We start from the raw sequence: 57671 nt of genomic DNA on the forward strand, positions 1-57671 counted from the left end.
TCATGAGAACACTTCCCGATAAAAAGGGGTATAAAATGCTATTTTTTCTTATCCGTCAAATCCGAATTTTTTTAACAAAAATTTCACGCTCCCGCCTTGCAGGAGCAGTAGCTGGAGGTGTGGTTGGTAAACAGGTTGGAGGATGGGCTGGCATGCAGGCTGGAGTTGCTACGGGTGCTGCGGTTGGAAGTGTTGTTCCAGGAATTGGTACTGTAGGTGGTGCGCTTGTTGGAGGTATTGCGGGTAGAGTAGGGGGAGGAATAGTTGGGCAAGCTGCAGGTGCTGAGGCTGGTCGTAGGGTTGCAGGTTCATCATTTGTACAGGATTTGTTTACAAAACCTCCAGTGCCAGCAAGTGGAAGTCACTACTGCGGGGATACAGGTTGTAATTATTGTTAATATTAACCTAGTATCTTTTTATATGTGGTTAAATTTCACTTAATGAGATTTAATTCTCTTTTATATCAATAGAATGTGTTATTTCATACCTATGAAATAAACGCATAACTATACATATTTAGATACTTCCTTAGATAATAATATTATTTTATGTATCATTTTGAACTTGGGGTGTGCCCAGTACTCTTACTTATTATTTATATAGTGTGTTTTGATTATGATGCACAACTCATGTTCAAATTATTATAATTAATTTCTGTTAGTATCTACATTTATTGTAAAATTAGTAAATATGATGACAATTAATTTCAATATTGAGAAAAAATATTTTTTAGATAATTTTTTTGAAAAAAAAACCGTATGTATTTAAGGGTATATATGATGTAAATTTTATAAACAGGAATGAAATAGAAGACATATACAATCGTTCTGATTTAAAGTCATTTGAAGGGCTTAAGTTAATGTATAATGGTATTCTAGATAAAAGAGAATACATGGAATCTTATCAAGATTTAGGGAATACAAGATATAGATACATTTACTCTAAGTTATATGATTATTTAAATTCTGGTGCAACATTAGTTGTAAATGGTATTATCAATGAGCCTAAAATTGATTATTTAGCTAAATGCTGTTCTTCTTTTACAGATAGTCATACTTTTTCAAGTATATATTTATCTTATGGAGAGAAAAGTTCATTTAAACCCCATTGGGATAGCAGAGATATTTTTGTAATACAACTAACTGGTAAAAAAAGATGGGTTATTTATGAACCATCATTTCAACGCCCTTTGTATGTGCATCAATCAAAGGATATGGAGGATATATATCCATGTCCTTCTGAACCATATGATGATTTCGTATTAGAGGCTGGAGATGTTCTTTATCTACCTAGAGGTTGGTGGCATAATCCATTACCTGTTGGTGAAGAGACTATACATTTATCTGTTGGAATTTTTCCACCTTATATCTTTAATTATTTATATTGGTTATCAAATAAAATAAATGATTTTGAGATAGGGAGAAAATCTCTTCCTAGATCATGGCCACAAGCTAAAGGTGAAATTGAGGCTTTATCAAAGTTTATTTTTGAATATTTAGGTTCAGAAGAAGCATATAATGAATTTTTACAATCAATTGGTTCAGAACAAAGAATACCAAATAAATTGAATTTAGATCTATTTTGTAATAGAAACAACAATAAATTATCTGATAAAGCATGTTTAAGAATAAATTCAAATAATAATTTTTCTATAGATGATGGATATGTAATTTGTAATGGGATTAAATTAAACTTAGATCATGGATCTACTGAATTACTTAAGAAAATTGATGATAATCCATATATTTCTCTTGAAAAATTACTCTCTTTCTTTGATGCTGAAATGCATGAAAAAATGAAAGAATTGATTTATAATCTTGGCTATAAAAATATATTAGAAATTATAAATGATTTATAAAGGTGACTTTTTTCGTCAAGAGGCTTTGAAAAAAAAATCAATACCTATGGCTGGTCAAATGGTTTTGACCAGTCCATTTGTTTTTACTGTATTGACATACCTTTCTAGTCTGCTTGTAGTATTTATTATTATATTTATCATTTTCACTGAATATTCTAGAAAAACATCAATAAAAGGTCAGGTTTATCCTAAAGATGGAATGTCTAAGATTTACTCTAAAGAAATTGGTGTTATTAGTGATGTTAAGGTTAAGGATGGACAATTTGTTAAAAAAGGGGATATTTTAGGTGTTATTTATAAGGCTCAGTATATAAATGAAGGAACATTGCAAGATAGTTTAAAAGAACAAGCGATTCTAAAGAAAAATACTTTAATCAAAGAGATCAATAAAATGGAGTCTCTTCAAGTTAACCGAATTGAGTTGCTTAAAAATAATCTTAATGGTTTAATTAACCAAAAAGAGCAAATAAAAATTCAGATAAAAATACAAAAAAAGAGATTAAATGATTTAAGGAAAAACACATATAGATATAGGGATTTAGAAAAAAAAGGTTTTATATCAAAAGAATATATGTCTTCGATTGAGAGTAATGAGTTAGAACAATTAGAAAGACTAAATTTAACTAAAAAGGATCTTATAGAAATAGATAGTTTAATTACTGAAAAAGAATTGGAAATTAAGGATGCTCCATTAAAAAAAATTATAGAAAGACAAGAAATAGAAAGAGTTTTGTCTTCTGTTAACCAAGAAATCTTAAATATTGAAAGTCAGACTGAATCTGTAATAAGAGCCAATTCGTCTGGTTTTGTTAATATTAACAACTTTGAGTTAGGATCATTTGTAGATCAATCAACATTACTATTGAGTATAGTTCCTAGTAATCAAGATATTGTCCTTCATTTATATGTGCCTAATCAGTCTATAGGATTTATAAAAACTGGAGATATTGTAAATATAAAATATTCAGCATATCCATATCAAAAATTTGGAATATTCAAGGCAAAAGTTACATCTATTAGTCGATCTGCTATGGCAGCTCAAGAAGTAAAAAGTATAGGAAGTGTATTTCCAGCATTAAATGCTACAAATGAACCAGTTTACTTAATAAAGGCCGAGCTTGAAAAACAATATATTGAAATTAATAAAATCAAGAAGCCTTTGGAGATTGGAATGACTCTTGATGCAGACATTTTGCATGAAAAAAGAAAATTATATGAGTGGATATTTGAACCTTTATTTTCAATAAATGATAGTTTTTAAAAATGATAAAATTGAATCAGATTAGATTTTGGTCTTCTAATAGTTTGCCAGTTATATTACAATCAGAAATAGCTGAATGTGGTTTAGCCTGCCTCGCGTCTATTGCTTCTTTTCACGGGTATCAGGTTGATTTACTTTCACTTAGGAGAAAATTTTCTATACCTCTTACTGGTATAAACCTTAATGATATTACTAACTATGCTAAGGAGCTAAATCTATCTTATAGAGCAATTCGATTAGATATTAATGAAATTGAACAGCTAACACTACCGTGTCTTCTTCACTGGGGGCTTAATCATTTTGTGGTGCTAAAAAAGATATCATCAAAAAAAATAATCATTATGGATCCAAGTGTTGGTATCAGACACTTAAGCTTTGATGATTTTTCCGATTATTTTACAGGGGTCGCTGTTGAGTTTTGGCCGAATAATGACTTCAAAAAGGATGTTTTAAAAGAGCGAGTAAATGTTTCAAAGTTTATTAGAAATATATCAGGAGTGAAAAAAGCAATAATAAAAATACTATTATTAGCTTTTGCACTAGAGTTTTTTGCGCTTATTAGTCCATATTATATGCAATTGATCATTGACCATGGTGTTGTTTCTGAGGATAAAAATTTAATTTTATTGTTATCGTTCGGTTTTGGCATTTTACTAATATTTGAACAAATTATAACTATTGTACAGAGTTTATTGACTACATATATTAGTACAAACTTGAATATACAATGGAAATCAAATGTTTTTACACATTTAATCAGTTTGTCAATAGATTTTTTTAGAAAAAGGCACTTAGGTGATATATTGTCAAGATTTTCTTCTATTGATAGTATACAAAATACCTTAACATCTTCTTTTTTTATCTCTATATGTAATAGCCTTGTATCTGTAATTACATTTTTTATTATGTTAATGTATAACTTGAAATTAACTTTAATATCAATAACTACACTTCTTATTTATATTGTTATACGAATTATATGGTATTTTCCTTTAAGAGAAATTTCTAAAGAAAATATTACTCATGCAGCAAAACAAAGTTCTAATTTTATGGAAACTATAAGAGGGATGAAAACGATAAAAATTTTCGGAAAAGAAAGTTATAGGTATAATTCTTGGTTATCATTATCTATTGATACACTTAATTCAAGTCTTAAAACTCAAAGGTTATCTTTGCTTTTTTCTTTTCTTAATAAAATGTTATTTGGTATTCAAAATATATTGATAGTGTATTTAGGTACAATTCTTATATTTGACAATGTATTTACTATTGGAATCTTAATATCATTTTTGGCATATAAATCTCAATTTGAGTCTAGAGTTTTATCCCTTATTGATCAATTTGTTTCTTTGAAGATGCTGGGGATCCATCTTGATAGATTATCGGATATTGTTTTAACTGAAACAGAATTTAATTCTGATGTATCTCTGAAAGAAAAAGAAATATTATCAAGTAATGTAAAAGTTAAAAATCTCTGTTTTAAACATAATGATGACTCTCCTTATTTGATAAAAGATTTATCTTTCAATATTCCGGCTGGAGGTTCTGCTGCTATAATAGGGGCTTCTGGATGTGGTAAGTCAACATTGCTTAATTTAATGATGGGTAGTATTCTACCTACAGAAGGGAAAGTCATAATTGGGAATGTTGTAGTTAATAAGTCTCATATTAAAAGCATCAGGAATAGTATAGGTTATGTCGCACAAGATGATACATTATTTTCTGGTTCCATTATGGATAATATAACTTTTTTTGATGAAAAACCTAATATAGAGAAATCGGTAAATTGCGCCAAAATAGCTGCAATACATGACGATATAATGAAAATGCCTATGAAATATGAAACATTAATTGGAGATATGGGAACTATTTTATCTGGAGGCCAAAAGCAGAGGTTATGTTTGGCGAGAGCATTATACAAAGATCCTAAAATTTTATTTTTAGATGAAGCAACTAGTCATCTTGATATTGAAAATGAAATGATAATTTCATCTAATCTAAAATGCTTGAACATTACAAAAATAATGGTGGCACATAGAAAAGAAACAATTGAATCTGCAAACATAATTATTAATTTAAATAATTTTAAGTCTTAAATTAACCTCCTGTTCCAATATGATAATTTGTTATTCAAGGGCTATTTACCTAAAAGGAACAGGTTCACATCAATTTGGGAAAATTAAAACGTTTTCTGGCAACTATTGACCCGAATTAATGAAATGGACAGTGCGCTGGGCAAAGCTGTACTGATCTTGCGGGTGAAAGTCCCGCCGTAGAAAGGGTGTAGTGATGTGATGGACGTCCCCTTTTTCAGCGGAAAACAGTGTCATCTTTCTTTCCGATGCACTGAATTTCGGGAGAACATCTCATAAATACGATCAAAGTCGTTGGCATTGACCTCGCCAAAAACGTTTTTCAAGTCTGTGTCTGGATGGACGACGGTTCAGTCACCTCGAACCGAAAAATCTCACGGCAAAAATTGCTTGATACTGTACGCACTTTTCCGCCAGGAACCCTCATTGCTATGGAAGCCTGTGCCACTTCTCACTATTGGGGCAGAACCCTTCAGGCGATGGGATTTGTCATCAGGCTTGTGCCGACCCAGCATGTCAAGGCTTTCAGTCATCATCAAAAAAATGATGCCAAGGATGCACTGGCTATCTGCGAAACGGCCTGCCGACCGGGTATCCATTTTGCCATTTTGTTCCGGTCAAAACGGTGGAGCAGCAAGATATTAAAGCACTGCGCAATGCCCGGCAACTCATCGTAGAACAACGTACCGCACTCGCCAACCAGATTCGGGCTTTCCTCGCTGAGCAGGGGGTGATTGTTCCCATCGGTATTCAGAAACTGCAACAACACCTGCCTGAGATTCTGGAAGAGGAGAGCTATGACCTGTCCTCTGTACTGCGACGTTTGCTTCATACTTTGGGGGAAGAGCTGCGAAGCCTGAACATTCGCATTCATGAAGTGGATGACGAAATAGCGGCACTTTCTCGTCAGCAAAGCGGTTATCACAATCTGCTCACGATCCCCGGCGTCGGTCCTCTTATAGCAGCCGCCTTCGTGAGTGACGTGAGTGCATCCCAATTTACCAATGGCCGACCACTTTCTGCCTGGTGTGGCTTGGTTCCCCGACAACACAGTTCAGGCGGAAAAAAACGGCTGTCTTCCCTGAGCAAAAATGGAAACCGTCATCTCCGAACGTTAATCATCCACGGTGCCCATGCCGTGATGCGCTGTGTCCAAAATCGTGGTGATTATCTGGGAGAATGGTTGAGACAACTGATTGCCCGATGTGGGTTCATGAAAGCCACGGTAGCCTTGGCCAACAAACTGACCCGGATTATCTGGCGTGTTCTGCGGGATGATGTGGATTTTAATATGAAAAAGGCTTTTATTATCCATTAATTGAGTAACAAAAATATAGGCACATTATCGAGTTTGCAAACACTGATGAGAAAACGGATACCGTCCCTGTCATAGCCTGAGGTTGACCAAGGTAGTGATATACCGGTGTAGTGATAAGGAAACAGGGTGCGGATGACATCATGGCGCGGACAAGTGAGTTCATTATGACGCCGGATATATGGTCGCAAACCGTATCAATTCATGCTTGCACAACCAGGGACGTCCATATATGGTCAAGAAGTTTCGGACACATTTCTAGCCTCTTCCCACAGTCTTTCGTATTCAGCCGGAGAAATTCCCCCATTAAAACTATGAGGACGGATGTGATTGTAATACCCCCCCAAATAGTCGGTGATATCCCTTATTGCCTCATGAATATCCCGATAGCCTTCTGGCGGGAGCCATTCACTTTTCAAACTCCGGAATACCCGTTCCATGGGGGAATTATCATAACAGTTGCCTCTGCGACTCATGCTTTGGATAATTTTATTTTGCCAGAGTAAGCGGCGAAACTTTTTACTCCTATATTGACTTCCCTGATCTGAGTGAAAAACCCGCCGTCCTTCAATCGAACGTGTTTCCAGGGCATTGTTCAATGCCCGGCAGACCAGTTCTGCATCAGGCGAAGAAGAAATAGCCATCCCCACCACCCGGCGGGAAAATAAATCTATTACCACGGCCAGATAGCACCCTCCCTCTGTTGTCCGAATATACGTGATGTCTCCGCACCCGTGGGTATTTGGGCATACCGGGGCAAACTGTTGCCGCAAGAGATTGGGGGAAGCGATAGCCTCTTCTCCTACGGGGTGATAACGGTGAGCCCCCGGTTGACGGCTTTGCAGACCGCATTCCTGCATTAACCGTCTGGCTTTCCAGCGCCCAACCGGCCTGACCTCATGGGTCAATAAATGACTCAATGTGCGACTGCCTATCGCCCCACGGCTTTGGTTATACAGTTCACGCACCCGGATGCGTAATTGCAGACGTTCCGTATCGATGGGGCGTTGTCGCCAGTCATAATAGGCACTGCGTGACACCTCAAGCGCCTGGCATAATGCCGTGATCGGCCATCGGGAACTCAGCCGTGTGATCAACGCATAGCGCCACTGCGCATCTCGCTCATCAGCACGGCCGCCTGCTTTAGGATTTCTTTTTCCATTTCCAAGCGTTTCACCTGTTTCTCTAATACCTGTATCTGGCGTTGTTCCGGTGTCAATGCCTTGCCTACAGGCGTAATTCCCTGCATTTCCGTCTTGTATTGGCGAACCCATTTTCCCAGGGTGCTGGCATCAATCCCCAGTGAACGGGCGACCTTAACAACCCGCTGCTGATGGAGAACCACCTGTTGAACCGCTTCCAGCTTAAATTCAGTAGAATACTGGCGTCTTGGTAATGTCTGTTTCATGTGGATACCTCATTGTCATATTAATCAGAATAGCAGGCTTATGAGATGTCCGAGATCCTTATACCACTACAGCAATGGCACGGCAGGAAAAACCGGCGTTCAGGGGTGAAAAGCGCGTCAGGGGTTTTGGGTTCGGCGGTGAACGCACATTGGAAAAAACGGGTGGTAACTGACTGAGTGGACAGGGAAAATCGCTGTTCTCTGGCTCACTTCGCAATGGAATGGGTTGTTATTGAGAATAACTATCTTCATGAAGAAGAAAGCCGCCGTTTTGATAAAGAGTTGGCCGAGTGTAAGGCCAAAGGAGGAGACTGCGGTGCTGTCATTCAGAAGTATTTGGACATCAGCAATAAGAATAGTGCCGAATTAGAGGAAAAATGCAAAGGCGGCGGTATTACCTGCGTGACTTATGAAGAAATTATTCAAGCAAATACGAATATTGCGCTTGATGAGGGATCGTTACAAATTCGATTGTCAGAGAAACTAAAAGATCCCGACGCCATCAAAATAGTGCAGTATTTGAATGGTAAGGATTTGCAGTTTTTGAAGGATAATATTACCACTTCTAACAGCGTTGCCGCTGTCGCCTTAGATCCAACTTCATGGCCTGTAATGGTCTTTGGTGCAAAGGCGATGATTCAGGGGGCAAAAGGTAAAGAACAGCTACTTGCAGCAGGGAAAGGTTATAACCCAACCGTTACTTGGAATGCAGTAGGCGGCTATTACACAGCAGAAATCAAAGGAGATGATCCTTTCTTGAATGCAATAATAAGTAAAGGCGGAGCCAGTGCAGGCTATGCCGTAGGTAATGTTATTAAAGTACCTATGGAGAAAGTACTTAATCCAATATCGAAACAACTTGAATGGGAACCAATCGGGATTTGGACGATTACAAGACCTGTGAAACAGAGTTCAGTTCCATCTATAGCTGGTAACGTCGGCGATTCAGTAACATCAGGTATATTTAACGACAGTATGGGGCAGGCTATAAAAGACAAGGAGCAGCAAAATGAAAAAAAATAAATCGATAGTAATTTTGCTGTATTTATCTTGTTCTTTTTTTCTATTCATATTTCTTATGTGTATGATAGCAGCAGCACTTGGTTATTGGGTTGGAGGCGGAAAAGAAATTTTTCACTTTATTGGCGATAATATTGGAACATATCTAAAAGTTAGTACGTCAGGGTTCTTTGCAGGCTTTGTTCTTTGGTTATTTGATATTCGTTAGTTACCCGATAAGAACGATCCCAGCTGTTAAGCTGGGATTTTGCTACTGAGAATAACTTCCTGAGTGTGAATGAACTGGACAATTTTGCGCATAAAGCCCGCACCTGTGAAGGGGACAGTTGTAAACAGGTGATCAAGGATATGGTGGAGACCAATGTCCGTAATCAGCAGGAAATGATGGACTTCTGCAACAGCAACCCGAACCAGTGTGCGCAGAAGTATGGTTATCTGGTTGATCAGTGGCCGGTGTTTGAGCGTACCCTCAAAAATATGGACCGGGACGGCACATTGCCGGTTGAGTCCAGAAATTACCTGTCGGCGGTGAATACGTTAGGTCAGGCGGCAACCGGCAAGGTAGGCGAACTCGGCTGGACAAAACGCTTTGAGGCAATGGGCATGAGTCAGGAGACTGCCGCTGCGATGGCGATGACGCTGCCTGTTATTGTTGAGGGCAGCAAAGGGCCGAAATCATCGCCAACAACAAAAGGAAGCACAGGCGCGGTTGTTAATACAGAGAAAGCGGCGCTGGAAAAGATTGGGAAAAACAGTCAAGGCACAACGAATCTGGGTGATAAATCGGCTAATACTATTTATCATCAACAGCTTATCAAAAATGCTGAAAAAATATCTACCGCGAAACCGGGGCAACAAGTTGCAGCGCCAAGGGATCTGAATGAGCAGATTTTATGGAACCAAGTTAAAGCTAACCCATCTTCAGGTGATCCACTTAGAGGAATGAATAAAGATCCTCGTTTCCCTACTGATGCAGGATTCCAGAAAATGCAAGTTACACATGAGTTACCAGACGGTTCAAATATCACCATCCATTATCAATATAACTCAACTACTGGTAAGGCTTATGATATGAAGATTACAACTCCTAAACGGCCTGAAATCCAACCTAAGCCTTCAATCACGGATAAAAAATGATGAAAATAAAAAAGTTCAAATCAGAAAAAATTATTGAAGTTTTTGCCATATATTGGTTCGGAGAAAAAACATACTTTTACGGTTTTGCTAAAGGTTATGACGGGCTGCTTAGTTATAACGCAGAGGAAGTAGAAATTATAGAGTCATTGTTATCTGGTGATTTTGTTTTCTTTGAAAATGGCATATTTTACAAGCCACTCATTGAAAAAAATATATTAGATGACCTGTTAGAAGCAGATCCAGTTGCTTATCAATGTTTTTTAGAAACATTGAAATCGGAAGGCAGAATAGAACAAGATTTTTGCTAACCCCAGATCCCAGCCCAAGCGCTGGGATCTCCCCTTTAGCGGTTAGCCGTTCTCAACGAGCCGGATAATCAACTGCCTCCGTTAACGGTTACCTGCAATGCCTGTCCGGTTGCAAAGCCCGCTTCTTCCAGCCAGTTGCCTTTAAGGTGCAAGCTGGGATGCTGACTGTAATAGCTGTGAGATCTTTGACTTCGACTGACAGATCATTTTTAAGCTTTCATTTTCTCAACAAGGGTCTCATAAGGCGTTTTACCTTTCAATCCTCCTGTTGCCCTTGCCCTTTTTCTTTGGTCGCTTGAATTTTCTCTTTGTCGGTCAGTTCCTGTTTCTTTTTCAGTTTCTGCCAGATGCGGCTTTCCTGTCCTCGCCAGAGGCGTTGAATATTATCGTGATGACGCACAAGCACCAGACATGACAGCATGGCAACCGGAAAGGTGAATTCAGGTTTGAACCACCAGACGTAGAAAGGTGCAATTAATGCACTGATGATGGCACCCAATGAAGAATAGCCACTTAACAGCACCGTGAGTAACCATGTCCCCGCGATTAACCCCATCAGATCCCAACCGATGGCAGCAATGGCACCGAAAGCGGTTGCAACGCCTTTCCCTCCCTTGAAATGGAAGAAAATGGGATAAATATGTCCCAGACAGGCGGCAATGGCGGTAATACCTAAGTAAAATGGGGAAATGTTGAGTTTGTATGCCAGCCAAACCGGTATTAGCCCTTTTAGGACATCACAAACCAGTACGGACAATGCTGCCCATTTACCCCCGATGCGCAGTACATTGGTTGCACCAGGATTGCCGGAACCATGTTGACGGGGATCGGGAAGCCTTGCCAAACGGCAAATCAATATCGCGCTGGATATAGAGCCACATAAATACGCGAAGATGATCATGCCAAGCGCGATTACACTCATAAGATATCTCCAATGAATAAGGATCGTTTTCTTAAGTCTAACAATGGATAATACGCACATTTCGTCGGAAGTGGTATCTGGCGAATGGAAAAACGGGGAAAAGGTCGTGATGGATATCGTATTTATTGAAGAATTAACCGTGATTACTACTGTTGGTGTTTATGACTGGGAACAGACAATTAAACAGAAATTAGTGTTCGATATCGAAATGGGATGGGACAACAAACTGCCTTCTTCCAGTGATCATGTTGGGCATTGTCTGGATTATGCCAAGGTGAGTGAAGCCATCATTAATCATGTTGAGGGGCAATGTTTCGCCTTGGTTGAGCGGGTTGCTGAAGAAGTGGCGGGTATCTTGTTAAACCAATTTCATGCACCCTGGGTTAGGGTTAAAGTCAGTAAACCCGGTGCGGTCGCACACGCAAAAAGTGTCGGCGTAGTCATTGAGCGAAGGGCGAGCTAGTTTCCCCCTTAGTTGGTGTTAAAAAATAGCTGACTGCGTTAAAAAAGCGTCCCGATTTGAGTCATAATTTGGGACGCTAAATCGATGGATTAAGTTAATCAATCGATGGTTGTTTCCAGTCTGTGATGGCAATGTGCCGTTGGCGTTCCAATTCTGTGCGAATTTCAGCCCCCTGAAATCCACGGGCAATCACTTTCTGGACGCTGACCTGGCTGGCGATCGCAAACACTTCACGTAAATAATCAGCTTGTGGATAGGCGGAAATTTCTGCCTCGGTGTATCCACGGTGGTCTGCTTCACTACAGATGATCAATTGTTCAATGCGTTGTGGTTTGCGCCAGGCATCCACGGCATTAAACAAGGTCAACAGAGCTTCGGGAGGTAATTGTTCTACTGTATGCACCCAATTGTGATATTGCGTCACAATCGTGGCTAAATCACGCGCTGAGTTGGGGATGCGCAGTCGTTTACACATCTGTTTCAGCGGTGTCATTTCGACATGGCTACATAGCGAGGCGAAACGAATGTCTACCTCTTCACTCAATTGGGTGGATATTTGTAAAACGCGCAATGAAGGAGACCCGACGTCATGGACGCCAAACAGGTTATCAATCTCAGGAAAGAGGACGGCGAGTGCTTTGCAATCACGCAGAGCCTGAAAGTAGACTTGCGGTGATGGCGAGGCAAGTGCCTTTTCCGTTTCCCGCCAAACGCGCTCAGGGGTTAATGAGGACAATTCACCCCCCGCAACCATTTCTGTAATGAGCGCTTGCGTTTCTGGCGCAATTGAAAAGCCCAAATGGGCAAAGCGGGCGGCAAAACGCGCCAACCGCAGCACACGCAATGGATCTTCTGCAAACGCCGGGGAAACATGGCGCAAGAGGCGATTGTTGAGATCACGGGCGCCATGATAGGGATCGATGAATTCCCCTTCAGGAGATTGTGCAATGGCGTTGATCGTTAAATCACGGCGCAGCAGATCTTCTTCCAGCGTCACATCGGGAGCGGCATAACAGGTAAAACCGGTATACCCCTGGCCGGATTTTCTTTCGGTGCGTGCCAGCGCATACTCTTCATGGGTCTTGGGGTGCAGGAAAACTGGGAAATCCTTCCCCACCTGTTGATATCCTTGAGACAGCAGTTCTTCTGGATGGCTTCCGACAACCACCCAGTCCCGTTCGGTGACGGGTAGCCCCAATAATTGATCGCGAACGGCGCCGCCAACCAAATAAATTTTCACGCTTATTTCCTTCCCTTCATCCTGAAATCAGCTCATCCAACGATCTTTATTTTTCCGGCGAGGAATAATGTGTGGCAATATTAGTCCCAAAATCAAGCCAATCCCTGCAACCCCACCACCATAAGTGAACCACTGCAAGATGATCGCTCTTTGTTTGTCATCCAACTGCAAATTGGCAACTTCTACCTTTTTCTCAGCCACGGTTAATTTACTTTGGAGTTGGGCATTTTCTCTTTTCATAGCATTGATGATCTTATCGCTGGTTGCCACTTTGTTTTGCAACTCAGCGGTACGTTTATTCCATTGATCATCAATAGTGGCCAGCTTCTCAGTCAGTGTCTGGATCTTTTTTTCCATTGCGGGAAGGCGTTCATGCAGGCTGGGGATGGCGCTGAGTTCACTGGCGAGTATCCAGCTTGTACGCCCTTTGCTGTCTTGAACTTGCAAGAAGCCATTATTTGATTGAGGGCTGACTAAAGTGACCTCTTCACCGGCATTCAGTGAGCCAATGATACGGTTTTTAATGCTGGGGCCGCTACGGATATACGCGGATAACTCATCGGACACATAGTGTTTTTCTTCAGCGTGTACGGATAATGGAAGAGTGAAACTCAATAACAAAATAAATAATTGATGTAGTTTTTGCATTCTGTGCTCAACTGTTCTCTGTGTATGGATCAATCGTGATTTAAACTACCTAAGGGATAGTAAAGAGTTAAGTTTGTAGGTGCAATCAGTAAACCAGAATGAATGTTATACCAACTGACCGAATACAACCCTTTTGCGGTTTTTTTTGGCGAAGTCAAAGTGATGTTTGTTGAGATAACACCCTATTGTGGTTTATTTTTCTCTTCTGTAAAAATTTTTTCTTCTGTGAAGAAAGTGTGAACAGGATTAAGAAAAAAATTCTGTGATATCAATTGAGGAATAAAAAAGATGAGTTCTGTAGAAATAGAATTGAAACTGTCCGTGAAGCCTGATGCAATACCGACAGTTCGCCAGCAATTATTTCAGTTTCCTCATGATTACACTTCACCACAGCATCTGACTAATCGGTATTTTGAGACGCCAGATAACCAATTGCGGCGTTGGGATATGGGGCTGCGTATCCGTGGTTTTGACGGGCATTATGAGATGACCATTAAAACCGCAGGCCAGGTGATGGGGGGCTTACACCAACGCCCTGAATTCAATGTTCCTTTGCCCTATCCTCAATTAGATCTGGCACAGTTTCCTGACCATATCTGGCCTGAAAAGACCGATCTCACACATCTACAGACACAATTGACCGAATTATTCCGCACCGATTTTCATCGTGAAAAATGGCTTGTCACCTATGGGGAAAGCGAAATTGAGGTGGTGTTGGATCAGGGAACCCTTTCTTCTGGCAATAAAGGCGCAGGGGAGCAGACTTCACCCATTTGTGAGTTTGAGCTGGAACTCAAAGAGGGAAATGTGGTTGATCTTCTCGCGTTAGCGAACACACTGGCATCACAAAATGGCTTGCGGTTAGCAAATAAAAGCAAGGCGGCGCGGGGATATGCGCTGGTTTATGGTTTGTCACATCCAACATTACCCAGAGTACCGGATGAGTTGGAATGGCAGCAACCATTGTCTGCGCTTGTGTCTGAAATTTTGGTGCAATGGCAGGAGCAAGAAGAGGGATGGTTGGCCGGTTTACCCGAAGGTAAAACGGGATTAGCACAGGTTTTGCAGTGGCTGATAAAACTGACAGAAAAGCAGGCTGAACGTTTGTCATTCCCGGATTTGTTGGCCGATTTATTGCCGGAATTAAAGGCCGCTTTATCGATGAACCGTTCAAAAGCTGAAACCGTGTGTTATCGCGCAGCCTGGTTGCAATGTAAGCTGGCATTAATGCAGTGGCTGCTGGCTCAGCCCCGATAATCCCTTTTATTATTCAAAAACGGTCATAAGGAAAAACCCGTCATGCTGCCACTTTCATCGCCCTTAATCCGACAATTACAGCATATTGTTGCGGATCTTCTCCCATTAGGGGAGGCAATAACCCCTTTTTCACCTGATGAACAAGCCGTGCTGTCATTGAGTGAGTTTGTGGCAGAAAACGTATTCTCACATCCCGCATGGCTGGAGAATATTCGCCAGGTTCCCCCCCAACCGGAAGAGTGGCGACATTATGCCCATTGGCTAGAACAAGGGCTGATGGCGGTAAATGATGAAAACAGCCTGATGCGGTGCTTGCGTCTTTTCCGTCATCGGATACTGGTCAGGATTGCCTGGTCGCAGGCATTGCAAAGCAGTACGACGGAACAGACACTGCGGCAATTAACAGGGTTAGCTGAGACCTTGATTATCGCTGCCCGTGACTGGCTTTATCGGCGTTGCTGTCAGGATTGGGGGACACCGACAAACAGTGATGGCGTGGCACAGCCACTGCTTATTTTGGGAATGGGGAAATTGGGGGGCGGAGAGCTTAATTTTTCCTCTGATATTGACCTCATTTTTGCTTATCCAGAAAATGGCGTAACCCAGGGTGGACGCCGAGAAATGGATAATTCTCAGTTCTTCACTCGGTTGGGACAGAAATTAATTAAGACGTTGGATCAGCAAACCATAGACGGATTTGTCTATCGTGTTGATATGAGATTGCGTCCATTTGGTGACAGTGGCCCTTTGGTGTTCAGCTTTTCGGCATTGGAAGATTATTATCAGGAGCAAGGGCGTGATTGGGAGCGTTATGCTTTGGTAAAAGCCCGCATTTTGGGCAACGATGATCAGGTTTATTGCCAGGAACTGCGCCAGATGTTGCGCCCGTTTGTCTTCCGCCGTTATATCGATTTCAGTGCGATCCAATCCTTGCGCAATATGAAAGGTATGATTGAACGGGAAGTCCGTCGTCGGGGATTAAAAGATAATATTAAATTAGGTGCGGGCGGGATACGTGAAATTGAGTTTATCACTCAGGTCTTTCAGCTTATTCGTGGCGGAAGGGAGCCGAGTCTGCAATCCCGCTCGTTATTGCCGACATTAAAGGCTATCGACGATTTAACGTTATTACCAACAGAACAGTTGCAACAACTGGAAGAAAGTTACCTGTTTTTACGTCGGCTTGAAAACCTGCTGCAATCCATTCGTGACCAACAAACGCAAACCTTACCCGATAATGAATTGGATCGTGCCCGTCTCGCCTGGGGGATGAATTTTGTCCATTGGCAAGCATTGATGGCAGAAACCGAACGCAAGATGGCGGCTGTGCGAAGTATTTTCCAACAGTTGATTGGCGATGAAGTCGAAGAGCATAGCGAGGAAGCCGGCCATATCCCGTTTAAGAGTTTATGGCAGGAAGCCTTGAACACCGATGAACTCATTGCGTTGATCCCGCATCTTGATAAAGCAAAAGCCCGGAAGATGCTTGATGTCATGGTGCTTTTTCGTCAGGACGTCAGTAAGCGCACTATTGGCCCACGGGGAAGGGATGTCCTTGACCAGTTGATGCCCCGATTATTGGCAAAAATTGCCGCCAGAAAAGATGCGGATATCGTTTGGGAACGGATCACGGCCTTGTTGCTCAGTATCGTCAGTCGTACGACCTATCTGGAACTGATACTGGAATCAGAACAGGTCATGATCCATGTTATCCGGCTCTGTGCCGCCTCCCCGATGATCGCCAGCCAGCTTGCTCGCCATCCCTTGCTGCTGGATGAGCTACTCGATCCCAAATCGCTGTACCAGCCATTGCCGATATCCGCTTATCGCGATGAGCTTTATCAATATCTGCTGCGCATTCCTGAGGAGGATGAAGAGCAATTATTAGAGGCTTTGCGGCAATTTAAACAGGCACAACTATTGCGGATCGCAGCCGAAGACATTGCGGGCGTCTTGCCGGTGATGAAGGTGAGTGATCACCTGACTTATCTGGCGGAGGCGATTATTGAGGCTGTTGTGCGGCTGGCGTGGAGCCAAATGGTGAAACGTTATGGCGCACCCGCTCACTTATCCCAGCAACAAGGCTTGGGATTTGCCATTATTGGCTATGGCAAATTAGGGGGCTGGGAGCTGGGTTATGGTTCTGATTTGGATTTGGTGTTCTTGCTGGATTGCCCAATGGGGGTGATGACCGATGGCGCTCGTTCCATTGAGGCGCGCCAATTTTATTTGCGGCTTGCCCAACGCATCATTCATTTGTTCAGTACCCGAACAACGTCGGGAATATTGTATGACGTTGATGCCCGTTTGCGGCCCTCCGGCGAGTCAGGCATGTTGGTCAGTACCCTTGAAGCCTTTGATGATTATCAAAAAAATGAGGCCTGGACTTGGGAACACCAAGCACTGATCCGTGCACGTATGATTTTTGGTGACGAGAAAATGCGCCGTGATTTTGAACGTATTCGCTGTGAGACATTGTGCCTTCCCCGCCATCCCGATATTTTGCGCCAACAGGTGCGTGAGATGCGAGAGAAAATGTATCGGCATTTAGGCAGTCATCAACCCGATCAATTTGATATCAAAGCTGATCCAGGGGGGATCACGGATATTGAATTTATTGCCCAATATTTGGTGCTGTGTTATGCACCCGAAAATGCCCGGCTGACCCGTTGGTCTGATAACGTGCGCATTTTCGAATTAATGGCGCAGCATAATATTATGGATGAGCAGGAGGCGATGGCATTGACGCAGGCTTATATTACCCTGCGTGATGAATTGCATCATTTAGCGCTGCAATCGTTATCCAGCCAAGTTTCAGTTGATCATTTCAGCCAGCAGCAGGCCTTGGTGCGTGGTAGCTGGCAAAAATGGTTAGAAAGCGACCCTAGCTCTGAGTCTGGTTATGGTAATATCCGCAACAATTTATTCTGATATTTGGAGCATGGGATGAAAGTAGCACTCCCTGATTTTCACCGGGCAGGTGTTTTGGTTGTTGGCGATGTGATGTTAGATCGCTATTGGTACGGTCCAACTAGCCGCATTTCACCGGAGGCGCCGGTCCCAGTGGTTAAGGTAGAAACCATAGAAGAGCGTCCTGGCGGAGCGGCTAACGTTGCCATGAATATTGCTTCATTGGGAGCGAATTCACGTTTGGTAGGTTTGACCGGCATTGATGACGCTGCACGGGCATTGAGTGAAAAACTCAGTAGTGTAAAAGTCCGATGCGATTTTGTTTCCGTCCCAACGCATCCCACTATCACGAAATTGCGTGTCTTATCGCGTAATCAGCAATTGCTGCGCCTGGATTTCGAAGAAGGCTTCCAGAATGTGGATGCCCAGCCGATAATGGAAAAAATTCAGCAATCCTTACCTCATATTGGTGCTTTGGTGCTGTCGGATTACGCTAAAGGCGCACTGAATCAGGTTCAGGCCATGATTAAACTGGCCAATGAGGCTAATGTTCCGGTACTTATCGATCCCAAAGGCAGCGATTTTAACCGCTATCGTGGGGCAACATTGCTGACGCCCAATATGTCCGAGTTTGAAGCCGTTGTCGGGCACTGCAAGGATGATGATGATTTAGTGCAGAAAGGCACGAAGCTGGTGCAGGATTTGGGGCTAAAAGCGCTGTTAATCACGCGGTCTGAACGCGGCATGAGTTTATTGCAGGTTGGGCAACCGCCCCTGCACTTACCGACTCAGGCACAGGAAGTTTTTGATGTCACCGGCGCAGGCGATACGGTTATTGGTGTCCTGGCCACCGCATTGGCCGCGGGCAAGCCGCTAAACGAAGCCTGTTACCTTGCCAATGCCGCCGCAGGTGTGGTGGTGGGTAAACTGGGTACGTCCACCGTCTCGTCCGTTGAGCTGGAAAATGCCGTGCGTGGACGCGCAGAAACCGGCTTTGGCGTAATGAGCGAAGCCAAACTGAAAGAAGTCGTTGCGCAGGCGCGTCAGCGCGGTGAACGCATTGTCATGACGAATGGCTGTTTTGACATCCTCCATGCGGGGCACGTTTCTTACCTGTCTAACGCGCGCAAATTGGGTGATCGTTTAATTGTTGCTGTCAATAGTGATGCCTCCACCAAGCGCCTGAAAGGGGAAACTCGCCCAGTGAACCCACTGGCGCAGCGCATGATCGTATTATCTGCGCTGGGATCTGTGGACTGGGTTGTCGCATTTGAGGAAGATACACCACAGCGTCTAATCGCGGAGATCTTGCCGGATGTCCTGGTTAAAGGGGGGGATTACAAGCCCGAAGAGATAGCCGGTAGCGAAGAGGTTTGGGCTGCGGGTGGCGAAGTGAAGATATTGAACTTCGAAGACGGTATTTCAACGACTAATATCATCAAGACCATTCAGAGCCAGTAAATTTGACCTCATGTGCCGTTATGCCTTTTAAGGAGCATAGCGGCATATCCTTTCATGCTGCTTTCTTCACTGCATTCTCTCTATTGGGCTTGCTTGTCTGATTTTTCTAGGCGAGCTTCCAATTCATTCAGGCGTTGTTCCATTGCTGCCAGTTTCTCACGGGTGCGCAGCAAAACTTGAGTCTGAACATCAAATTCTTCGCGGTTAACCAAATCCAACTTGCTCAATTGGGATTGCAAAACGGCACGCAATTTTTTTTCCACATCATCGCCAAATTCTTTGACACCTTTTGGCATGGCGTTGTGAAGCTGGCGGGCAATTTGTTCAATTTTCTTTGGATCAAGCATGATGATCATCCTTTTATGGCGTAATTTTGTTTTATAGCGTAACGGTATTGGCACTATTCTAATACCCTATGGCGAAAGCATAAATGATCGCGAGCCAGGTTTCCTATTTGATTTTGTTGATTGCCCCTGCCGATTATTAACGCTATAGTGAAACGGTTTATCTCAGGGCAGGGTGAAAGTCCCTACCGGCGGTAACATAAGAGATCGAATGATTATTTTATGAAGCCCGCGAGCGCTCTGTTTGGCATTATCCCTTTGCTGTTTTTCCTGGCTCGTCTGGAAGGAATTGAAACAATCGGGGATAAAACAGAGGTCAGCAGATCCAGTGTGATTCTGGAGCCGACGGTGATAGTCCGGATGGGAGAGAATAACAGCATCAATCGAGTGCTTGCGCTTGTCTGTTGTTTTTGTTGCCGTATTTTTTGTGCAGCACGAACTCCTCAAAATTGCCCTGATTCTGGTAACCCATACATTTTAAGAGGCATATTTACCATGAATCAGACGCTACTTTCCCCCTATGGGACGCCATTTGAACGTGTTGAGCGTGCGCTTGCTGCTTTGCGTGCAGGTCAGGGCGTAATGGTGTTAGATGATGAAAATCGTGAGAACGAAGGTGACATGATTTTCGCCGCCGAAACGATGACGGTTGAACAAATGGCATTAACTATCCGCCACGGCAGTGGAATTGTTTGCCTGTGCTTGACGGAAGAGCGACGTCAGCAATTAACATTGCCGATGATGGTGGAAAACAATTCAAGCCAATATCAAACCGCTTTTACTATCTCCATTGAAGCGGCACAAGGCGTAACAACCGGCGTGTCTGCGGCAGATCGCATCACGACAATCCAGGCCGCTATCGCAGATGATGCCCAACCCAGTGACCTGAACCAACCCGGACACGTTTTTCCTCTGCGTGCGCAGCCTGGCGGAGTTTTAACCCGCCGTGGCCATACCGAAGCGACCATTGATCTGGTCAAAATGGCGGGTTTCAAACCAGCGGGAGTGTTGTGTGAATTGATGAATGACGACGGTTCAATGGCTCGCGCCCCTGAAGTGATCGAATTCGCAAAACAGCATAATATGCCGGTCGTCACGATTGAAGACTTGGTGGATTACCGCTTAAAAATGGCAAAAGCGGCTAGTTAATGGGTAACAGAACCCTAAATGAGACTGTTTTTTCAAATTCGGATAGAAAACAGATCGGGATAAGATATCGGTTATACTCAACAGATTTCAGCCTCGTAGCTTGAAAGATGGGGAGACATACGCATGCACCTTGAGAGGCTACAGTCCACACCCTGTGGCCTTTCAGTATTTCTAAGACACTCCATTATTTTTGATTGACAATATTCAAGGAAGAAATGCCTTAATCCTGTCATAATTTTTTTATCATAACCCGCAATTCATCATTCGAATGTTTAATCTGCTGTATAAGGGGCGAAAATGAGTCTCCTGAGAATGCCTGCACTATTCATTGGTCATGGCAGCCCAATGAATGCCATTGAAGATAACTGTTATTCACGCGCTTGGTTTGAATTGGGGAAAAAATTACCCCGGCCAAGGGCGATCCTGATCATTTCTGCACACTGGTACACGAAAGGTACAGCCGTGACGGCGATGGCACAGCCCAGAACTATCCACGATTTTGGGAACTTTCCCAGACAATTGCATGAAAAACAGTATCCGGCGAAAGGTTTTCCTGAACTGGCAGTATTGGTACAGGATATTCTAGAGCCCATTGAGGTCGAAACTGATTTTGAAAAATGGGGATTGGATCATGGCGCTTGGGGGATATTGGCAAAAATGTACCCTAAGGCAGATATTCCGGTTGTCCAACTCAGCATGGATCGCAATCAGCCGGCTTCCTTTCATTATGAAGTCGGTAAAAAATTAGCTTTACTGCGGGATGAAGGGGTCTTAGTCATAGGAAGTGGGAATATTGTACATAACCTGCCGGCCGAAAAATTGGGGGCAGAGCCTTTTCCCTGGGCGCGCTCTTTTGAGCAGTTTGTGCGTGAAAATTTAACCAGCCTGCAAGAGCCTCATCCCCTGTTTCACGCCCTGGACAGGGAAGATGGTCAATTGTCTAACCCAACGCCAGAGCACTTCCTACCCTTATTGTATGTGATGGGGACATGGGATAAAAAAGAGCCGATTTCAACGCCAATTGAGGGGGTTGAAGACGGCTCTTTAAGCATGTTATCAATTCAGATTGGTTGATTGAATCAATCTAAAATGATATGCGGGTAGAAACGTGACAGATCTTGGGTAATCAACTCACGATCTTCACGGATACAGATACCCGCAGATTGATCATCCACTAACCAGCTACCGATCAGCGCATAGTTACCCTCGAATTTCGGCAATGCATGGAATTGCTGAACGATCATGCCCTCTTCCCCATAGGGGCCATCAGCGCTGGCAATTTCACGGTTATTTTCAATAATACGAATATTGGCACCTTCACGGGAGAACAGGGGCTTAATCACATAGCTGTCCATCTGTGAAGGGCGCTCATCCGCAAAATAGGCCGGCAGCAGGTTAGGGTGATTTGGGAACATTTTCCACAGCATCGGCAATAGCGCTTTATTGGAAATAATACTTTTCCATGCGGGTTCCAGCCAGCGGACACCGGCATCAGCCAGCTTGGTGGAGAACATCTCACGTAGCATAAATTCCCACGGATACAGTTTAAACAGGTTACTGATGACTTGATCTTGCAAGTCAGTAAACTGCCCTTTCTCACCCAGCCCGATATCCTCAATAAACAGGAACTCTGTCGGAATATCGGCTTCCGCGGCACAATCCTGCAAATACTGGATCGTGCCACGATCTTCCTCAGTATCCTGACAGCAAGCCATGTGCAGCAAGCTGAATCCATGTTTTTCCCGTAACTGTACAAAACGCTCAATCAGCTTTTCTTGCAGGCTGTTGAACTGATCGGCATTTGCCGGCAGATTGCCTGCATTGATCTGGTCTTCCAGCCAGATCCACTGAAAGAAAGCCGACTCATACAGCGATGTTGGGGTATCGGCGTTGTTTTCCAGCAACTTAGGCGGATTTTTGCCATCATAGGCCAAATCCAGCCGGGAATAGAGTGAAGGTTGGCTGGTTATCCATGAAGAGCGAATAAACTCCCAGCAGTGTTTTGGGATCTGGAATTTTGTCAGCAGCTCTTCGCTATCGACCACTTTTTCCACGACCTGCAAACACATTTGGTGCAGTTCCGTTGTGGCATTTTCAATCTCTTCAATTTGGTTCAGGGTGAACTGGTAATAAGCCTCTTCACTCCAGTAAGGCTGGTCATACAGGGTGTGAAAATTGAAACCATATTCTTCTGCTTTTTCGCGCCAATCCGGGCGCTCGGTAATACCAATGCGTTTCATCGTTGATTAACCACCCATTGAGCGGTGAGAACTGGAACTGGCGGATGAACGCTGCATGGCGGATTGTTTCGCCACAGATTCACCAAACCCACCACGGGTAATGGTCGTTGTGGTTGCCGGTTTTGGCGCCATGGCCGTTTTTGGCACGGTCATACTACGACCACCTGCAGTGGCTGAGCCATAGTTTTTACCTGTTGCATCAACAAACTTGCCATTCGCCGGGCTGGAAGCCGATTGTGATGTAAACAGCGGTTGCGATGGGGCAGAGCTGCCGCCCATTAAGCGTCCCATCATATAACCTGCCATTAGAGGCATCCAGAAACTGCCGCTGCTGCTTTGTGCCTGAGCTTGGCCGACTCCCGCCTGAGCAGGGGCTTGAGTACATTGTTGTTCACCAAATTCAGCAACACACTCTTCGCGAGAGGCATATTTGGGTGCCGTTTTTTCCGCTTCTTTCAGGGCGTTATTATAAGCCGTTTTGCATTGTTCACTTTGAGAAGGGTTCGCCTGGGCACACTCATCGGCATTGGTATAAAGTGATACCGTTTCATCGCTCTGTTCACAGGCTGAGAGCATAAAAACAGTACTGACAGCAAGCGCGACAGGTGTCAGGCGATAGCTTCGCCACGTCTTGCGGAAAGCATCGTGGTTGATCTCTTTTGTCCGTTTCATTGTCATAGGGGCATCCATCTTAACGGTATTTGATTAAGAGCGTATCCCACGTAGGATACCCAATGGGAGTGGCTCTTAGGGATATGCGTAAGAAAGCAGCCCACACAATCGCGGGCTGCTTTCTTTATTAGTATAGCGTTTTTAATATAACGTTTTTCAGTTGAGAACGATAGTGCATTAATTCAGCGAACTGATGGTGTTTTCATCTCTTTAATGATACTGCTGGCAGAGGTTGAAATTTGTGAGCCTAACATCTTGTTCAACTCTATCAAGTCATTTTCATTTAAGGTGCCACGCGCCTGTTTGTTCTGTAACAGGGAAAGCAGATAATCGTAACGGGCTTTAGACAGGTTCTGTTTGGCTTGGTAAAGTTTGGTTGTCGCCTGCAACACGTCAACAATAGTCCGGGTGCCTACCTGATAACCGGCTTCCATTGAATCCAATGAACTTTGTGTCGAACGGACAGTCTGTTTGTTGGCTTCAACACTGCTGATTGATGCAGAAATATTATTGGTAGAGGAGTGGACTTCTTGTGTCACTTTACGATAGGTGTTTTCCAAATCCTGGCTGGCGCTGACGAAATTATATTTCGCCTGTTCGACTTGGGAATAAGTCTCACCACCATTAAATAGCGGCAGGCTTAAGGATAACCCAACAGAATGATTTCCGGTGTATTTATCATCCCGGACGATTCCGCGGTCATGGCCATTCCCGATCTCCGTGCCGGCCGTTAACTGTACCGTTGGCATATAGCCTGTCTGTGATTCTTTGATCCGTTCACGAACTAAGTCTTGTTTTAAACGTGCGGACAGCAGGCTCAGGTTGCGGGTTTCTGCTTCTTTCAGCACGAGATCTGCCGGTTCCGGTTGCTGGGTCTTGAAGTGATTAATATTCAATTCCGCTAATTGTGGGTAGTAATTGCCCGTAATCATGCGCAGTTTTTCCAACGCATTATCTAAATTATTACGGTTAGAAACCTCTTGAGCCAGAATTGAGTCATATTCGGCGCGGGCATTTTGTACGTCGGTAATGGCAACCAGCCCAACATTAAAACGCTGAGTGGTTTGATCCAACTGACGGTATAGTGACGCTTTTTGTGCTTCCGTATACGTCAGGACATCAATTTTATTCAGAACGTCAAAATAAGCCTGCGCGGTATCCAGAATTAATTTTTGTTGGGCTGTTTGGTAATCGATATCGGCGATACCGGCATTTTTCTCAGATTGGTTCAGTTGGTTCCATTTACGCATATCAAAAAGGGTTTGGGTCAGCTTTAGCCCCGCGTTAGTACCGTGAGATTCTGAGTCTCTATTGTCGCGAAAACCCTTGGCATAAGTAACGCCTGCATTCAGACCCAATTGGGGCAATAAAGTACTGCGAGCTTCATTAATTTTTTCAACCACAGTATTACGGTCAGCTTGTGCTTTAAGCAACTCTGGATTTGTTTCTTTCGCCTGCTGATAAATCTGGAGCAGATCGGCTGCATGGCTTGAAAGACTAAAACCTGCCAGATTCATAGCGATAAAAAGAGAGAGCAATTTCTTCATTTGCGTTCCTTGTTGTGCAGCTATTTTACTTAAGTTGCCTCTGCATAAAAATCAATACCATAGATTCTAGCAGAGAATGCCAGCAGGATAGGGTGGCTGTTTGTGCCATATTGCCTCATTTTTCAGCTTGTTTGTATCATCAAAATGAATTTATTTAGCCCAATGTGAAAAAATACCTTTTAATAATAGGAAATTTCAAAAAATCAGAAGGATATTTTATGAACAAGAATCGGGCATTGCCATGTACCTTTACTCAACAAGATGTCGAAATTATTTCCCAAAAAATACTGTATCGCGGTTTTTTTACAATGACAGAATATCAATTCAAGCATCGTCTATTTCGCGGGGGTTGGAGTGAAATCATCAAACGTGAAGTTTTTGAACGGGGCCATGCTGGTGTTTTATTGCCTTATGATCCGGTGCGCGATGAAGTTGTTTTAATTGAACAAATCCGTATTCCGGCAATTGAAACCAGTGATACGCCGTGGCTACTGGAAGTGATTGCCGGCATGATCGAAGAGGGTGAAGATGCTGAACAGGTCGTCCGTCGTGAAGCCGTGGAAGAGGCGGGAATTGAGGTTAAACGTTGCCAGCCGGCGTTAAGTTACCTTTCCAGCCCTGGTGGTACGACAGAGCGCATGCATATCTTTGTCGGTGAAGTTGATGCCGCCACTGCGTCAGGGGTTCATGGCTTGGCGAGTGAACATGAAGATATTCGCGTTTTGGTTGTGAGTCGCAAACAGGCCTATCAATGGGTAGAAGAGGGCGTTATCGATAACGCGGCTTCCGTTATTGCAATACAGTGGTTGGCGTTGCACCATGAAAAACTTAGGAAAGAATGGTTGGGGAATCCCGCCTAATTGACGTTGGAAAATGGGAAGTGTGCCCCAACCAGCAGATCTTTTGCCTAAAGACACGTTAAAATAATCCTTATGATCGACAGGAAAAGGAAACCTTTTGGAAAGCCTGCTTGAAGTACCTGTGGCAGAAGGTGCCGCAGCCAGAATACTGCAAATCACCGATACGCACCTTTTTGCTAATAAGGGAGATTCATTGCTGGGAGTCAATACCTATTGCAGTTATCATGCTGTATTGGACATGATTTTAGCGCAAAATCTCGATATTGATTTGATCGTTGCGACAGGTGATTTGGTACAAGATCAGACTATTAATGCCTATCAGCATTTTGCTCAGGGCATTGCCCGTTTGTCCGCGCCGTGTGTTTGGTTGCCCGGTAATCACGATTATCAACCCGCGATGGTTGACACATTGGCCGCAGCAGGTATTTCGCCCTCCAAGCAGATATTCATCGGACAGCGTTGGCAGTTGATTATGCTGGACAGTCAGGTACAGGGCGTTCCCCACGGTGAGTTGACGGATTATCAGCTTGAGTGGATGAAAAAGTGTCTGGATGAGCATTGCGATCGCCATGCGATTATCATGCTTCACCATCATCCGGTGCCGTCTGGATGTACATGGCTGGATCAGCACAGTTTACGTAATGCCCCTGACTTGTCAGAATGTTTGAAAGGCAGGACACAGGTAAAAGCCATATTGTGTGGACACATCCATCAAGAAGTGGATGAAATGTGGAACGGCATTCGTGTGATGGCAACACCATCAACCTGTGTGCAATTTAAACCACATTGTACTAATTTTATGCTTGATACAGTGGCTCCGGGTTGGCGTTATCTCGAACTGTCTGTGGCTGGCAATCATAAAGAAGCGAAATTGCAGACACAGGTTCACAGACTTAAGAGTAACGAATTTTGCCCGGATTTAGATTCGGACGGGTATTAATGTCGACGTTACTCTATTTACATGGTTTTAATAGTTCCCCTCAGTCAGCGAAAGCAAATGCGCTGAAAATGTGGTTGCACCAGTATCATCCTGAAATTGATATGCTGGTGCCGCAATTACCCCCTTATCCTGAAGATGCGGCCATTTTACTGGAAGAACGGGTGATGGAACTTGCCGGTGAAAACATCGGGCTGGTGGGGTCTTCCCTGGGGGGATATCTGGCGATTTGGCTTTCCCAGTGCTTTAGTTTGCCTGCCGTGGTCGTCAATCCTGCGGTACGTCCTTTCGACTTGCTTTTGAATTATCTTGGGGAAAACGTGAATCCCTACACCGAAGAGCGCTATACTCTCGAACCAAGCCACATACATGATCTCAAAGTGATGCACATTGACCCGCTGGAATCGCCCGATCTTATTTGGTTATTGCAGCAAACAGGGGACGAAGTGCTTGATTACCGTCAAGCGGTTGCTTATCTGATGCAATGCCGGCAGACGGTTGAATCGGGTGGAGATCATGCCTTTGTTGGTTTCGAATACTATTTTCCTCAAATCATCGACTTCTTGGGGCTAACCAGTGGCAATAGTAAAAAAATTGCCAAAAATAGGTAAACGACTGGTATTATCAACAGTATATCAATACTGATTGGCCCTCTAAATAACGAAGCAACCGACAGAATTACAACATGACTCAATCTAGTTACAACGCAGAGGCCATTGAAGTCCTCAGTGGCCTGGAGCCAGTTCGTCGTCGTCCCGGAATGTATACCGATACAGTCCGCCCGAACCATCTGGCACAGGAAGTGATCGATAACAGTGTGGACGAAGCTCTGGCTGGTCACGCGAAGCATATTGAAGTAATCCTCCACAGCGATCAGTCTCTGGAAGTGATAGATGATGGCCGTGGTATGCCGGTTGATATCCATCCCGAAGAAAAAGTTTCTGCTGTTGAATTGATTTTGACCCGCCTGCATGCGGGAGGAAAGTTTTCCAATAAAAATTACCAATTTTCGGGTGGCTTGCATGGGGTTGGGATCTCGGTGGTTAACGCCTTGTCCAAACGTGTGGAAGTCACGGTTCGTCGTAATAGCCAGGTGCACCAAATTGCCTTTGAAAAGGGTGAAAAAGTGCAAGAATTGGAAGTTATCGGCAGTTGTGGTAAACGCAATACCGGAACGAGTGTCCATTTTTGGCCAGATGAGAGCTATTTCGACACCCCCCGTTTTTCGACTACCCGCTTGACGCATCTGTTGAAAGCCAAAGCGGTATTGTGTCCGGGGGTGGAAATTGTCTTTAAGGACAAACTGAACGATACCGAGCAGAAATGGTGTTATGCCGATGGACTGACCGATTATCTGCTGGAAGCGGTCAACGGGCTGGTCACATTGCCCCAAGCGCCTTTTGTGGGCACCTTCAGCGGGGATACCGAAGCGGTCGACTGGACTGTGCTCTGGCTGCCGGAAGGCGGGGAATTATTGACGGAAAGTTATGTGAACCTGATCCCAACGGTACAAGGGGGAACGCATGTTAACGGCCTGCGTCAAGGTTTGCTGGATGCGATGCGTGAATTCTGCGAATTCCGCAATATACTGCCACGTGGGGTTAAACTCTCTGCCGATGATATCTGGGATCGCTGTGCTTATGTGCTATCCCTCAAAATGCAAGATCCCCAATTTGCCGGCCAAACCAAAGAGCGCCTCTCTTCTCGCCAGTCTGCGGCCTTCGTTGCCGGTGTGGTAAAAGATGCGTTCAGTTTGTGGTTGAACCAGCACATCCAAGATGCGGAGCAACTCGCTGAAATGGCGATTGCCAGTGCACAGCGCAGGATGCGTGCCGCGAAGAAAGTCGTACGTAAAAAACTGACCAATGGCCCTGCTTTGCCGGGTAAATTGGCAGATTGCACGGCGCAAGATCTCAATATTACTGAACTGTTTTTGGTGGAAGGAGATTCCGCGGGCGGCTCTGCGAAACAAGCCCGTGATCGTGAGTTTCAGGCGATCATGCCACTGCGCGGTAAGATCCTAAACACCTGGGAAGTCTCTTCGGATGAAGTCCTGGCTTCGCAGGAAGTCCATGATATCTCTGTTGCCATTGGTATCGATCCCGATAGCGAAGATCTCAGCCAACTGCGCTACGGTAAAGTCTGCATACTGGCGGATGCGGACTCCGATGGATTGCACATTGCAACATTGCTGTGCGCCCTGTTTGTCCGCCACTTCCCGACATTGGTGAAACGTGGGCATGTCTACATGGCCATGCCGCCGCTGTACCGCATCGACCTTGGCAAAGAAGTGTATTATGCGCTGGATGAAGGGGAAAAAAGCGCCATTTTAGATCGTTTAAGCCGCAAGCGGGGCAAACCGAACGTTCAGCGCTTTAAGGGATTGGGTGAAATGAACCCAATGCAGTTGCGTGAAACCACACTCGATCCCAATACTCGCCGTCTGGTGCAATTGACTATCGACGATGAAAACTATCAAGAAACCCTCTCTGTCATGGATATGCTTCTGGCGAAGAAACGTTCAGAAGATCGCCGTAACTGGCTGCAAGAGAAAGGCGATTCCATCAATATCGAAGTTTAGCGCATGAATTCAGTGCATAACATTAAGTGGATACAGAGCACGAGTGCGCATATACCAGTCGTTTTTCAAGACGCGTCTTATATCTCCCCGCGCAGCGGGGAAATATAAACACTCTCATTGGGTTGCAAACTGCAACTTGAAGTTGAATTGGTATAGATAGGTAGTCAATAGATCCTGAGGAAATGAATACATGAGTGAGATAACTCACGACGGCGTGGAGCGCCAGCCGCTTCACACGTTCACTGAAAACGCCTATTTGAATTATTCCATGTACGTCATCATGGACAGGGCGTTGCCTTTTATCGGGGATGGCTTAAAGCCTGTTCAGCGTCGTATTGTCTATGCGATGTCAGAACTGGGGCTGAGCAACAGCGCCAAATTTAAAAAATCGGCTCGTACTGTCGGTGATGTGCTGGGTAAATACCACCCGCATGGCGATTCGGCGTGTTATGAAGCCATGGTTTTGATGGCTCAACCCTTCTCGTACCGCTATCCGTTAGTCGACGGGCAAGGAAACTGGGGCGCGCCGGATGATCCAAAATCCTTTGCGGCGATGCGTTATACCGAATCCCGGTTGTCCAAATATGCCGAATTGTTGCTGAGTGAATTAGGGCAAGGAACCGTCGATTGGGCGCCAAACTTCGACGGTACATTGCAGGAGCCGAAATGTTTACCCGCCCGCCTTCCCAATATCCTGCTCAATGGCACCACGGGGATTGCCGTTGGCATGGCGACCGACATCCCGCCACACAACACCCGTGAAGTCGCGAGTGCACTGATTGCCATGTTGGATAAACCGGATCTCTCGCTGGATGAGGCGATGGAATATGTCAAGGGACCGGATTATCCAACCGAAGCTGAAATCATCACGCCAAAAGAAGATATCCGTAAGATCTACAAAAATGGTCGTGGTTCGGTACGGATGCGGGCGATTTGGACGAAAGAAGACGCTAACGTCGTCATCACCGCCTTGCCGCATCAGGTCTCTGGCGCGAAGGTATTGGAGCAAATCGCCAGCCAAATGCGGGCAAAGAAATTGCCGATGGTGGAAGATCTGCGTGATGAATCCGATCATGAGAACCCAATCCGCTTGGTGATTGTGCCGCGCACTAACCGTGTGGATGTTGAACAAGTGATGAATCACCTGTTTGCCACCACCGATTTGGAAAAGAGCTATCGCATTAATCTCAATATGATCGGTCTGGATAACCGTCCTGTGGTGAAAGGCTTGGTTGAGATCCTCAGCGAATGGCTGATTTTCCGGCGCGAAACGGTACGTAATCGCTTAAACCATCGCCTGGAGAAAGTGCTTAAGCGCCTGCATATTCTGGAAGGTTTGCTGGCGGCCTATCTTAATATTGATGAAGTCATCCACGTTATTCGTAATGAAGATGAACCAAAGCCGGTACTGATGCAGCGTTTCGGCTTAACCGAAACACAGGCAGAAGCCATCCTTGACCTGAAATTACGCCATTTGGCAAAACTGGAAGAAGTTAAAATTCGTGGCGAGCAGAATGAGCTGGCGAAAGAACGAGATAAACTTCAGGCGATCTTGGGTTCTGAGCGTAAGTTAAACACGTTACTGAAAAAAGAGATTATTGCCGATGCGGAAAACTATGGCGACGATCGTCGCTCTCCACTGAAAGAGCGCACGGAAGCGAAGGCCATGAGCGATCATGATATTCTGCCCTCTGAGCCGATTACGATCATCATGTCAGAAATGGGCTGGGTACGTAGTGCGAAAGGGCATGAGATTGATCCGGCTGGCTTGAATTACAAATCGGGTGATAGCTTCCGCAGTGCGGTACGTGGCAAGAGTAACCAGCCAGTGGTCTTTATTGATAGCACAGGTCGCAGTTACTCCCTTGATCCGCTGGATTTACCCTCAGCCAGGGGGCAAGGGGAACCGTTGACGGGCAAACTGGCATTGCCGGCTGGGGCATCGGTTGAGCATTTGCTGGTGGCAAAAGAAGAGCAGAAGTTCTTGATGGCATCGGATGCAGGATATGGTTTTATCTGTACATTCAGTGACCTGATTGCCAAAAATCGGGCGGGCAAGGCCATGATTACCTTGCCAGAAAATGCCAAGGTCATGCCGCCATTGGAGATTAACAACGAGCAGGACGATATGCTGCTGGCGATCACCAAGGCGGGTCGTATGTTGATGTTCCCGGTCGCTGATCTGCCACAGCTTTCAAAGGGTAAGGGCAATAAGATTGTTTCCATTCCGGCGGCGCAGGCGGCATCAGGCGAAGATATGCTGGCTTGGTTACGGGTATTGCCGCCACAATCTTCAATCACGCTTTACTTTGGCAAGCGCAAGTTACTGCTTCGCCCCGAAGAACTCCAGAAATTCAGGGCTGAAAGAGGGCGCAAAGGAACCGCTCTGCCGCGTGGTTTACAGCGTATTGAGCGCATTGAAGTGGTTTGAAATACAGCCCATTAAGCTGCAAATTTGCAGGATGAAGGGTTAATTCATAATCTCAGGCCAGTGTCATCCACTGGCCTTTCAGCAAGGGGACGTTATGCTAGCAATCGTTCGGGGAATTATTGTTATTGTGTATGTGGTACTGGTCTTTATTTTTGGCTGTATCTACTGTTTATTCAGCCCGCGTAACCCACGTCATGTGATGACTTTTGGGCATACGTTTGGCAAATTGCATAAAGTGCTTGGCATTAAGTTGTTGAACCGTATTCCAGAGGAAGCACGGGAATATGGGCCTAGCATTTATATCGCCAATCACCAAAATAATTATGACATGGTGACGATGTCAAATGCGGTGCAGCCACGTACTGTCACCGTGGGCAAAAAAAGCCTGGTTTTTATTCCCTTCTTTGGTCCGCTTTATTGGCTGACAGGGAATATCTTGATCGACAGGGATAATCGGACAAAAGCCCATGGCACGATTTCACAGGTTGTTAGTCAGATCAAAAAGAACCGGGTGTCAGTTTGGATGTTCCCGGAAGGAACGCGCAGTCGTGGCCGTGGATTACTACCCTTTAAAACGGGGGCTTTTCATGCCGCCATTGCCGCCGGTGTGCCTATCGTGCCGATCTGTGTTTCTTCAACACACGATAAAATAAAACTGAACCGTTGGAATAATGGCGCTGTGATTGTTGAAATGTTACCCCCGATTGACACCACAAAATATAGCAAAGATCAGGTGCGCGAACTGGCAGAACACTGCCGACAAATGATGAAAACTAAAATTGAAGCATTGGATAAAGAAGTCGAGGAATTGAATAAGCGTAGATAACGAAATGGGGGTTAACTGACCAACATTCTCCAATCGGTTTTTCCACATGTTGGCAGGATTATCGCTATAAATTTCAGATAATTTTAGAAATTCTTTCCTATTCGCGATATGATTGCGTTTAATAAATTAACGTTTTTATTAAACGCAATCGATAGAATAATAAATCCTGATAGCGACAATATCGGGATATTCATCCCAATAATTATTTGAATTATAGACTTAAGCGTTCCAAGCAGTAGCCTGGAAGATGAAGGCTATGGAGCCATTGAATAGTCACTATGTCGAGTTTACCTAACATTCGTGTTGTGTTGGCTGGGTACTTGCAAAATATTGCGTTTACATAATCAATATTTGTAGATTGCTATTCTGGTAGTGAAAATTATTTCTATCGTAGAGAGACTATTCCTTTTGTGGAGACCTTCTGTGGAGAAAGTATGTCACTGAGTCGGCGCCAATTTATTCAGGCTACGGGTTTGGCTATGTGTTTAGGAACGCTTCCTTTTGTGGTTCGAGCCAACAAAAGTCAACAAACAAAATTGCCGCTTCCTCCCCTACTGGAATCCCGAAGAGGGCAACCCCTGTTTTTAGCCATACAAAATGCGACCTGGTCATTTAATGGCCATAACAAGGCGCAAATCTGGGGCATCAACGGACATTATCTAGGGCCAACTATTCGGGTTCGCCGAGGGGATGATGTCAAACTGATCTATAGCAACCGGCTATCTGAACCCGTTTCTATGACCGTCGGGGGATTACTGGTGCCTGGAACCTTAATGGGCGGCTCTGCCCGTTTGATGGCACCGGGGGAAAGCTGGTCGCCAGTTATCCCGATAGATCAACCTGCAACGACCTGTTGGTATCATGCCAATACCCCAAATCGAATGGCACAGCAAGTTTATGCCGGCCTGGCGGGTATGTGGCTGGTGGAAGACGAAAGCAGTCGTACCCTGCCCTTGCCCAACCATTATGGCGTCGATGATTTTCCTGTTATCTTGCAAGATAAGCGCTTGGATAATTTTGGCGTGCCGCAATATGACCCGTTGGCTAATCAAGGTTTTCTTGGCGATACCTTAGTCGTTAATGGCGTCGAAAATCCTTTTGTCGACGTTGCCAGGGGCTGGGTCAGATTACGCTTCCTGAACGCATCAAATGCCCGTCGATATCAATTGCAGCTCAGTGATGGCCGTCCTTTCTACATGATTGCCACTGATCAAGGCTTGCTGCCTGCGCCTGTGACGGTACAGGTTTTGTCACTCGCACCCGGAGAGCGTCGTGAGATCTTGATTGATATGTCGAAAGAGGAGAGTGTGACCATGACTGCGGGAGATTCTGCGGGGGTCATCGATCGTCTGAAAGGCTTGTTTGAACCTTCAACCAAGCTGCTGTCAACCACGGTATTAACCCTGAAAGCCGGCGGGCTACTTCCTTTGGTAACAGACCCCTTACCGGCTCAGCTTGTTGTTGATCATCCCCATATCAACGCTTCCATTCAAAGCCGCCAGATCGATTTGGGGGATGATTCACAAGGGATTAATGGCTCACTGTTGAATGGGAGCCGAATCGATATCACAAGTCAACAAGGCGCATGGGAGCGTTGGATAGTCACAACCTCAGTGCCACAGCCTTTCCATATTGAAGGGGTCAGGTTTAAGGTCATCAGCCTGAATGGTAATCGTCCAGAGCCACAGGATTATGGCTGGAAAGACACGGTCTGGATTGAGAGTCGGGCAGAGTTGCTGGTGAATATGATGCAGCCGTCTTATGAGCATTTCCCTTTCATGTATTACAGCCAGATATTGGAGATGGCAGATCGTGGGGTTGCCGGGCAATTAGTTGTTCATTCTGCGGGTTTTTAGATGAAAACCTGGCACCGGATTAAGGCGATTTCGCCCCTGTTTTAGATAAATATTCTGTAGAATTGAATAAATTTGTTATTTGGTATCGTGTTTGTGAGGTAGTAGTTTGCTAAACAATGGACTGTTTAGCAATCCGTGTGCAAACTCACTATTTGTTTGTAATAAATCGCTAATCTTATCGACTGAGCGTAACCCTTTCCGTATAGTGTCCCAAATTTTCATACTACTTAGCTGTAAGGTGATTTAATGATTATCAGCTTGATTGCTGCGATGGCTATGGATCGGGTTATCGGTATGGAAAACGCCATGCCGTGGACTTTGCCGGGGGATTTAGCTTGGTTTAAACGCAATACACTCGGAAAGCCGGTTGTCATGGGGCGAGTGACTTATGAATCGATTGGTGCACCTCTGCCTGGGCGCCTGAATATTGTGATCAGCAGTCAGCCAGCAAATGATGATCGGGTGACTTGGGTCAACTCTATCGAAGCTGCGTTGGCTGCCGCTGGCGATGTCGAAGAGGTTATGGTGATAGGGGGAGGAAAAGTTTATGAGCAGTTTATTTCCCTGGCTAACCGTATGTACCTGACGCACATTGATGCCGAAGTGATTGGTGACACGCATTTCCCTGATTATGAACCTGATGAATGGAATTCAACTTTCACCGAATACCACGATGAAGATGAAAAGCATTCACACAGCTACTGTTTTGAAATTTTGGCACGCCGAGAGTGAGCTGAGGAGTGCCTTGAGGCACTCCGGTAACATCATTCAGACTGATGATTTAGTCAGTAATGAAGGCTGGCTGAAATACTGTTTATCTTCCCAACGGAGCATGGTCAGCTTCCCTCCCCAACAACACCCCGTATCCAGAGCATAAATGCCAGCAGGTGTACCTTGACCTTCCAGAGCCGCCCAGTGACCAAAGGCAATGGCGTAGTCGTCGGGAATAGCGCGTGGCAATTCGAACCAAGGTTTGAGTGGGGCAGGGGCATTCTCCGGTTTAGCTTTGCAACTCAAGTCCAATTGACCATTTGGAAAACAATAACGCATTCGGGTCAAGGCATTGGTACTGTAGCGCAATCGGGCAAGGCCACTTAATTCTGGCGTCCAATGACTCGGCATATCGCCATACATTGCATTGAGAAAGAGGGGATAACTGTCACTGCGAAGAATGGCTTCCACTTCACGGGCGCATATTTTGGCTGTTTCCAGATCCCATTGAGGGGTGAGCCCTGCGTGTGCCATGACGAGTTTTAGTTCCTCATCGACTTGCAACACGGGCTGTTTTCTCAACCAATTTATCAACTCATCAATATCCGGTGCCGCGAGTAATTCATCCAGCAAATCCTTTGGCTTATTGCGGCTAATTTTAGCGTAAACCGCCAACAGATGCAGATCGTGATTGCCCAGTACCAGTTTTACTGCGGAGCCGAGTTGCTTGACATAACGAAGGACTGCCAATGAATCGGAGCCACGGGCAACGAGATCGCCTGTTAGCCATAACCTGTCTTCACTGGGATTAAAAGCGACTTGTTCTAACAAAGCGCGAAATTCACGATAACAACCGTGAATATCGCCAATAAGGTATGTAGCCATAATTAATTTATCAGTGATGGAATAGCCAGCCGGAACACGGGAATAGCGGCACGGAATGGGCGACCATCGTGATCAAGCATTTCATAGTGGCCTTCCATTGTTCCCAGAGGTGTTTCCAAAATAGCGCCACTGCTGTAGCGATATTCTGTTCCCGGTGGGATCAAAGGTTGTTTTCCCACAACCCCTTCACCCTGAACTTCGGTTAGGTGACCATTACTGTTAGTGATGCGCCAGTAACGGCTAATCAGTTGCACAGGGGAATGCCCAAGATTACGAATGGATACTGTATAAGCAAACACAAAACGCTGTTGTTCCGGCTGTGATTGGCTTTCTACATAAGTACTTTGTACTTGAATGTGAATTCTTGGTTCATTGAGCATAGGTTCCTCCTGTGGCTGCAATGGCTGCTTATTTATTTAGGCAATTTTAGGTTGAGATGATAACCAGTTCGCCATCTTACAGTATTGCTCGACAGAGATGTTTTCAGCCCGCGTGCCCGGATCAACGCCCAATTCAGCTAACTGTTCAACAGAAAAAATGCTTCCGAGGCTATTGCGGATCGTTTTTCTCCGTTGATTAAATGCCAGGGTTGTGATCTGGGTTAATATGCGAATGTCATGTACAGGATAGGGCACATTCTTGTGTGGGATCAAACGCACAACAGCAGAATCTACTTTTGGCGCTGGCGTAAATGCGGTAGGCGGTACTTCAAGAACAGGGATGACCTGACAGTAGTATTGTGCCATCACACTTAAACGTCCATAGGCTTTACTGTTAGGTCCTGCCACAAGACGGTTCACGACTTCTTTCTGCAACATAAAACTCATATCAGCGATAGCATCAGTATAGCTGAAAAGGTGGAACATCAACGGCGTAGAAATGTTATAAGGCAAGTTACCAAACACACGCAGGGATTGCCCACGCTCTTTGGCAATCTGGCTAAAATCAATCGTCATTGCATCTTGTTGAATGATGGTCAGCTTATCTTTCAGTCTGGGGTGGACATGCAGGCGTGCTGCCAAATCACGGTCAAGCTCGACGACCGTCATCTTATCCATACGTTCACCCACTGGCTCAGTCAGTGCTCCCAGACCTGGGCCGATTTCCACTACAGCTTGGCCGGCCTGTGGGTTTATCGCATTGACAATGCTCTCAATGGTAAATTGATCGGTTAAAAAGTTTTGCCCGAAACGTTTACGGGCATAGTGCCCTTGGTGGACTTTATTGCTCATTGCTGTTTTGTATCATTTTAAGTGCTAGATTCAATGCGGTGATAAAACTCCCCACATCAGCTTGACCTGTCCCCGCCAGCTCCAATGCTGTACCGTGGTCGACAGAAGTTCGGATAAATGGCAGACCCAAGGTAATATTCACGGCTCTGCCAAAACCCTGGTATTTTAACACGGGTAACCCTTGATCGTGATACATTGAAAGCACAGCATCCGCATGATCCAAATATTTGGGCTGGAACAGGGTATCCGCAGGCAATGGACCTTCCAGCCATATCCCTTCTGCCCTCAGGTTGTCCAAGGCGGGAATAATGACATCGATTTCTTCATGCCCCATATGTCCTCCTTCGCCGGCATGAGGATTCAGGCCGCAAACATAGATATGGGGACGGGGGATACCAAATTTGGTTTTTAGATCATGATTGAGAATGGTGATCACTTCCCGTAGTGACTCGAACGTAATCGCTTTAGGGACATCCAGAATGGGTAGGTGCGTTGTTGCCAGCGCGACCCGTAGCTCTTCTGTTGCCAGCATCATAACCACTCTTGAACATTGGCTATGGTCGGCAAAAAACTCCGTATGTCCAGTAAAAGGCACGCCTGCTTCATTAATGACACCTTTATGTACAGGCCCTGTCACTAATGCAGAAAATTCCCCACTTAGGCAACCATCGCAGGCTCTTGCCAAGGTTTCCGTGACATAAGTCCCGTTTTCCCGGTTTAACTCCCCGGCAATGGTCGGGGCATGGAGATAAACGGGCAGGATGGTCAGGGTTCCGGCTGCTTGTGATGTACCGATGTGTTCTGGAGAATACGTTTGTAGTTGTAGAGGTAAATTCAGTTGCTTAGCTCTGGAGAGCATTAGCTCTGGATCGGCGCAGACAACCAATGGGACAGGCCACGCTTCTTGCGCCAAAGCAATGACCAAGTCAGGACCAACCCCGGCTGGTTCGCCGGGGGTAATGACGATGGGTTTATTGTTGTGCATTGTTACCATCTAAAATTTTCACATAAGCAGAGGCACGCAATTCTTGCATCCAGTTTTGTGTCTCTTCATTGAATTTGCGGTTGAACAGCAGACGGTAAGCACGATCTTTCTGTGCTGCATCTGTTTTATCAACTTTGCGGCTATCCAGCAGTTGGATTAAATGCCAGCCGAAAGAGGAGTGAACAGGCTGGCTGATCTCACCTTTTTGCAGCTTCATCAGCGCATCACGGAATGCAGGATCATAAGTACTTGGCAAACTCCAACCCAGTTCTCCGCCGCGCAGGGCTGAACCGGGATCTTCGGAATGCGCTTTTGCGGCTTCTTCAAATGACGTTTTACCACTCAAAATCTCTTCTCTGAGTTTTGTCAGCTCGTTGCGTGCCTGCTCGTCGTTCATAATCGGTGACGTTTTCAGCAGAATATGGCGAGCATTCACTTCAGTGACGGCAATCGGCATCTGGCCACCACGGATATCATTGACTTTCAGGATGTGAAAGCCAACCCCGGAACGAATTGGGCCAATAATCTGTCCCTTATGGGCAGATTGGAGCTGAGAGGCAAACAAGGATGACAATTCTTGCAGTTTATTCCAGCCCATATTTCCCCCTTTCAGGGCTTGGGTATCGCCGGAATAAGTGATCGCCAATTTGCCGAAATCTACCCCATTTTTGAGTTCAGCCAAGATTTTTCGGGTTGTGGTTTCCGCTTTTTCCACCTGCTCCTGATTGGGGTTTTCCGGCAGCGGGATCAGGATCTGGCTGGTATTGACCTCAATATCATGGCTATCTTGGTTGTTGATTTGGTTAGCTAGCGAATCAACTTCTTGTGGCAGGATAGTAATGCGGCGGCGTACTTCATTGTTACGTACTTCTGCAATCGTCATTTCCTTGCGGATCTGATTACGGTAGGTATCAAAGCTCATGCCTTCTGTGGTCAGATTTTGCTTCAACTGGGCAAGGCTCAAGTGGTTTTGAGCCGCAATATTGGCGATTGCAGAATCCACGGCTTGATCAGGGATAGTAATCTGCATCTGGTTTGCCATTTGCAAAATAATGTCATCCATAATCAGGCGCTCAAGGATTTGGTGACGCAATGTTGCCTCATCCGGTAATTGTTGGCCTGCATGTTTTACATTGAGTTTAACGGATTGCAAAAGGCTGTTGACGTCACTTTCCAGTACGACATCATTGTTAACAATAGCCGCTACCTTATTAAGCTCTTGTGGAGCAGCCGTTGCGACAGAGCTTACTGAAAACATCAATCCGAAAATGAGCGTTTTCCAGTTCTTCATACATTTCCCATCATATCGACCCGCCTTGGCGGGGTTATTTTGTTTAGATTGCGTTTATCGGTATCAGAATGAACGTTGGTATGGAAGAATTCCTTGCTGCAACATTTTCTGACTACCCAAACTATGATTATTACTTAAGCCACGAAGTTCAATGTTAAATGACCATTTATTGTCATATTGACTGCTGTCGAAGCGCCAATCGACGATTTTGCGTTCATAACCCACGTTAACCGCCCAACAGCACGTGTTGTATTGCAGACCGACCATCTGGTTTGCTGGCTGCTTCTCTTTAGTATCGTAGTAATAAGCGCCGACAAATGCCCAACGATCTGACAACGGCCAGCTTGCCACCACGCCAATTTGAGAAATGCCTTGCTGGTAAGCCGGGGCGCCTCCCTTAAGGGTGGCCTGGATATAATCGCGATCAACAAAACGATAGTTTAACTGCAACATGCGGTCAGCATCATGACGATATTCCATCACGGCATTACCCATCGTTAAGCTAGCCAGACGGTTATCGTATTGCAACCCGCCTTTGATTCCCCAGGAATCATTGATTTTCCATTGCACATCGCCGGCCCATGTTGTGGCTCCCGTCCCCTTTTTGTTACCGACGATATCCTTACTTCCTGAAACTGCGTCAGTATCTTCGGTACGTGGGCGCTCAAAGTAGTAGATTTGACCTACGGACAGGCTAAAACGTTCAACCAGATCTTCATCATAAATGCGGGTCGTCACACCGGTCGTAAATTGATTGGCAGATGAAATGCGATCTAAGCCACTGTAGAAGCGGTCGCGGAACAGGCCGCCATAATCCGATTGCAGCAGGGAAGAGTCAAAGTTATTGATATTACTTTGATCCTTATAAGGCACATAGAGATATTGAACGCGTGGCTCCAGTGTTTGGGTGTAGTCATGGTTAAAATACATGGTGCGTTCAAACACCATCTTCGCATCGGACTTAAATACCGGCAGCAGACGGTTGACTGACTCTTCTAATGATTTATTTGTTTTTTGTGCTTCACCAGAAATGTCTTGTTGGTAATGCGTCGCCATCAATTTAAATTCATTATTGATGCTCGCCCAGCCATTAGAAAGCGGTAAATTAATGGCGGGTTCCAGATGCCAACGGGTTGCATCTGGCCACTGGTTGCCGATACTGGTAAATTTCGCTACCTGGGCATAGGTATGGAAATCAAACGGTCCCAGATCATTCTTATAGTAGTTGAAATCCAACTGGGGAGCCGCCCGATAGGCTTTTTTGTTCTCACCCGGCGTGAAGATCTGGAACTGTTTGGTTGTCAGTGTGGTATTCCAGTTCTGTTTGGCATAGCCAATACTGAATTTCTGGGTGGCGTAGCCATCGGTACTGGAACCGTATTGCGAAGTGAAGCTATTGAAGTAGTTCGGATCACTGACTTTGGTATAATCCGCACTGAAACGCCAAACCTGGTTCATGACCCCACTGTGATTCCAGTAGAATAACCAACGGCTGTTACTACTTCTTTCTGCCAAATTCTTATTTAATTTTTTGTCTTCTTGATACAGACGATCATGACCCATCCAATCCAGCGCAACAGTACCTGCACCCGCTTGGGTTAAGTAACGGAATTCATTATCCAGCTTCAAACCGCGCATCGTGATGAGATGCGGGGTGATCGTGGCATCATAGTTAGGGGCAATGTTCCAGTAATAGGGCAGCAGGAATTGGAAACCATCTTTATTGGAGAAACTGGCATTAGGGATCAGGAAACCAGAACGGCGTTTGTCCCCAATGGGCAATTGCAAATAGGGGGTGTAAAACACCGGCACATTGGCAATGCGAAAACGGGCATTCCAGATCTCAGCGACTTCTTCTTCCCGGTCAAGGATGACCTCAGAGCCGACGACACTCCAGCTATCATTACCCGGCAGGCAGGAAGTGAATATCCCATTATTCAAGATGGTATAGCGGTTCTGATCACGCAGCATCATCTTGTCTGCGCTCCCCCGTCCTTGACGGCCAACCATCTGATACTTGCCTTGATCTACGTCAGTATCTTTATTGTTCAGATTCGCCCAGGCGCGTGGTCCCTTCAACATGATTTGAGGGTCATCATAGCTGACATGCCCCACTGCGGTCACCGTGCGCACAGGTTCTTTATCCTGTGTCTGGTCGAGCCGCACCTTATCGGCTGTCAGTGTCTTATTTCCCTGTTGGATATTAACATTGCCGATGAACTCAACGGCATTGGGATATTCACCGTGTGTATCATCGGACTGAATGTAAATTGGCAGCTTGTTAGGATCACCTGTGATAATGGGTTTATCGTAGACAGGGACGCCCAGCATACATTGTGCTGCAAGGTCAGCATGAGCTTGCTGACTATAAAGTGCTGCCCATACCATTGTGGCCAGCAGGGTAGGATAACATTTATTCATAGATGTTTATGCGGTTCCGTCATCAGTGGCATCGTGCCGGCAAACGCCCAGAGACTAACGTAGTTGAGAGATATGCGCCAGAGTAAAGTTTAACTTTGCTAATCTTGTTGTTAGGCACAGAGCTTAATGGAGGGTATGATAATGCAAAATTGCGCTCAGGGCATTGGGGAATTGAAGACGATATGCAGTATTGGGGAAAATTATTCGGATTGATATTTGGGATTGCGTCTGGTGCGGGGTTTTGGGGGATTGTGATTGGCTTGGTGCTGGGTCACATCCTTGACAAAATCCGGCTGCAAAAGTTGGGGAAAACGACGAACGCCCCAACCCGACAAGCGTTGTATTTCCGCAGTACGTTTCAGGTATTGGGGCACTTAACCAAAGCAAAAGGCCGGGTAACCGAAACGGATATCCAGCTCGCCACCCAATTGATGAACAGAATGCAACTGCATGGTGAGGCACGGCTTTCCGCACAGCAGGCATTTCGTGAAGGTAAACAGCCCCAATTTCCTTTGCGTGAAACATTGCGACAATTACGCCGTGCTTGCTTCGGTCGTTCTGATCTGGTTCGCATGTTCCTGGAAATTCAGTTACAAGCTGCATTCGCTGATGGTGAACTGCATCCCAATGAAAGACAGGTGCTGTTTGTCATTGCCGAAGAGTTAGGCATTTCTCGCATTCAATTTGAACAATTTCTTGCCATGATGGAAGGTGGACGCCATTTCGGTGGACAGCACCAGCAACATGGGCCTTATCAAGACCATCGCCCGCCGCGCGCGACATTGGAAGATGCTTGTAAAGTATTGGGGGTCGATAAGCAGGCTGATGCGACAACCATAAAACGGGCTTATCGAAAACTGATGAGTGAGCACCATCCCGATAAACTGGTGGCAAAAGGCTTACCACCAGAAATGATGGAACTGGCGAAACAGAAGACGCAATCCATCCAGTCGGCTTACGATTTGATTAAAAAAGAGCGGGGCTTTAAATAGCCCTCATCAAAATTCGGCCTTGCACTCAAAATGCATCGGCGTGCCATAAGCCGGATGGGTAATGAATAACTCTTGGGCATGTAATTGCAAACGCGGTGCCAGTTCCCTTGCCTGTGGGTGGGCATAAAACTTATCGCCTAAAATGGGATGGTTCAGCGCCAGCATATGCACCCGAAGCTGATGGGAGCGCCCTGTGATTGGCGCCAGCCTGACCCGCGTTGCCTGGGCTTCATATTCCAGTACCTGATACTCAGTTTGTGCTGATTTGCCCGTTTCAAAACAGACTTTTTGCTTCGGGCGATTCGGCCAGTCACAGATTAAGGGCAGATCCACCAACCCTTTTTCCTGCGCCATCTTCCCCCATACCCGCGCGATATAGACTTTTTTTGGCTCGCGTTCGCGGAATTGGCGTTTTAATTCCCGCTCGGCGGCTTTGGTCAGCGCCACCACCATAATACCGCTGGTCGCCATATCCAACCGGTGGACTGATTCGGCTGTGGGAAATTCAGCTTGTATCCGTGTCATGATACTGTCTTTGTGCTCTTCTGCTTTCCCCGGCACAGAAAGTAGTCCACTGGGTTTATTGACAACCATAATGTGCTCATCCTGATATAGCACATATAACCAAGGATCTGTCGGGGGGGTATAAGACTCCAGCATAGTGGCTCCAATTTCCGCTTTCTTTCAAGATACGTCTGATACCTCCCCGCGCAGCGGGGAGGTATAAACACGCTCATTGGTTTGCAAACTGCAACTTGAAGTTGGATGGGGATATTTATTGATGGGAAATAACCACCAAACGAATCGCATCCAGACGCCAGTTGGCCTGATCCAGATTGAGCAGCAGATGTTTATGCTCAGATTCAATCGCTTGCAGTTCATCATCACGAATATTCGGGTTAACCGCTTTCAGGGCTTCCAGACGTGATAATTCCGCCGATAACACTTCATCTGCGTCTCTCTTCGCCTGCTCAATCAACGCACGCGCTTGCGCTTCAACCAGAGGCTCAGATTGTTGCAAAATAGCATGAACCTCTTTTTGTACCGCATTCACCAGCTTGCTGGCATTATGACGGTTGATGGCGTTTAGCTGGCGGTTGAAACTTTCAAACTCGACTTGGGGAGCCAGATTGGTGCCTTTCAGATCCATCAAAAGGCGCACCGGGGTAGGTGGCAAGAAACGGGTCAATTGCAGGTGCTTCGGTGCCTGGGCTTCCACAACGTAAATCAACTCAACCAACAACGTACCGACTGGCAGGGCTTTATTTTTCAGGATGGAAACCGCACAGCTTCCCGTATCGCCCGACAGGATCAAATCCAGGCCGTTGCGAATAATGGGGTGCTCCCAGCTCAGGAACTGGGTATCTTCACGGGACAGGGCTTTTTCACGGTCAAATGTAATTGAACAGCCATCTTGTGGTAATCCGGGGAAATCCGGCACCAGCATATGATCGGAGGGATGCAGGGCAATAATATTGTCGCTGTGATCTTCCTGATTGATGCCAATGATATCGAACAAATTCAGGGCAAAATTCACCAAATCGGTATCGTTATCCTGCGCCGCAATCTTTTCTGCCAGTAGCTGGCCTTGATCGCCACCGTTGGAGTTCATCTCCAGCAGACGGTCACGCCCCTGTTCCAATTGCTGTTTCAGTTTCTCATGATGCTCGCGGCACGCTGCAATAAATTCATTGAAGCCCGTCTGCTCATTTGGCTTGGCAAGGAAATTGAGCAAGGTTTCATAATACTTATCATAGATGGGACGGCCTGTTGGGCAAGTATGCTCAAAGGCATCCAGACCGGCGTGATACCAGCGCAGCAGAATCGATTGCGCCGTATTTTCCAGATAAGGCACACTGATTTTGATATTGCGGCTTTGGCCGATACGATCCAGACGGCCGATACGCTGCTCCAGCAAATCGGGATTGAATGGCAAATCAAACATGACAAGCTGGTTGGCAAACTGGAAGTTACGGCCTTCTGAACCAATTTCAGAACAAAGCAGCACTTGCGCACCTTCTTCTTGAGACGCAAAGTAAGCGGCAGCGCGGTCACGCTCCAGCAAAGACAGCCCTTCGTGGAACACCGCACTGCGGATACCTTCGCGTTCACGCAAAACTTGCTCCAGTTGCAACGCCGTTTCTGCCTTGGCACAGATCACCAGCACTTTCTCATCGCGGTTTGCCATCAGGAACCCCATCAACCACTCTACGCGGGGATCGAAATTCCACCATGTGGCATTTTCCCCTTCGAATTCCTGATAGATCCGCTCAGGGTAGAGCATATCTTTGGCGCGAGATTCCACCGACTTTTTGGCGCCCATGATTTCAGACACCTTGATTGCCGTCTGGTATTGGGTTGGCAACGGTAACTTGATCTCGTGTAATTCACGATGCGGGAAGCCTTTCACACCACCACGGGTATTACGGAACAGCAATCGACTGGTGCCGTGGCGATCCATCAGCATGGTGATCAGTTCGCGGCGAGCATTTTCGCTCTCTTCATTCTGATGGCTGTTTGCGGCTTTCAGCAGAGGCTCAATATCCTGTTCGCTGATCAGTTCAACGATGGCATTTTGCTGGTCGTTGTTCAGGATTTCACTGGACAGTAGCAATGTCACGGCATCCGCGACAGGGCGATATTTCTGTTGTTCGTCAATAAAAGCCTGATAATCGTGGAAACGATTTGGATCCAGCAGGCGCAAGCGGGCAAAGTGGCTCTCTTGCCCCAACTGCTCTGGTGTCGCCGTTAACAGTAAGATCGACGGAACTTGCTCTGCCAATTGTTCGATAACCTGATATTCGCGGCTTGGGGATTGTTCGCTCCAGGCCAAATGGTGAGCCTCATCCACCACCATCAAATCCCAGCTTGCTTCCAGCAGAAGCTCAAAACGTTGCTTATTGCGGCGAACAAAATCTAACGAACAGATTATCAACTGCTCAGTTTCGAATGGATTATCGCTGTCATGCAGTGCTTCGCTATATCGGCCATCATCAAACAGCGAAAAACGCAGGTTGAAACGGCGCAGCATCTCTACCAGCCACTGATGTTGCAAACTTTCTGGCACAATGACTAATACACGTTCAGCACGTCCGGCCATCAGTTGCTGATGGATAATCATGCCGGCTTCAATGGTCTTACCCAAACCGACTTCATCCGCCAGTAAGACACGCGGAGCGTGGCGCTTACCCACTTCATTGGCGATGTGTAATTGATGAGGGATCAAACTGGCGCGAATACCACGCAGCCCACTTTCTGCCAGCCGGAACTGCTCGCTTTGGTGTTTACGGGCGCGAAAACGCAAAGCAAAGCGATCCATGCGGTCAATTTGACCGGCAAACAGGCGATCCTGTGGTTTGTTAAATGTCAGCTTGCTATCCAGAAAAACTTCCCGCAGGCAGATATTTTCTTCCTCAGTATCCAGACGAGTACCGACGTAGATCAGCAGGCCATTATCTTGTTGGATATCATTGATCTTGAGTTTCCAACCTTCGTGACTGGTCACGGTATCGCCGACATTAAACATAACGCGGGTGATGGGGGAGTCATTGCGTGCGTAAAGGCGGTTTTCTCCGCTGGCAGGGAAGAGCAACGTTACCATGCGCACATCAAGCGCCACGATTGTTCCTAATCCAAGTTCGCTTTCTGTATCGCTTATCCAGCGTTGACCAAGAGTAAATGGCATAAATTTTGGCTCAGTTTTCTGTTAGATAATATTAGTTATGGTTGCAGGGTGGCTGCTTTTGTTGGATATCGATTGTTATTGGTTATCGATAGGGATAGTTTTCAATTGCACTTCACAACACCCGTTTTTGCAAACGGGATCACAAAAGTGCAGTGCCCATTAGAGGGGCGATATGTTAATTGAAGCCGAGCATGCCGTCACCTGCAAAAATCTATTATTCGAAAGAGATGCGCATTTGCCCGGTTAACAGGGGCATAAAATCATCCTGAATAAAGGGCAGGATGGCATCAGCAATCGGCTTCAATTGCTTATTGACATAGTGCTCATAATCGGGGGCAGAAGTTGGGTTCTCTAACGGCTCAGGGCCTGCCTGGGTGATGACGTAGTTGATCCAACCCCCATTTTGGTACTGTAACGGACGATGATGCTGTTGATTATACTCATCTGCCAAACGTGCCGCCCGAACATGGGGCGGCACGTTGCGCTGGTAATCAGACAGTTTACGGCGTAGTCGCTTACGATAAACCAGTCGGTCATCAAATTCCCCCGCCAGCGTCTTGGCAATATACTCACGGATATAATTTTGGTGCGATTGTTGATGAAAAATCAGGGAATACAGCTCTTGCTGGAAAATTTGTGCCAGTGGTGTCCAGTCACTCCTGACCGTTTCCAACCCTTTGAAAATCACCTTATTACCGCTTAAACCGGCATAACGTTTTTTACTGCCTTGTTCGGCACCGCGTACTGTTGGCATCAGGAAACGCCGATAGTGCGTTTCAAATTCCAGCTCCAGCGTACTGTCAAGATTGAATTCAGTTTTGAGGTGATCGCGCCACCATTGGTTGACAAATTGCACCAAAGAACGCCCGATTTGGCTGGCTTCTTCCTCTGAATGGGGGCGTTTTAGCCAGACAAACGTGGAATCCGTATCGCCATAAATAACCTGATAACCTTGTGATTCGATTAACTCACGGGTTTGGTGCATGATTTTGTGACCACGCATCGTAATTGATGACGTCAGGCGAGGATCAAAAAAATGACAGCCGGAGGCGCCGAGCACACCATAAAAGGCATTCATAATGATTTTCAGGGCTTGGGAAAGAGGGGCATTTTGTTGCATTTTGGCTTTGTCGCGTGCCTGCCAGATTTGCGTGACGATACCCGGCAGGCAATGCTGCGTTCGGGAGAAAAACGCCTGACGAAAGCCGGGTACAGCATGTTCAATGTCGGGATTGGCCAGCCCTTCAACCATTCCGACCGGATCAATTAAAAAGGTGCGAATAATCGAAGGGTAGAGGCTCTTGTAATCCAGCACCAACACGGAATCGTATAACCCTGGGAACGAGTCCATCACAAAACCGCCGGGACTGTGATCATCGGAATAAGTGGGCTGAACGGGGGAAACATAGCCAATACGATGCATTTTGGGCAGATAAAGGTGCGTGAATGCCGCCACCGATCCCCCGTTGCGATCCACTGCCAACCCGGTTATCGTGGCGCGTTCTAATAAAAAAGCCATCAAATCTGCCTTTTCAAAAATACGATTAACCAGAAGACAATCCTGCAAATTATAGTGGGCGAGGGCAGGCTTATCCTGCTGAAAACGGCGATTGATCTCATCCATGCGATCATAAGGATTATCGACGGCTTTTCCTTCCCCCAGAAGTTGTTGTGCCACATATTCGAGGCTAAAAGAAGGAAAATTCCAGGTTGCGGTTTTCAGGGCATCGATGCCATCAATAATCAGGCGGCCTTCTGCCGAGGCAAAAAAATGCCCCGGCTTGAAACCGTGTTCTCGCCATTCGAGCGGGGCCTTGTTGCGGCCAAATCTTAACGGCACATGGTAGCGTTCAGCATGTTGCTGTAACACCCGCAAATCAAACTGAACCAGGTTCCAGCCAATAATGGCATCAGGATCGTACTGCGCCAACCATTCATTGAGTTTTTCCAGCATTATCGGACGACTGGCAACGTACTCTAGCTTGAAATCAAGCGCCGGTTGATGACCCTTTTCCGGTCCTAACATCAAGACGGTTTTCTCGCCGCATCCCGCCAGGCCAATGGAATACAACTCCCCATGCTGGCTGGTTTCAATATCCAGTGATACCCATTTCAAATCAGGCCGATAAGTGGGATGGGGCTTCATCTGATAACTGCCATCGCCTTTCTGACTAAACCAGACCGGGGCAGTAATAAAGCGCTCCATCATAAATCTGTCGGGTGGGCGAATATCGGCTTCATACAGGGGAATGTTCTGTGCTTTGAAAACTTTTTCCAGATGTTGCAATTGGTGGTAATGCAGACAATACAAGGCAGAAACAGGCTGCCGATTGAAATCTTTCAACGGCAATGCCGTTAATTCGCAGTGCCGTTCTTGAGTGAGTAGCGGTTTCACTTTAGGTAACTCATGCTGAGGAACGAAGGCGACCGCTTTTTGGCGGGGGATCGTAATGCGGCGTGCACCCGCCTCTGTCGCCAGCCAGTACACCAACTCGATACCCGATGGCGTCTCTTTCCAATGACGGGTCAGGATAAAACCTTGTTCAACTTGATTGATCTGCATAATCTTTTTCTTATGGAAAATCAGACAAATTTAGTGACGGGGTCATTTCAATCATAGCATTGCTTATGGTTATTTATACAGTATTTTGTGTTAGATTATTTTTTATATACCTGACGCTTTTCAAAATGTGCCTGATATCTCCCTGCGCTGCGGGGGAAATATAAGACGCATCTTGAAAGGCGATGGGTATATATCCTTGTTCCTCCACGAGGAACAATAAGGGAGTGTCCTGAAATTTTTACGTGTTATTTAGCGGGGATACTCACTCTATTAAATTATCAGGAATATGAATTGTTTTTTATTATATAAGTCACTTTTGTTGTTATGTTTAATTGGGTAATATCCCCTCGATTTTTTACTGAAAAAATTAAACATTAATGACATCTGGTAAATATTGATGAATACCCCCAATAAACTGACTCAAACAGATATTAAAGCCTTACTCTTATTTATCGCTTTCACGTTACTGTATTTATTACCGGGTGTTTATGGACATACGCCCTGGAAACAAGATGAAAATTACAGTTTCGGCATGATTCATACCATGTATGAAACAGGGAATTGGTTGGTCACAATGAACGCGGGGCAGCCTTTTATGGAAAAACCGCCCTTATATTATTGGACGGCCGCTTCATTTATTCATTTGTTATCCCCTTGGCTTCCAATGCACGATGCCGCCAGAACCGCTTCGTTATTTTTTTCGGTGATCAATTTTTCCTTTTTTATTTTGTTGGCGCGTCGCGTATTTGATGTCAAAAACTTTACAGACCATCGAATATGGATAGCGTTTGCTTTATATGCCAGCGCCCCCGGATTGGTTCGTCACAGCCACGATATGTTTACTGATACCGCATTGATGACAGGAACCACTATCGGGTTATATGGCTTATTGGGACTCATCAAAAACGAAAAAACCGCGTATTCCTGTTTATGGTTAATTATTGGCACGGCGGTAACCCTTTTATCAAAAGGGGTGTTTATTCCGGGATTATTATGGTGTTGCCTTATTCTGGCGCCTATTTTCCTTAAGCATTGTCGAACCCGACAATATTGGCTAAATGCTTTATTCTCAGGCATCATTGCGCTGGTTTTAATCCTGCCTTGGCCAATGATGTTACTGATTGAACATCCTGATTTATTTAAGATCTGGCTTTGGGATAACAATATCGGCCGCTTTTTAGGTTTTTCCGTGGATGATCTTGGGGCAAGGGGAAATTTAACCATGATCCCTGAGGCGGTGTTACTGTTTGCCTTGCCATCGGGAATATTGGCTTTTATCTTCATATTGACAAATCCAATTAAAATTTTGTCGGATAAACATTATTTCCTGTGTGCGGCTTTTGTTGTATTAGGGGTGGTGTTATTACAAATATCCGCCTCTGGCCGGGCATTATATTTACTGCCTTTTATTGCCCCCATGGCGATCTTGGCGACAGGCATTTTTATTAAAATACCGCAAATCGCTCATAAATATTTCACCCTATTTTCTTCCCTATTTTGGTCTGCCCTGATCCTATTTTTATGGACGTGCTATTTTTTATCCCTTTCCCCTGATTATAAACATTGGCTAACCCCGTTTAGCCGATGGTTGCCAATGGATTATCAGATGCATTTTTCGGGATTTATTGTCGTTATCGCTGCCTTGATAACGATGGTATGGATAGCCAAAAATTGTCTTCTTGCTAAATCCCCGGCCTTACGCGCTGCCCAAACTTGGGTTTTGGGTATCGCTACGGTTTGGGGATTAGTGTTTACGTTATTTGTTGGCTGGATTGATTACACCAAGGGATATAAAGGGACATTTCTTGACCTAAAACAGAAATTAGCCGACGTGTATAAAGATAATGACTGTATGGCATCGTATTATATTGGGGAATCTGAAGCGCCCATGCTGTATTACTTTGCCCAGGTTTTGCATCAACAACAGAGTCAATTTGAAACGCCTGAAAAATGTGATTGGTTGATTGTCTTATCCGAAGAAATAGCCCCAGCCCCTGAGGGAATGGCACTATTTTGGCATGGACATCGGCCAAATCGCGATCGCGAGAATTTAGTGGTTTATCGGAAAGTGGCATTAGGGGACGTAAAAAACAATCAATAAAGAGGTATTGGATGAGTGGCCGTTTAAACGGCCACTAGGTTATAGGTAGATACATAAATAATAGTTCATTATTGCGTGATACCCATAATAAGGCAGGCAGATTACCATGATCTTCCTGCCTTTATTCAAATCAACCGATCCCCAAAATCACCGCCTCAGCCGCTTCCCCACTCACCAACTTTTCCGTTGCACCATCGTAATGAATTTTTCCATCCACAATCAGCAAAGAACGCGGAGCGATTTTGGCGGCATCGTTAAGATGATGGGACACCATCAATAGCGTGATTTGGCGTTCACTGCATATTTGATCCAGCAACGCCAGCATCTCATTGCGTAAAGCCGGATCAAGTGCTGAAAAGGGTTCATCCAGCAATAAAATCGGTTGATGGCGGACTAAACAACGTGCCAACGCGGCTCGCTGACGTTGCCCGCCAGAAAGTTGGGCGGGCAGGCGCGATAAACACGCCTCCAGCGACACCTGGGCGGCAATTTGTTGCAGCATTTCCTTTTGTTCTGCACTTAACCGCAAGCCAGGATGTAATCCTAAGCCAATATTTTGTGCAATGGTTAAATGGGAAAACAGGTTATTTTCCTGAAATAACATCGAAACCGGTCGTCTGGAAGGGGACGTATTCGTATGGTTTACACCATCCAGCCAAATATCACCGTGTTCTGGAAACTGGAAACCCGCCATCAAACTGAGTAATGTGCTTTTCCCCGCCCCGCTTGGGCCGAGGATCGCAATGCGTTCACCGGCTTTTACGCTTACATTAAAATGCATGGCAAAGTGTTCATAAGTATAAATGACATTTTCAAGTTTAATCATGGCGTCGGCTCGGTAAGCGTTCAATCACAGTGAATAACATAAAACACAGTAGCAGCAGCAGGAATGCGGTCACTGCCCCTTCCTGACTGCGATATGCCCCAATTTGCTGGTAAAGGTAATAAGGCAACGTGCGGAAATCTTCATTGCCAAATAAGGCGACCACGCCAAAATCCCCAATGGATAAGACACAGGCGAAAGCCAATGCCTGCGCCAATGGCGTTTTTAATGCTTTAAACTCGATCAAATACAGGCGCTGAATGCCTTGAATATTTAAGGAGCGACAGAGCGGATTGTAACGCCCTGCCAGATCGCGCATTGGGTTTTCCAAGACTTTTAAGGCGTAGGGGATCGCCATCAATGCGTTGGTCAGGATAACCAACCCGTAAGGGGCTTGAGGTATACCCAAAGTGGTGTTCAGCAGGAGAAAAAAGCCGGTGGCAAGGACAATGCCCGGCATGGCGAGGATCAACAACCCGCTGGTTTCCATCGCCTGTCCCCAGCGCGGGGAATGACGTAAGCGTAATTCGCGGCTGCTCCATAGCAACATCATGGTGAGAATAACGCACAGCAGCCCGGCACCCAGCGCAATCATGATCGAAGTTGCAAGAGCCTGCCATAAAGCCGGTTGGCTTAAGACACCCAAAATATCACGGTTCAGGCCATCAACGATCACCGCCAATAACGGGGGAAATAACAGCAGTAACGCCAAGCCAATCAGTAAACCATCCGATAATTTTTGCCACCATGAATCCTGTGGATTACGCCATTGTTGTTGGTGCCCATAACCCACGGCAAGTGCGCCTTTCAGTTTTTGGCTAAGGAGCACCAAACCGAGGCAACAAAAAAGCTGTATCAAGGCAAGCAGGGCGGCATGACCAAGATCGTAGTCGTAACTGAGAGCCTGATAAATGGCAAGTTCAATGGTCGTTGCCGCCGGGCCACCGCCAAGGGCAAGGACAGTCGCGAAACTGGCAAAGCACAGCATAAAAATCAGGGCGCCAGTCGGTAAAATTTGGCGGCGCAGATAAGGCCACTCGATAAAACGAAAATGTTGCCATTCACTCATCCCTAGCTGGGCGGCGAGTTGGCGCTGCTCAATGGCAATATTTTCCAGCGATTGCAGCAATAATCGGGTTGCCATTGGCATATTGAAGAAAATATGTGCCAGCAAAATTCCCTGTAGCCCATAAGGTGTAAAACGATATTCAATGCCTACCCATTGGGCAATATGGGCTAACCAACCGGCTTGACCATAAACCGTGAGGATACCAAACAGGGCAACCAAAACAGGAAGAACCAATGTCATGGCGCATAAGCGCAGAAAAAGTGTCTTGCCGGGAAAATGGCGTCGGTAAAGCGCCCGTGCCAGAAAAATGGCGGGGATGACCGATAAGACGGCAGATAAGAAGGCCTGCCAGAAAGTGAATCGAATCACATGCCAAAGATAGCCGTCATTCAAAAACATTTGCCAATGGCTGTCAGGCGCATTGAGCCACAGCGTCCCGAATGCGGCCAGGGCAACCAGAATTAACAGGCCGGAGGCAATTACCCCCGGCAATAACCAGCCCGCGATTAACGGCTTACAGCGCTTTGCCATGTACGGATCCATTGTGTACGGTGTTTTGCGACATCATCTGCGTTGAATAGCAAAGATTTTTCAGGAACGGGAAGTTGGTTGAAAACCTCCGGCAAGGGAATATCAATCACGGGATACATCCATTGGGTGGTGGGAAGCACTTGCTGAAATGCTGGCGAAATCATGAAACGCATGAACTTTTGTGCCAATTCTGGCTGTTTGCTTGAGGCTAACTGGGCGGCCACTTCAACCTGCAAGTAGTGGCCTTCCTTGAAGATGGCGGCAGCGTAGTTATCTTTTTTCTCTGACATAATGTGATAGCCCGGTGATGTGGTATAGCTCAGCACCATATCCCCCTCGCCTTTCAAAAACAGCCCATAGGCTTCACTCCAGCCTTTCGTGACCGTGAGGGTTTTTTTGGCCACTTTCTGCCACTCCTGAGCGGCCTTGTCGCCATAGAGATCTTGCATCCAGAGCAGTAACCCTAAGCCTGGGGTGCTGGTGCGGGGATCTTGGTAAATAATCTTCCAATTCTGGTGACTATTGATTAATTCATCCATACTTTTGGGTGGATGAGGCAGGGTGTTTTTGTTGTAAATAAAGGCAAAATAGCCGTAATCGTAAGGAATAAACGTCGTATTATTCCATGCGATGGGTAATTTCAGGTGTGAGGTATCGACGTGGCTTGGTGTGAATAACCCGGTTTGCTGGGCGGCTTGGATCAGATTGTTATCCAGTCCCAGTATAATATCGGCGGGGGTTTTTTTGCCTTCCATCCTCAAACGGTTCAGCAAAGATACCCCATCTTCCAATGCCACAAGTTTCAGTTCACAGCGACATTCTGCTTCAAAGGCTTTTTTGATGGCAGGCCCTGGTCCCCATTCAGAGGCAAATGAGTCATAAGTGTAAACGGTCAAAGTTGGTTTTATTTGGGCTGTCTGGGCGAAGAGAGGGAGGGAAATAGACAGCATGCTGATAGCAATAAAGCGATAAAATAATTTCTTAAACACTTTGCGCTCCTTTAGTTGCACGTATAAATAATTACAAATATTAATAGATGCAACATCAATAATTATTAATATTGATGGTTAAAAAATTAATGATCAATGTCTGTCATTAGCAGATGGCAAAGGATCTGAGAAGGAGCTAAATGAAAATTACATCTGTGATATCAATGATTAGCGGCTCAAATCCCTACGACGGTACTAACCGGTTCAGGTTCGACGGGTTTGTTCTCAGCAGTCCTGTTTTGCAACAGCCGCACCCCGTTGAGATGGCGGTATTGTAGAGACTTCGGTGACATCTGCAAAGTCCAATCATAGAGGTTTACCGCTTGAGGTGAGTGTGAAACAATTAGCTATCTTTTTAAATTTGTTATATCGAGAGGTAGTCTGGTGATCGATGATGATGGCTACCGCCCGAATGTAGGAATTGTAATTTGTAATCGCCAAGGGCAAGTTCTGTGGGCCCGCCGTTATGGGCAACATTCCTGGCAGTTTCCTCAGGGGGGTATCAATCCAGGGGAATCACCAGAGCAAGCGATGTATCGCGAGTTGTTCGAAGAAGTTGGTTTAAGTCGCAAAGATGTCCGGGTTCTCGCCTCGACCCGGAGTTGGTTGCGTTACAAATTACCCAAGCGTTTGGTGCGTTGGGATACAAAGCCCGTCTGTATTGGGCAAAAGCAACGTTGGTTTTTATTGCAGTTATTGTGTGACGAAGCCGATATTAATGTGCAGCGCAGTAAGGCACCGGAGTTTGATGGTTGGCGTTGGGTCAGTTATTGGTATCCTGTCCGGCAGGTCGTTTCTTTTAAACGAGACGTGTATCGCCGCGTGATGAAAGAATTCTCTTCGATTGTGATGTCAACGCAGGAGCCTGTTTCATTATTACATTCACCTTATTTATATCGCCGTAGGAAAAGTTAGGTCATTGCTATGCTTATGCGCTTACGGGAAATTGTCGAAAAGGTTGCGATGGCAGCTAATTTATCTGAAGCGCTTGAGCTACTGGTTAATGAAACGTGTCTGGCAATGGGCACAGATGTCTGCTCTATCTATTTGGCCGATCATCGGCGGCAATGTTATCACCTGATGGCAACCAAAGGGTTGAGAAAACCCAGAGGGCAAGCAATCAGCCTGTCTTTTGATGAAGGCGTTGTGGGGCAAGTCGGGCGTTTATCTGAATTAATTAATCTCGCTGATGTGCGTGACCATCCCAGTTTTAAATATATTCCCCAGGTCAAAGAAGAGCGTTTGCGGGCTTTTTTAGGTGTACCGATTATTTATCGTCGCCAATTGCAGGGAATATTAGTCGTGCAACAATATGAGCGACGGCTATTTAATGAAAGTGAAGAATCTTTCATGGTGACCTTGGCGATGCAGCTTGCTGCGGTTCTTGCTCAGGCGCAAACAAAAGGATTATTCGGCCAATATCGTCAGACGCGTATTAAAGCACTGGCCATTTCTAACGGTATTGTCATGGCGCAGGGATGGCAAGATCGCTCCCAACCTTTATTGGAACAAGTGACTGAAGCATTAACCCTGGATTATCAGGCTGAACGCCCAAGATTGTGTTTTGCCCTTGAAGAAACCACGGCGGAATGCCGTCGTATCAGTAAGCGTTTTACGGCGAGTTCACAGAAAGAAAGCGCCGCCATTTTTGATCTCTATTCCCATCTATTAAATGATCCTCAACTCAAGCGGGATCTGTTTTATTCCATCGATAACGGTTTTGTGGCGGAATGGGCCGTTAAAACGGTCATTGAAAAATATGCCGAACAGTTTGCCAGTTTGCAAGATCCTTACATGCGCGAGCGGGCATCGGATTTGCGGGCGATCGGCCAACGGGTGCTATTCCACCTGAACGGTTCTTTCACGGAAGCAAGGCAGTGGCCAAAGCGCTTTATTCTGGTTGCTGATGAACTGAGTGCCAACTTGTTGGCAGAGTTGCCGGAAGATCAATTGGTTGGTGTAATTGTGCGGGATGGCGCGACCCACTCCCATTCTGCAATATTGGTTCGTGCGATGGGCATTCCTGCCATCATGGGAGCGGATATCCAGCCTGAGCTGTTACACAATCGGACACTCATCCTGGATGGTTATCGCGGGGAGGTGTTTATTGAACCTGAGCCTCTGGTCGCCCAGGAATACCAACAAATTATTGAGGAAGAACAGGTTCTCAGCAAGCTGGCTGAATATGAACAGCAAAAGCAAGCACGGCTAAAAAGCGGGGAACGGGTTCTGGTGCAGCTCAATGCAGGTTTGAGTTTAAAACATGAACAGCAGATAGAAGATAGCATTGATGGTATTGGGCTGTATCGCACCGAAATTCCTTTTATGCTGCATAGCGGTTTCCCATCAGAAGATGAGCAAAAAAACCGCTATCAAGAGATACTGGAACTTTTTCCTGATAAACCGGTGGTGTTGAGAACACTGGATATTGGCGCTGACAAGCAACTTCCCTATATGCCTATTAATGAAGAAAACCCTTGTCTGGGGTGGCGGGGAATTCGCATCACGCTGGATCAACCGGAAATATTCCTGATCCAGCTTCGGGCGATGCTAAAAGCCAATGCACAGACGGGCAATTTAAAAATACTGTTGCCGATGGTGACCAGCATTGACGAGATTGATGAAGCCCGAAAATTGATTGAAAGAGCG

At 45.7% G+C, this 57671-nt stretch carries 47 protein-coding genes, 2 pseudogenes and 2 riboswitches (1 of these 51 running past the window's edge); of the genes and pseudogenes, 28 read left to right on the top strand and 21 right to left on the bottom strand.

Annotated features, from left to right (window positions below; all coding sequences use genetic code 11):
• From Xkoz_RS12315 to Xkoz_RS12335, 5 genes and pseudogenes are all read left to right on the top strand, one after another.
• Positions 1 to 398: hypothetical protein (locus Xkoz_RS12315; protein WP_208615259.1), on the top strand; the 398-nt coding region annotated here is incomplete at its 5' end.
• Between the two features lie 344 nt (positions 399 to 742).
• Positions 743 to 1858, top strand: a complete 1116-nt coding sequence (locus Xkoz_RS12320) for a cupin domain-containing protein (RefSeq protein ID WP_167386585.1) — start codon at positions 743 to 745, stop codon at positions 1856 to 1858.
• Positions 1848 to 3119, top strand: coding sequence for an HlyD family secretion protein (locus tag Xkoz_RS12325; RefSeq protein WP_099142448.1), 1272 nt, complete (start codon positions 1848 to 1850; stop codon positions 3117 to 3119). Before Xkoz_RS12320 ends, Xkoz_RS12325 begins: the two co-directional genes overlap by 11 nt.
• Positions 3120 to 3121: 2 nt before the next feature.
• Positions 3122 to 5215 (top strand): peptidase domain-containing ABC transporter, encoded by a 2094-nt coding sequence (locus tag Xkoz_RS12330; RefSeq protein ID WP_099142449.1) that lies wholly within the window; start codon positions 3122 to 3124, stop codon positions 5213 to 5215.
• 335 nt (positions 5216 to 5550) lie between these two features.
• Positions 5551 to 6530: pseudogene (locus Xkoz_RS12335) on the top strand (IS110 family RNA-guided transposase).
• Positions 6531 to 6763: 233 nt separating this feature from the next.
• Here the strand turns inward: Xkoz_RS12335 and Xkoz_RS12340 are convergent.
• A protein-coding gene (locus tag Xkoz_RS12340) for an IS3 family transposase (RefSeq protein WP_422646058.1) occupies positions 6764 to 7935 on the bottom strand; the annotation gives its coding sequence in 2 pieces (ribosomal slippage) (positions 6764 to 7674 and positions 7674 to 7935; 1173 coding nt in all).
• Positions 7936 to 7980: 45 nt separating this feature from the next.
• On the opposite strand from Xkoz_RS12340, the gene Xkoz_RS24085 reads away from it, so the two are divergent.
• The 5 genes from Xkoz_RS24085 to Xkoz_RS12360 all read left to right on the top strand — a co-directional run bounded on the left by Xkoz_RS24085 (position 7981) and on the right by Xkoz_RS12360 (position 10400).
• Complete coding sequence (locus tag Xkoz_RS24085; RefSeq protein ID WP_279627407.1) at positions 7981 to 8112, top strand: hypothetical protein; 132 nt, start codon at positions 7981 to 7983, stop codon at positions 8110 to 8112.
• Positions 8113 to 8151: 39 nt separating this feature from the next.
• On the top strand, positions 8152 to 8958 hold the full coding sequence (locus tag Xkoz_RS23040) for a hypothetical protein (RefSeq protein ID WP_244183468.1): 807 nt from the start codon (positions 8152 to 8154) through the stop codon (positions 8956 to 8958).
• Positions 8945 to 9163 (top strand): hypothetical protein, encoded by a 219-nt coding sequence (locus Xkoz_RS12350; protein ID WP_099142451.1) that lies wholly within the window; start codon positions 8945 to 8947, stop codon positions 9161 to 9163. Before Xkoz_RS23040 ends, Xkoz_RS12350 begins: the two co-directional genes overlap by 14 nt.
• 65 nt (positions 9164 to 9228) lie before the next feature.
• Complete coding sequence (locus Xkoz_RS12355; protein ID WP_244183469.1) at positions 9229 to 10092, top strand: hypothetical protein; 864 nt, start codon at positions 9229 to 9231, stop codon at positions 10090 to 10092.
• Positions 10089 to 10400, top strand: a complete 312-nt coding sequence (locus Xkoz_RS12360; protein WP_099142452.1) for a hypothetical protein — start codon at positions 10089 to 10091, stop codon at positions 10398 to 10400. Before Xkoz_RS12355 ends, Xkoz_RS12360 begins: the two co-directional genes overlap by 4 nt.
• A gap of 42 nt (positions 10401 to 10442) precedes the next feature.
• On the opposite strand, the pseudogene Xkoz_RS23045 reads toward Xkoz_RS12360, so the two are convergent.
• Both Xkoz_RS23045 and plsY read right to left on the bottom strand, forming a co-directional pair.
• Positions 10443 to 10573, bottom strand: a pseudogene (locus Xkoz_RS23045) (SymE family type I addiction module toxin); the annotation flags it as partial.
• 83 nt (positions 10574 to 10656) lie between these two features.
• Positions 10657 to 11322 (bottom strand): glycerol-3-phosphate 1-O-acyltransferase PlsY, encoded by a 666-nt coding sequence (gene plsY / locus Xkoz_RS12370; protein ID WP_099142453.1) that lies wholly within the window; start codon positions 11320 to 11322, stop codon positions 10657 to 10659.
• Positions 11323 to 11431: 109 nt separating this feature from the next.
• Between plsY and folB the strand changes: the two genes are divergently transcribed.
• A complete protein-coding gene (gene folB, locus Xkoz_RS12375) occupies positions 11432 to 11785 on the top strand; it encodes a bifunctional dihydroneopterin aldolase/7,8-dihydroneopterin epimerase (protein WP_099142518.1) in 354 nt (117 codons plus the stop codon).
• Between the two features lie 94 nt (positions 11786 to 11879).
• Here the strand turns inward: folB and Xkoz_RS12380 are convergent, their stop codons facing one another.
• Both Xkoz_RS12380 and Xkoz_RS12385 read right to left on the bottom strand, forming a co-directional pair.
• Complete coding sequence (locus Xkoz_RS12380) at positions 11880 to 13025, bottom strand: multifunctional CCA addition/repair protein (protein WP_099142454.1); 1146 nt, start codon at positions 13023 to 13025, stop codon at positions 11880 to 11882.
• A gap of 27 nt (positions 13026 to 13052) precedes the next feature.
• A complete protein-coding gene (locus Xkoz_RS12385) occupies positions 13053 to 13673 on the bottom strand; it encodes a TIGR04211 family SH3 domain-containing protein (protein WP_099142455.1) in 621 nt (206 codons plus the stop codon).
• A 288-nt stretch (positions 13674 to 13961) separates the two neighbouring features.
• On the opposite strand from Xkoz_RS12385, the gene Xkoz_RS12390 reads away from it, so the two are divergent.
• Genes Xkoz_RS12390 through hldE form a run of 3 tightly spaced genes read left to right on the top strand, consistent with a single transcriptional unit; the run spans position 13962 to position 19301 of the window.
• The gene (locus Xkoz_RS12390) at positions 13962 to 14930 is read left to right on the top strand and encodes a CYTH domain-containing protein (protein WP_099142456.1); all 969 of its coding nucleotides are present in this window, start codon (positions 13962 to 13964) and stop codon (positions 14928 to 14930) included.
• Positions 14931 to 14972: 42 nt separating this feature from the next.
• Positions 14973 to 17861: a bifunctional [glutamate--ammonia ligase]-adenylyl-L-tyrosine phosphorylase/[glutamate--ammonia-ligase] adenylyltransferase gene (gene glnE / locus Xkoz_RS12395; RefSeq protein ID WP_099142457.1), complete on the top strand. Its 2889-nt coding sequence runs from the start codon at positions 14973 to 14975 to the stop codon at positions 17859 to 17861.
• 15 nt (positions 17862 to 17876) lie between these two features.
• On the top strand, positions 17877 to 19301 hold the full coding sequence (hldE, locus tag Xkoz_RS12400) for a bifunctional D-glycero-beta-D-manno-heptose-7-phosphate kinase/D-glycero-beta-D-manno-heptose 1-phosphate adenylyltransferase HldE (RefSeq protein WP_099142458.1): 1425 nt from the start codon (positions 17877 to 17879) through the stop codon (positions 19299 to 19301).
• An 80-nt stretch (positions 19302 to 19381) separates the two neighbouring features.
• Here hldE and ubiK read toward each other — a convergent pair whose 3' ends face one another.
• A complete protein-coding gene (ubiK, locus tag Xkoz_RS12405) occupies positions 19382 to 19648 on the bottom strand; it encodes a ubiquinone biosynthesis accessory factor UbiK (protein WP_099142459.1) in 267 nt (88 codons plus the stop codon).
• A gap of 154 nt (positions 19649 to 19802) precedes the next feature.
• Positions 19803 to 20021, top strand: a riboswitch (FMN riboswitch).
• 119 nt (positions 20022 to 20140) lie between these two features.
• On the opposite strand from ubiK, the gene ribB reads away from it, so the two are divergent.
• Both ribB and ygiD read left to right on the top strand, forming a co-directional pair.
• Positions 20141 to 20794, top strand: coding sequence for a 3,4-dihydroxy-2-butanone-4-phosphate synthase (gene ribB, locus Xkoz_RS12410; RefSeq protein WP_099142460.1), 654 nt, complete (start codon positions 20141 to 20143; stop codon positions 20792 to 20794).
• A 297-nt stretch (positions 20795 to 21091) separates the two neighbouring features.
• Positions 21092 to 21868: a 4,5-DOPA-extradiol-dioxygenase gene (gene ygiD, locus Xkoz_RS12415; protein WP_099142461.1), complete on the top strand. Its 777-nt coding sequence runs from the start codon at positions 21092 to 21094 to the stop codon at positions 21866 to 21868.
• Between the two features lie 5 nt (positions 21869 to 21873).
• On the opposite strand, the gene Xkoz_RS12420 is transcribed toward ygiD, so the two are convergent.
• The 3 genes from Xkoz_RS12420 to tolC all read right to left on the bottom strand — a co-directional run bounded on the left by Xkoz_RS12420 (position 21874) and on the right by tolC (position 25253).
• On the bottom strand, positions 21874 to 23034 hold the full coding sequence (locus tag Xkoz_RS12420) for a glutathionylspermidine synthase family protein (RefSeq protein WP_099142462.1): 1161 nt from the start codon (positions 23032 to 23034) through the stop codon (positions 21874 to 21876).
• A 6-nt stretch (positions 23035 to 23040) separates the two neighbouring features.
• Complete coding sequence (locus tag Xkoz_RS12425; protein WP_208615261.1) at positions 23041 to 23706, bottom strand: DUF1190 family protein; 666 nt, start codon at positions 23704 to 23706, stop codon at positions 23041 to 23043.
• A gap of 182 nt (positions 23707 to 23888) precedes the next feature.
• Positions 23889 to 25253: an outer membrane channel protein TolC gene (gene tolC / locus Xkoz_RS12430; protein ID WP_099142464.1), complete on the bottom strand. Its 1365-nt coding sequence runs from the start codon at positions 25251 to 25253 to the stop codon at positions 23889 to 23891.
• 218 nt (positions 25254 to 25471) lie between these two features.
• On the opposite strand from tolC, the gene nudF reads away from it, so the two are divergent.
• From nudF to folA, 8 genes are all read left to right on the top strand, one after another.
• Complete coding sequence (gene nudF, locus Xkoz_RS12435; RefSeq protein WP_099142465.1) at positions 25472 to 26113, top strand: ADP-ribose diphosphatase; 642 nt, start codon at positions 25472 to 25474, stop codon at positions 26111 to 26113.
• Positions 26114 to 26210: 97 nt separating this feature from the next.
• On the top strand, positions 26211 to 27053 hold the full coding sequence (cpdA, locus tag Xkoz_RS12440; protein ID WP_099142466.1) for a 3',5'-cyclic-AMP phosphodiesterase: 843 nt from the start codon (positions 26211 to 26213) through the stop codon (positions 27051 to 27053).
• On the top strand, positions 27053 to 27661 hold the full coding sequence (gene yqiA, locus Xkoz_RS12445; RefSeq protein WP_099142467.1) for an esterase YqiA: 609 nt from the start codon (positions 27053 to 27055) through the stop codon (positions 27659 to 27661). The genes cpdA and yqiA overlap by 1 nt, the downstream gene beginning before the upstream one ends.
• 74 nt (positions 27662 to 27735) lie before the next feature.
• Positions 27736 to 29631, top strand: coding sequence for a DNA topoisomerase IV subunit B (parE, locus tag Xkoz_RS12450; RefSeq protein ID WP_099142468.1), 1896 nt, complete (start codon positions 27736 to 27738; stop codon positions 29629 to 29631).
• A 190-nt stretch (positions 29632 to 29821) separates the two neighbouring features.
• Positions 29822 to 32062, top strand: a complete 2241-nt coding sequence (gene parC, locus Xkoz_RS12455) for a DNA topoisomerase IV subunit A (RefSeq protein WP_099142469.1) — start codon at positions 29822 to 29824, stop codon at positions 32060 to 32062.
• A gap of 94 nt (positions 32063 to 32156) precedes the next feature.
• A complete protein-coding gene (locus Xkoz_RS12460; protein WP_099142470.1) occupies positions 32157 to 32888 on the top strand; it encodes a 1-acylglycerol-3-phosphate O-acyltransferase in 732 nt (243 codons plus the stop codon).
• 434 nt (positions 32889 to 33322) lie between these two features.
• Positions 33323 to 34744 carry a cell division protein FtsP gene (gene ftsP, locus Xkoz_RS12465; RefSeq protein WP_099142471.1) on the top strand — a complete coding sequence of 474 codons (1422 nt, stop codon included), beginning with the start codon at positions 33323 to 33325 and terminating at the stop codon, positions 34742 to 34744.
• 246 nt (positions 34745 to 34990) lie between these two features.
• On the top strand, positions 34991 to 35476 hold the full coding sequence (gene folA / locus Xkoz_RS12470; RefSeq protein WP_099142472.1) for a type 3 dihydrofolate reductase: 486 nt from the start codon (positions 34991 to 34993) through the stop codon (positions 35474 to 35476).
• Between the two features lie 36 nt (positions 35477 to 35512).
• On the opposite strand, the gene apaH is transcribed toward folA, so the two are convergent.
• From apaH to lptD, 6 genes are all read right to left on the bottom strand, one after another.
• Positions 35513 to 36340, bottom strand: a complete 828-nt coding sequence (gene apaH / locus Xkoz_RS12475; protein ID WP_099142473.1) for a bis(5'-nucleosyl)-tetraphosphatase (symmetrical) ApaH — start codon at positions 36338 to 36340, stop codon at positions 35513 to 35515.
• Positions 36341 to 36342: 2 nt separating this feature from the next.
• A complete protein-coding gene (gene apaG, locus Xkoz_RS12480) occupies positions 36343 to 36720 on the bottom strand; it encodes a Co2+/Mg2+ efflux protein ApaG (RefSeq protein WP_099142474.1) in 378 nt (125 codons plus the stop codon).
• A gap of 36 nt (positions 36721 to 36756) precedes the next feature.
• On the bottom strand, positions 36757 to 37572 hold the full coding sequence (gene rsmA, locus Xkoz_RS12485; protein ID WP_099142475.1) for a 16S rRNA (adenine(1518)-N(6)/adenine(1519)-N(6))-dimethyltransferase RsmA: 816 nt from the start codon (positions 37570 to 37572) through the stop codon (positions 36757 to 36759).
• Entirely contained in the window at positions 37562 to 38566 is a 1005-nt protein-coding gene (gene pdxA / locus Xkoz_RS12490) for a 4-hydroxythreonine-4-phosphate dehydrogenase PdxA (RefSeq protein WP_099142476.1), read from the bottom strand. Before pdxA ends, rsmA begins: the two co-directional genes overlap by 11 nt.
• Entirely contained in the window at positions 38544 to 39848 is a 1305-nt protein-coding gene (gene surA, locus Xkoz_RS12495) for a peptidylprolyl isomerase SurA (protein WP_099142477.1), read from the bottom strand. The genes pdxA and surA overlap by 23 nt, the downstream gene beginning before the upstream one ends.
• A gap of 63 nt (positions 39849 to 39911) precedes the next feature.
• The gene (gene lptD, locus Xkoz_RS12500; RefSeq protein ID WP_099142478.1) at positions 39912 to 42269 is read right to left on the bottom strand and encodes an LPS assembly protein LptD; all 2358 of its coding nucleotides are present in this window, start codon (positions 42267 to 42269) and stop codon (positions 39912 to 39914) included.
• Positions 42270 to 42451: 182 nt separating this feature from the next.
• Between lptD and djlA the strand changes: the two genes are divergently transcribed.
• The gene (gene djlA, locus Xkoz_RS12505) at positions 42452 to 43261 is read left to right on the top strand and encodes a co-chaperone DjlA (protein ID WP_099142519.1); all 810 of its coding nucleotides are present in this window, start codon (positions 42452 to 42454) and stop codon (positions 43259 to 43261) included.
• Positions 43262 to 43267: 6 nt separating this feature from the next.
• Here djlA and rluA read toward each other — a convergent pair whose 3' ends face one another.
• The 3 genes from rluA to Xkoz_RS12520 all read right to left on the bottom strand — a co-directional run bounded on the left by rluA (position 43268) and on the right by Xkoz_RS12520 (position 49503).
• On the bottom strand, positions 43268 to 43921 hold the full coding sequence (gene rluA, locus Xkoz_RS12510) for a bifunctional tRNA pseudouridine(32) synthase/23S rRNA pseudouridine(746) synthase RluA (RefSeq protein WP_099142479.1): 654 nt from the start codon (positions 43919 to 43921) through the stop codon (positions 43268 to 43270).
• 115 nt (positions 43922 to 44036) lie between these two features.
• Positions 44037 to 46946 carry an RNA polymerase-associated protein RapA gene (rapA, locus tag Xkoz_RS12515; protein ID WP_099142480.1) on the bottom strand — a complete coding sequence of 970 codons (2910 nt, stop codon included), beginning with the start codon at positions 46944 to 46946 and terminating at the stop codon, positions 44037 to 44039.
• A 214-nt stretch (positions 46947 to 47160) separates the two neighbouring features.
• A complete protein-coding gene (locus Xkoz_RS12520) occupies positions 47161 to 49503 on the bottom strand; it encodes a DNA polymerase II (RefSeq protein ID WP_099142520.1) in 2343 nt (780 codons plus the stop codon).
• Between the two features lie 403 nt (positions 49504 to 49906).
• Between Xkoz_RS12520 and Xkoz_RS12525 the strand changes: the two genes are divergently transcribed.
• The gene (locus Xkoz_RS12525; RefSeq protein WP_099142481.1) at positions 49907 to 51610 is read left to right on the top strand and encodes an ArnT family glycosyltransferase; all 1704 of its coding nucleotides are present in this window, start codon (positions 49907 to 49909) and stop codon (positions 51608 to 51610) included.
• A gap of 130 nt (positions 51611 to 51740) precedes the next feature.
• Here the strand turns inward: Xkoz_RS12525 and thiQ are convergent, their stop codons facing one another.
• The 3 genes from thiQ to thiB are packed head-to-tail and all read right to left on the bottom strand — an operon-like array spanning position 51741 to position 55022.
• A complete protein-coding gene (thiQ, locus tag Xkoz_RS12530) occupies positions 51741 to 52436 on the bottom strand; it encodes a thiamine ABC transporter ATP-binding protein ThiQ (protein WP_099142482.1) in 696 nt (231 codons plus the stop codon).
• A complete protein-coding gene (gene thiP / locus Xkoz_RS12535; RefSeq protein ID WP_099142483.1) occupies positions 52429 to 54033 on the bottom strand; it encodes a thiamine/thiamine pyrophosphate ABC transporter permease ThiP in 1605 nt (534 codons plus the stop codon). Before thiP ends, thiQ begins: the two co-directional genes overlap by 8 nt.
• Positions 54009 to 55022 (bottom strand): thiamine ABC transporter substrate binding subunit, encoded by a 1014-nt coding sequence (gene thiB, locus Xkoz_RS12540; protein WP_099142484.1) that lies wholly within the window; start codon positions 55020 to 55022, stop codon positions 54009 to 54011. Before thiB ends, thiP begins: the two co-directional genes overlap by 25 nt.
• A gap of 163 nt (positions 55023 to 55185) precedes the next feature.
• Positions 55186 to 55290, bottom strand: a riboswitch (TPP riboswitch).
• A gap of 116 nt (positions 55291 to 55406) precedes the next feature.
• On the opposite strand from thiB, the gene rppH reads away from it, so the two are divergent.
• Positions 55407 to 55937, top strand: coding sequence for an RNA pyrophosphohydrolase (rppH, locus tag Xkoz_RS12545; protein ID WP_099142485.1), 531 nt, complete (start codon positions 55407 to 55409; stop codon positions 55935 to 55937).
• Positions 55938 to 55946: 9 nt separating this feature from the next.
• Positions 55947 to 57671 carry the 5' portion of a phosphoenolpyruvate--protein phosphotransferase gene (gene ptsP / locus Xkoz_RS12550; protein WP_099142486.1) on the top strand. Its footprint extends 522 nt past the window's final position, so only the first 1725 of its 2247 coding nucleotides appear in the window; the start codon lies at positions 55947 to 55949; the stop codon falls past the right edge of the window.

The organism is Xenorhabdus kozodoii (assembly GCF_002632875.1).
GTDB classification, from domain to species: domain Bacteria; phylum Pseudomonadota; class Gammaproteobacteria; order Enterobacterales; family Enterobacteriaceae; genus Xenorhabdus; species Xenorhabdus kozodoii.

Excerpts from the sequence above, each read along its gene's own strand:
- Xkoz_RS12325 (WP_099142448.1), top strand. The coding sequence starts at position 1,848 with ATGATTTATAAAGGTGACTTTTTTCGTCAAGAGGCTTTGAAAAAAAAA.
- Xkoz_RS12330 (WP_099142449.1), top strand. The coding sequence starts at position 3,122 with ATGATAAAATTGAATCAGATTAGATTTTGGTCTTCTAATAGTTTGCCA.
- Xkoz_RS24085 (WP_279627407.1), top strand. The coding sequence starts at position 7,981 with ATGTCCGAGATCCTTATACCACTACAGCAATGGCACGGCAGGAAAAAC.
- Xkoz_RS23040 (WP_244183468.1), top strand. The coding sequence starts at position 8,152 with ATGGAATGGGTTGTTATTGAGAATAACTATCTTCATGAAGAAGAAAGC.
- Xkoz_RS12350 (WP_099142451.1), top strand. The coding sequence starts at position 8,945 with ATGAAAAAAAATAAATCGATAGTAATTTTGCTGTATTTATCTTGTTCT.
- Xkoz_RS12360 (WP_099142452.1), top strand. The coding sequence starts at position 10,089 with ATGATGAAAATAAAAAAGTTCAAATCAGAAAAAATTATTGAAGTTTTT.
- plsY (WP_099142453.1), bottom strand. The coding sequence starts at position 11,322 with ATGAGTGTAATCGCGCTTGGCATGATCATCTTCGCGTATTTATGTGGC.
- folB (WP_099142518.1), top strand. The coding sequence starts at position 11,432 with ATGGATATCGTATTTATTGAAGAATTAACCGTGATTACTACTGTTGGT.
- Xkoz_RS12385 (WP_099142455.1), bottom strand. The coding sequence starts at position 13,673 with ATGCAAAAACTACATCAATTATTTATTTTGTTATTGAGTTTCACTCTT.
- Xkoz_RS12390 (WP_099142456.1), top strand. The coding sequence starts at position 13,962 with ATGAGTTCTGTAGAAATAGAATTGAAACTGTCCGTGAAGCCTGATGCA.
- glnE (WP_099142457.1), top strand. The coding sequence starts at position 14,973 with ATGCTGCCACTTTCATCGCCCTTAATCCGACAATTACAGCATATTGTT.
- hldE (WP_099142458.1), top strand. The coding sequence starts at position 17,877 with ATGAAAGTAGCACTCCCTGATTTTCACCGGGCAGGTGTTTTGGTTGTT.
- ubiK (WP_099142459.1), bottom strand. The coding sequence starts at position 19,648 with ATGCTTGATCCAAAGAAAATTGAACAAATTGCCCGCCAGCTTCACAAC.
- ribB (WP_099142460.1), top strand. The coding sequence starts at position 20,141 with ATGAATCAGACGCTACTTTCCCCCTATGGGACGCCATTTGAACGTGTT.
- ygiD (WP_099142461.1), top strand. The coding sequence starts at position 21,092 with ATGAGTCTCCTGAGAATGCCTGCACTATTCATTGGTCATGGCAGCCCA.
- Xkoz_RS12420 (WP_099142462.1), bottom strand. The coding sequence starts at position 23,034 with ATGAAACGCATTGGTATTACCGAGCGCCCGGATTGGCGCGAAAAAGCA.
- Xkoz_RS12425 (WP_208615261.1), bottom strand. The coding sequence starts at position 23,706 with ATGAAACGGACAAAAGAGATCAACCACGATGCTTTCCGCAAGACGTGG.
- tolC (WP_099142464.1), bottom strand. The coding sequence starts at position 25,253 with ATGAAGAAATTGCTCTCTCTTTTTATCGCTATGAATCTGGCAGGTTTT.
- nudF (WP_099142465.1), top strand. The coding sequence starts at position 25,472 with ATGAACAAGAATCGGGCATTGCCATGTACCTTTACTCAACAAGATGTC.
- yqiA (WP_099142467.1), top strand. The coding sequence starts at position 27,053 with ATGTCGACGTTACTCTATTTACATGGTTTTAATAGTTCCCCTCAGTCA.
- parE (WP_099142468.1), top strand. The coding sequence starts at position 27,736 with ATGACTCAATCTAGTTACAACGCAGAGGCCATTGAAGTCCTCAGTGGC.
- parC (WP_099142469.1), top strand. The coding sequence starts at position 29,822 with ATGAGTGAGATAACTCACGACGGCGTGGAGCGCCAGCCGCTTCACACG.
- Xkoz_RS12460 (WP_099142470.1), top strand. The coding sequence starts at position 32,157 with ATGCTAGCAATCGTTCGGGGAATTATTGTTATTGTGTATGTGGTACTG.
- ftsP (WP_099142471.1), top strand. The coding sequence starts at position 33,323 with ATGTCACTGAGTCGGCGCCAATTTATTCAGGCTACGGGTTTGGCTATG.
- folA (WP_099142472.1), top strand. The coding sequence starts at position 34,991 with ATGATTATCAGCTTGATTGCTGCGATGGCTATGGATCGGGTTATCGGT.
- apaH (WP_099142473.1), bottom strand. The coding sequence starts at position 36,340 with ATGGCTACATACCTTATTGGCGATATTCACGGTTGTTATCGTGAATTT.
- apaG (WP_099142474.1), bottom strand. The coding sequence starts at position 36,720 with ATGCTCAATGAACCAAGAATTCACATTCAAGTACAAAGTACTTATGTA.
- rsmA (WP_099142475.1), bottom strand. The coding sequence starts at position 37,572 with ATGAGCAATAAAGTCCACCAAGGGCACTATGCCCGTAAACGTTTCGGG.
- pdxA (WP_099142476.1), bottom strand. The coding sequence starts at position 38,566 with ATGGTAACAATGCACAACAATAAACCCATCGTCATTACCCCCGGCGAA.
- surA (WP_099142477.1), bottom strand. The coding sequence starts at position 39,848 with ATGAAGAACTGGAAAACGCTCATTTTCGGATTGATGTTTTCAGTAAGC.
- lptD (WP_099142478.1), bottom strand. The coding sequence starts at position 42,269 with ATGAATAAATGTTATCCTACCCTGCTGGCCACAATGGTATGGGCAGCA.
- djlA (WP_099142519.1), top strand. The coding sequence starts at position 42,452 with ATGCAGTATTGGGGAAAATTATTCGGATTGATATTTGGGATTGCGTCT.
- rluA (WP_099142479.1), bottom strand. The coding sequence starts at position 43,921 with ATGCTGGAGTCTTATACCCCCCCGACAGATCCTTGGTTATATGTGCTA.
- rapA (WP_099142480.1), bottom strand. The coding sequence starts at position 46,946 with ATGCCATTTACTCTTGGTCAACGCTGGATAAGCGATACAGAAAGCGAA.
- Xkoz_RS12525 (WP_099142481.1), top strand. The coding sequence starts at position 49,907 with ATGAATACCCCCAATAAACTGACTCAAACAGATATTAAAGCCTTACTC.
- thiQ (WP_099142482.1), bottom strand. The coding sequence starts at position 52,436 with ATGATTAAACTTGAAAATGTCATTTATACTTATGAACACTTTGCCATG.
- thiP (WP_099142483.1), bottom strand. The coding sequence starts at position 54,033 with ATGGCAAAGCGCTGTAAGCCGTTAATCGCGGGCTGGTTATTGCCGGGG.